This is a genomic window from Streptomyces sp. NPDC028289 (assembly GCF_055565975.1).
This window is the reverse complement of the sequence record NZ_JBVHTI010000001.1, coordinates 1,417,147-1,473,289: the sequence shown is the minus strand read 5'-3', so window position 1 is coordinate 1,473,289 and position 56,143 is coordinate 1,417,147. Positions and strand designations below refer to the sequence as shown.

The window sequence follows — 56,143 nt, the reverse complement described above, 5'->3', positions numbered from 1 at the left end:
TCGCCACCTTCGTCGGCGGCGCGGTCTTCTCCCTCTACGACGGCATCCACACCCTGGCCGTGGGGGAGAAGCCGGGCGATCCGCTGCTGTCGTACATCGTGCTCGCCATCGCCTTCGTGCTGGAGGGCTTCTCGCTGCGGACCGGGCTGCGGCAGGCGCGCGGCGAGGCGGCCCGCTTCAAGGCGCCGTTCAAGCTGTACCTCCGGCACACCTCCGACACCGCCGTGAAGGCCGTGGTGATGGAGGACTCGGCCGCGCTCGTCGGGCTGGTGCTCGCGGCCGGCGGCCTGCTCGGCGGCCAGCTGACCGGCTCCGGCGTCTGGGACGGCCTCGCCTCCCTACTCATCGGCCTGCTCCTGCTGTACGTCGCGTGGGTGCTGGGCCGGTCGAACGCCGAGCTCCTCATCGGGCGGCCGCTGCCGAAGCCCGTGCGGGAGCGGATCCGCGCCGAGCTGCTGGAGTCCGAGCACATCGTGGCCGTACTGGAGCTGACCACGCTGGTGCAGGGCCCGGACGAGGCGCTGGTCGCCGCCAAGGTGGACTTCCGGGACGTGTCCACGGCGGCCGAGATCGAGTGGGCCTGCGAGCGGGCCGAGCAGCGGCTGCGGGCCGCGTTCCCCGCGATCGGCCGGGTGTACCTGGACCCCACTCCGGGGCCGGCTCAGGAGACCGCTTCTGGGGCGGCTTCGAGGCCGGTGAGCTCGGACGATCACGGAAGGTGACCGCCCCGACGTGCCGTCGCCTTTATCCCGAATTAAGCTCTATGAGTGAAATGCCGCACAGTGCATGTGCCGCATAGCGGACGTGCCGCGTAGCGGACGTGAGTCCGGCAGAAAGGTATTTCCCATGCGAGTACAGCGCGCGAGGCGCATCGCCGCGATATCCGCCGCCGGCCTGCTGCTGGCCGGTGGAGCCGCGGTCGGCGCCGCGGGCACCGCCTCGGCGGCCCCCGCCTCCACTCACCAGTCCGTCGTCACCGGCGGCGGCGGCTTCGGCGGCTGCAACGGCTTCGGGGGCGGCGGGTACAACAACTGCCGTTACGGTTACGGCAACTTCGGGTACGGGTTCTACCCCGCCACCGTCGCCGTCGTCCCCGTAGTGGTCGTCCCCACCGTCGGCGTCGCCGGGTACGGCGGCTTCGGCGGCTTCGGCTTCGGCGGCCTCGGGTTCTGAGCGACCAGCGACAGGAGACCGGGACAAGGGTCTCATCCAGGGTCTAGGGCCAGGCCACGATGTGCGGCTCCCGCAGCCGGGGGGCCGCACATCGGCGGGTCAGGCCAGTCCCGCCCCGGCCAGCAGGTACGCGGTCATCGGGTCGTAGTACCGCGGGCTGAGCACATGGTCGTCGAGCGGTACGGCCACCTGGAGGGTGCCCTCCGCCTCGGCGAGGAACAGCGCCGGGTCGTTGCAGTCCGCGTACCCGACCGAGTCCAGCCCCACCTGCGCCGCGTAGCCGGCCCAGCCGTGGTCGGCGACGACGAGGTCGGGCTGTGGCCGCCCCTCGCGCTCCAGCCCGCCGAGGATCGCCTTCATCGGCTCCCCGGAGTGCGTGTGCCACAGCGTCGCCCCGTGTTCGAGGACGGCCACGTCCGCGAACTGCATGACGTACCCCTCGTCCGTCTGCAGCCCGTCCGGGATGACCACGATCTCGCAGCCGGCGGTGCGCAGCGCGGCCGCGGTCGCCCGGTGCACGTCCAGCAGGCCACCCGGGTGACCGGTCGCGAACAGCACCCGCTGCCGCCCCTCGGCCGCCTTGCGCAGCCGCGCCGCCAGCCGGTCCAGGCCGTCCACGGTCAGCTCGGGGTCGATGGTGTCCTGGCCGTACCGGTACTCGGGGTCGTCGTTCACCCCGACCCGCTCGGCCATCACGGCCAGCACGTCCTGCTCGTCGGTCCAGCGGTCGCCGAGCTCCAGCCCCAGCCACCAGTTGCGCTCGCCGTTGGCCAGCTTGCGGTAGTGGAGCAGGTTGTTCTCGCGGGGTGTGGCGACGTCGCCCGCGATACGGGTCTTCACAAGGTGCTCTACGAGCTCGGCGCGGCTGGGCGTCCCGGGTATCGGCATGGCTCCATTGTGGGGCAGGGCGTTGTGCGTTCGCCCTGCGTATCGCCCGCTGGGACGTGCGTCACTCACTCCTGCCGGAGGGCGAACCAGAGCTCCATCCGTACGTCGGGATCGTCGAGTTCGGCGTGGAGGAGCTCCGCGGAGCGGGCGATGCGCTGCCGCACGGTGTTGCGGTGGACGGACAGGGCGACCGCCGTACGGTCCCAACTGCCGTGCAGCGACAGCCAGGTGCGCAGGGTGTCGACGAGGGCGGGGTGCGCCGAGAGGGGGCCGAGGAGGGCGCGGGCGTGGGCCTCGGCTTCTTCTTTCGGGACGAGTTCGGCGAGGCCGGGGCGGCCGCCGTGGCTCAGCATCGGGGTGCGGGTCGCTCGGGCGCGGGCGAGGGCGCGGGCCGCTTGTGCGGCTGCGGCCGACAGGTGTCGTGCGGGTGCGGGGGAGCTGACGCCGAGGGTCCAGCCGGGCTGCGGCTGAGGTGTTCGGTCGGCGGGGAGCAGGACCTGGACGATGTCCCCTGCGGGGTCGATGAGGGGTGAGCCGAGTGCGGCGCCCAGGGCGGTGGCGGCCAGGAGGTCTGGCGGCTGCGGGCGCGTGGGGGCTGGTCGCGCCGTTCCCGGCGCCCCTGAGTAGGGACGCTCGCGTCGGTCGTTCGGCGAGGCGTGTACGACGAACCAGGTGTCGCCCCTGTTCAGCAGTGGCGCCACCTCCTCCGCCGTGCCGCCGACCAGGAGCCGTACGAGTGCCGAGGTGCGGGCCGCGCCCGAGCCGCTCTGCTGTTCGCCGGTGAGGAGGGTGAGCAGGACCGTGGCCACCGAGGCGATGGTGTGGTCGCCCGGTTCGCGGGTCGGGGTGGCCACGCCGAGTGCGTAGCCGGTGCTGAGGGTGTAGGCCGCGAGGTGGGTGCTGGCCGTGGCGTGGGTGGCGGAGGTGGGGGTGCCGGGACCGGACGGGCGTACGACCTCCGCGAGCTCGGCCAGGGAAGCGGTCACCGGTGCCTCCGGCCGACGGCCCGCCGAGGCGATCTCCGTGCCCTCCGGGCCGTACAGGGCCGTCCAGCCGCCGACCCGCTGGGCCAGCTGCCGCAGGACCGACGGCACCGGGTCGGGGCGGGCCGCGGCGGCGGCCAGGCTCTGCTGGGCCTCCGTGACGCGGCGCAGTTCGGCCAGGCGGGCCTGGGCCAGCAGCTGCCAGACCGCGCGGGCGACGGCGGTGAAGGGGGTCTGCGGCGGGACCTCGACGAGCGGGAGGCCGTAGCCGTCGCAGGCCTCGACCAGCGCGCGCGGGACCATGTCGTGCACGGGGGCCAGGCCGAAGCCGAGGGCGGCGCCGCCCGCCGCGACGATCCGGGAGACGTAGTCGTCGAAATAGGTGCCCGAGCCCGCCGCGTCCGGGATGTGCACCCCGGCCGTCAGCAGCAGCTCGCCGCCCAGCAGGTACGGGTACGGGTCGGCCATCTCCGAGGTGTGCGCCGCGTGGATGACCAGGGAGGGGCCGGACGGCCCGGCGATCTGGCGCAGGGCGAGGTCCTCGCGGGCCAGGAGGGCGGCGAGGGGCACGGGTGGCGTGGGGGGAACCGTGGGGTCCGGCATGGTGTGCGTTTCCTCCATCCCGTACGGCTCGAATGGATGAAACGTACACTTCGCAGCCGCTTTCCGGCCACCTACTGTCGATGCACGTCACCCGCCGGCAAGACCCCACCGAAGGAGGGCCCTGTGGCCGTCGACTACACCGTGATCGTCCTGTACCTGGCCGGCATGCTGGCCATGGGCTGGTGGGGCATGCGCCGTGCCAGGTCGAAGAGCGAGTTCCTGGTCGCCGGGCGCCGGCTCGGGCCCGCCATGTACTCCGGCACCATGGCCGCGATCGTCCTCGGCGGCGCGTCCACCATCGGTGGCGTGGGACTGGGGTACCAGTACGGGCTGTCCGGCGCGTGGATGGTCTTCACGATCGGGCTGGGGCTGCTCGCCCTCTCCGTCTTCTTCTCGGCCCGGATCGCCCGCCTCAAGGTCTACACCGTCTCCGAGATGCTGGATCTGCGGTACGGCGGCCGGGCGGGCGTGATCTCGGGTGTCGTGATGTGGGCGTACACGCTCATGCTCGCCGTCACCTCGACCATCGCGTACGCCACGATCTTCGACGTCCTCTTCGACATGAACCGGACCGTCGCGATCGTCATCGGCGGCTCGATCGTCGTCGCCTACTCGACGCTCGGCGGCATGTGGTCGATCACGCTGACGGACATGGTCCAGTTCGTGGTGAAGACGATCGGCGTGCTGCTGCTCCTGCTCCCGATCGCCGTCGTGAAGGCCGGCGGCTTCAGCGAGATGAAGGCGAAGCTGCCGACCACGTACTTCGACCCGCTGGGCATCGGCGGCGAGACGATCTTCACCTACGTGCTGATCTACACCTTCGGCATGCTCATCGGGCAGGACATCTGGCAGCGGGTCTTCACGGCGCGCGGCGACCGGACGGCGAAGTGGGGCGGCACGGTGGCCGGCACGTACTGCCTGGTCTACGCCCTCGCCGGGGCGGTGATCGGGACGGCGGCCAAGGTGCTGTACCCGAAGCTGGGCAGCCCGGACGACGCCTTCGCGACCATCGTCAAGGACGAACTCCCCGTCGGCGTCCGGGGGCTGGTGCTGGCCGCCGCCCTCGCGGCCGTGATGTCGACCTCCTCCGGCGCGCTGATCGCCTGCGCGACCGTCGCCAACAACGACATCTGGTCGCGGTTGCGGGGGCGGGCCGGGTCCGGTGGACGGGATCACGACGAGGTGCGGGGCAACCGGGTCTTCATCCTGCTCATGGGGCTCGGGGTGATCGGCACGGCCATAGCCCTCAACGACGTGGTCGAGGCGCTGACCGTGGCGTACAACCTGCTCGTCGGCGGCCTCCTCGTCCCGATCCTCGGCGGGCTGCTGTGGAAGCGCGGCACGGTCCAGGGCGCCCTCGCCGCCGTGACCGTCGGCGGCCTCGCGGTGATCGGCCTGATGGCGGGCTACGGCATCCTCGCCAACGAACCCGTCTACTACGGCCTCCTCTCCTCCCTCGTCGCGTACGTCGCCGTCTCCCTGGTGACGAAGCCGACCGACGCGGCCGTGCTGGCGAACTGGCGGGAACGGCTCGCGGGCCGCGGTGGCCCCGAACTCGTGTCCGAGCCGGTCCCGGCCCACCAGTAGAGTCGTAGCCGGAAGCAGTACATACGCGATGAAGCGTAAGAAAGCTTAAGGAAGAAGGCATTCCCTCATGAGCGGCAACGAGACGCCCCGCGGCCCGGTCGACTCCTCCCGTATCCCGCGGTACGCCGGTCCCGCGACCTTCGCCCGGCTGCCCCGCCTCGACGAGGTCGGCCGCGCCGACGTCGCCGTGGTGGGCGTGCCGTTCGACTCGGGCGTCTCGTACCGGCCCGGCGCCCGCTTCGGCGGCAACGCCATCCGCGAGGCGTCCCGGCTGCTGCGCCCCTACAACCCGGCGCAGGACGCTTCTCCGTTCGCCCTCGCCCAGGTCGCGGACGGCGGCGACATCGCCGTCAACCCCTTCGACATCAACGAGGCGGTCGAGACGATCGAGGCCGCCGCCGACGACCTCCTCGGCACGGGCGCCCGCCTGATGACCCTGGGCGGCGACCACACCATCGCCCTGCCCCTGCTCCGGTCGGTCGCGAAGCAGCACGGCCCGGTCTCACTCCTCCACTTCGACGCCCACCTGGACACCTGGGACACCTACTTCGGCGCCGAGTACACGCACGGCACCCCGTTCCGCCGGGCGGTGGAGGAGGGCATCCTGGACACCTCGGCCCTCTCGCACGTCGGCACCCGCGGCCCGCTCTACGGCAAGCAGGACCTGACCGACGACGAGAAGATGGGCTTCGGCATCGTGACCTCGGCGGACATCTACCGCCGGGGCGCCGACGAGGTCGCCGACCAGCTCCGCCAGCGCATCGGTGACCGCCCCCTCTACATCTCGATCGACATCGACTGCCTGGACCCCGCGCACGCCCCCGGCACCGGGACGCCCGAAGCGGGTGGTATGACGTCCAGGGAACTGCTGGAGATCCTGCGCGGACTCTCCTCCTGCAACCTCGTCTCGGCGGACGTCGTCGAGGTGGCCCCCGCGTACGACCACGCCGAGATCACCTCGGTGGCGGCCTCGCACACCGCCTACGAACTGACCACGATCATGACCCGACAGATTGCCGAGGCGCGCTCCAAGTGACCCACGACCACGACCTGGTGCTCCGCCCGACCGAGGCGCAGACGGCCGCAGCCCTCAACCCGCCCGCCCGTCGCCCGGCCGCCACCCCTCATGGAGGCGCTTCGCGCCCCGTGATGACTGGCCGCAACGGCGGGGACCTGGTCGTGGAGACCCTGGCCGGGCTCGGCGCGACCACCGTCTTCGGGCTGCCCGGCCAGCACGCCCTCGGCATGTTCGACGCCCTGCGCCGCTCCGCCCTGCGCTATGTCGGCCTGCGGGTGGAGAACAACGCGGGCTTCGCGGCGGACGCGTACGGCAGGATCACCGGCGAGGCGGCCCCGCTGCTCCTCTCCACCGGCCCCGGTGCGCTGACCTCGCTGGCCGCGCTGCACGAGGCGGCCTCCGCCTCCGCGCCCGTCCTCGCGATCAGCAGCCAGATCCCCACCGCGGGCCTGGGCGGCGGCCGTCACGGCTACCTGCACGAACTCCCGGACCAGGCGGCCTCCTTCCGGGGCGTGGTGAAGTCGGTCCACACCGTCCGCACCCAGTCGCAGATCCCGTCCGCGATCGCGGCGGCCTGGAAGTCGGCGCTGACCGCCCCGCACGGCCCGGTGTGGGTGGAGATCCCGCAGGACGTGCTCCTCGCCGAGACGTCCGTCCCGGTGGTGACGGCGGTCGACGCGACCCCCGACGAACTCCCCCCGCGCCCCGAACTGACCGCCGTAGCGGCCGACCTGCTGTCCCGGGCCGCCCGCCCGGCGATCATCGCGGGCGGCGGGGTCGTACGATCGGACGCCGCGGGGAAGCTGCGGCAGCTGGCGGAGACGCTGAACGCTCCGGTCGTCACCACCTACGGCGGCAAGGGCGCGTTCCCCTGGCACCACCCGCTGTCCCTCCAGTCCTGGCTGGAGGACCGCCACACCACGGACTTCCTGGAGGACGCCGACGTCCTTCTCGTGGTCGGCTCGGGCCTGGGCGAACTCTCCTCCAACTACCACACGTTCAAGCCGCGCGGCCGGGTGATCCAGATCGAGGCGGACCTCGGCAAACTGGAGTCCAACCACCCGGCGCTGGGCATCCACGCGGACGCGCGGCTCGCGCTCCAGGCGCTCCTCGAGACGGTGACCCCGCGTGCGGACGACCAGGCGGCGGACCGGGTACGAGCCCTGCTCTCGCGCGTCGCGGAGCGCATCGCCGCCCAGGAACTCACCCTGGAACAGGAGGTGCTGGCGTCCGTCCGCCGCGCCCTCCCCGCCGGCTCCCCGTCCTTCTGGGACATGACGATCCTGGCGTACTGGGCCTGGTCGGCCTTCGACGCCCAGGCCCCGAACCTCATGCACTCCGCGCAGGGCGCCGGCGGCCTCGGCTACGGCTTCCCGGCGGCCCTCGGCGCGGCCGCCGCCGACCCGACCCGCCCGGTCCTCGCGGTCTCCGGCGACGGCGGCGCCCTCTACTCCATCGCCGAACTGGCGACGGCACGCCAGCACGACCTCCCGGTCACCTGGCTGATCGTCGACGACGGCGGCTACGGCATCCTCCGCGAGTACATGACCGACGCCTTCGGCAAGCCCACGGCGACGGAACTGTCCCGCCCCGACTACGTGGCCCTGTCCGAGTCCTTCGGCGTACCGGCGGTCCGCACGTCCCCGGCGACTCTGGAGACCGACCTGGCGAAGGCGCTTGCCGCGCCCGGCCCCTCGGTGGTCGTGCTCCCGGCCCTGCTGCGGATGTTCGCGCCGACGCACCTGGAGGACTGAGCGCTCCGCCGGAAATGCCGCGATCTGCCGTCTGCCGTCTGCGGCGCCGTCGTGGCTGATCGCGCAGTTCCTACCCCCAGCGCCCCTACGGGGCGCTGCCGCTCAGCAGGCCCCCGCCCCCACCCCGTCGATCCGCCCGCCGAAGTCGCCGCGGTACTGGGAGCGCCAGTCGCCGTTGAAGACGTCGCGCTTCTCGGTCGGCGACCAGTTGACGAAGCAGGCGCGGGTGGAGGCGACGAAGGAGCCGACGTTGTCGTGGAGGTTCGGCGGCATGTCGCGGTAGCCGCTGCGGGCCGTCCACTCCCAGTAGTCGCCGCCGAAGCCCTCGCCGCTCCAGAAGCAGACGGAGCCGTCGGGACAGGACGGGGCGGCGGCCGCGTGTGCGGAGGCACTCTGGGCGGGGACGACGAGCGCGGTCAGGGCGAGGGCGGCGGCGAGGGACCAGATGCGCAGCTTCACGGGACTCTCCGGAAAAGGGAGTTGGGGACGCCTCGGCGGAACTGCCGGGGCGCCCCCATGCTGCGGGGCGGTCATGCGGACACGCCCGAGTCCAAGATCGACTTCACCTGTGTGAGGGAAGTAGTAGGACCGGCTCGGACGGCGCCTACCAGATCGCGTCGACCCACTCCGGGTGGTCGATGAACGGGTTCCGGTTGTGCTGGTAGGTGGTGTAGATGACGTCGTTGCGGTTCTCCTCGAAGGAGTCCGGCGGGTCCTCGTCGTTCCACTGCTTGAGGACCGAGAGCTTGCCGATGTACGGGGTGGAGCCGTTGTTGACCTTGTCGTCGGGCTCCAGGTTCGCGAACCCGTCGTCGCCCTCGTAGCGGACGGCCATGTAGAGGATCATGCGGGCCACGTCGCCCTTGACCGCGTCGCGCGGCTCGAAGGAGTCCGAGTCGACCTTGCTGCCACCGCTGTTGGTGAAGGTGGAGCCGCCCTCGTCGAAGTCGAGGTTGCCGCGCTTGCCGTTGACCGCCACGTCCTCGGGACGGATGTGGTGCAGGTCCGTGCCGGGGCCGGTGGACGTGGTGAGGTCGCCGTGCGAGATCGCCCACACGTGCTCGCGGTTCCAGTCGCCGCTGTCCCCGCCGTTGAGGGACTTGCTGCGCGAGATGCCCGAGTACAGCAGGATCACGTTGCTGCTGTTGTTCGGGTCCTGGTCGGTCTTCTTCAGGGCGTCCCACAGGGCCGAGTACGACAGCTTCGTGACGTTCGCGCTGATGATCGTGTGCAGGGACGACTTGAGGCTCGTACCCGTCTTGCCGATCGCGTTCTTGTAGTACGTCGAGTCGTACGCGGTGGTCGTGGCGGCGGCCGGGGTCGCCGTCAGCGCGGGGGCGGTGAGGCCCACCAGGACGGCGGCGGTCGCCAGGGCCACCGACTTCCAGCGCCGGATGTGTGTCGCCAGCATAAAGAGTTTCCCATCTACGCGGGTTGACGAGGCGGCAAGAAGGAGGGTGACATGAACATGAGGACGCTGCGGTAAACGGTACGTAAAAAGAGGCCCCCGACCGTGCGGTCGGGGGCCTCGGTGCTGCCGGTGCGTCAGCTGACGTCCGACGGGTCAAGTCGGTAGATCGAAGCGGTGCTGGACGAGGACGACGTCGATGAGGACGACGACGAAGAGGACGTCGAAGTGGACGACGACGAGGTCGTGCTCTTGCTGTACGCGCTCTCCGGCACCGCCGTACCGTGCGCCTTCACCCAGTTCGCCACCTCGGTGCTGAGGCTGTTGCCGCCGCCGGGGCCGCCCGTGCCGCCGCTGCTGATCTGGATGTAGTGCAGCTCGCCCTTCTTCACGATCTCCTTGAGCTTGGCGACCGTCATCCCGTTGTCGGTGCCGGTGAAGCCCCACATGGATATGACCGATTCCTGGGCGCTCAGCTCGATCTGCGCGGAGGTCTGCGAGTTGGACACCGCGAGCAGCCACTTGGCGCCGTCCTGGTGCTTCTTCAGGTACGCGATGAGCTCGCTGGACGCGCCGCCGCCCATGCCGCCACCGCCGCCGAAGCCGCCGCGCGTGCCGCCGGTGCCGGTGTCGCCACCGGGCATCTCGCCGGTACCGCCGGGCAGTTCGCCGGTACCGCCGGGCGCCTGGCCGTTCATGCCGCCGCTCGGTGCCTCGCCGTTCGCACCGCCCGGGAAGCCGCCGGCGTTCTCGCCGCCGGCCTGGCTGCTCTGGCCGCCCTGCTGGGTGCCGCCCGGACCGCCCTCACCGCCGCCGGGGAAGCCACCCCGGTTGCCGCCGCCGGGACTGCCGCCGAAGCCGCCGCCCGTCGAGGGGCCCGCCGTCGGGTTCGAGCCGCCCATGCCGCCGCCGGTCGAGGAACCGGACGCCGGCGAGGCGGCGTACGCCGTCGGGCCCGCGAGGGCCGCCACGAGCGCCGCGGCGACGGACGCGGTGAGCAGCCGCGCCCTGTTGCCGGACCGGAAGACGATCAGGCCCGCGATCGCGAGCACCATGACCACGGCGATGACCGGCCACAGCCAGGTGTTCCAGCCGGACGCCCGGCGCAGCAGCACAATCGCCCAGATGCCGGTGACGCCGAAGGCGGCCGGCAGGACCCATGCCCAGCGCTTGTCGGCACGGAACGCCTCAAGCAGCATCACGCCACCGCCGCCGCACAGCGCCGCGATGCCCGGGGCGAGCGCGGTCGTGTAGTACGGGTGCATGGTGCCCTGGGCGGTCGCGAAGATCACGTAGTGCAGGAGGGTCCAGCTGCCCCACAGGACCAGGCCCATCCGCTTGAGGTCGGTGCGCGGTGCGCGCCCGCGCAGCACCAGGCCGCCGATCAGGGCGATCGCCGCGAACGGGATCAGCCAGGAGATCTGGCCGCCGAGGATGTCGTTGAACATCCGGCCCAGGCCCGCGGTGCCGGAGAAGCTGCCCCCGCCTCCGCCCCCACCGCCGTTGCCGGTGCCGCCGAAGATCCGGCCGAGGCCGTCGTAGCCCATGATCAGGTTCCAGGCGGTGCCGTCCGTGGAGCCGCCGATGTAGGGGCGGTCGGAGGCTGGGACCAGCGCCACGGCCAGCGCCCACCAGAAGCTGAAGACGGCCAGGACCACCGCGGCCAGCAGCAGTTTGGCGATGCGCTTCACCCACGGCGCCTTCGACGCGTACAGGTAGAGCGCGAAGACGGCTGGGAGAGCGATCCAGCCCGCCAGCAGTTTGGTGTTGAAGGCCAGGCCGAAGCAGGCCGCCGAGCCGAGCAGCGGCAGCAGCTTCTCGTCACGGGTTGCCCGCAGCGCGAGCGCCGCGCCCGCCACCATCAGGAACACCAGGATGGTGTCGGGGTTGTTGTCGCGGTTGATGGCTACGGTGATCGGGGTCAGCGCCAGCACCAGCGCGGCGACGGTCGCCGCGCCGTGACCCCACACCCGCTTCACGGACGAGTGCAGGATCCAGATCGCGCCGAGTGCCGCAGCGATCTGCGGCGCCATCATCTGCCAGGTGCCGAAGCCGAAGATCCGGCACGACAGGCTCATGACCATGGTCGCGAACGGCGGTTTGTCGACGGTCATGAAGTTGCCCGGGTCCAGCGAGCCGAAGAACCAGGCCTTCCAGCTCTTCGTGCCGGCCCAGATGGCGCCGCTGTAGAAGGTGTTCATGTCGGAACCGGAGAGGTTCCAGGAGTAGAGCACCGCCGCCAGGACCAGGATCGCGAGCAACGCGGGCAGCGACCAGCGCGGTGCCCGGTCCGGCTGGGCAGCCGCGGGGGTGGCCGTGGGGGGTGCCGTGGAGGCCGCCGTGGGCGGGCCCCAGTCGGGGGACACGGGCGTGTGGGGGACGGGATCGGTGGCAGATGTCACCACCCCACCCTGCGCGCGGCCGATGGGCGCGGGCTGTGCCGATCCTGGGCGCAGGCTGTGGGTGGGTGAGATGTGGGTAAGAGGGCGGCCGGTGCGACCGCCCTCCGTGACCGCTGTACCGCTGTGTCAGCGCACGCGGACCGACAGCCGGTAGAACCGCGTCGTCTGCACCGCGTTCTGGTTGTCGTCGCTGACCAGGAGGACCTTGTACGCGCCCTTGGTACGGCCGGTGACGACCATGCCCTCGATGTTGTCGAGGAGCGGGTTGGGCTGCGGCTGCTTGGCCGTGGCGCCGAGCGCCGGGCAGGTGGCGATGTCCGTGAGCAGGGTCTTCCTGATCAGCCGTACGCCGGCCTGGCCGGTGAGGGTCTCGATGCCGCTGGTGTCCGTGGCGTGCCGCGGGTCGGCCAGGTAGAGGCGGACGGTGTTGCCGACGCCGGAGGTGAAGCCGCGCTCCAGGACGAGGAGCCGGCCGTCGGGGAGCGCCTGCACCTCGGGGACGCCGAGGATCGGGTCGTCGGTGCGGTAGGCGTACTGGGCCGACAGCCTGAAGTGGTCGTCCTTCGTGCGCTGCCAGGTCTGGAAGCGGACGATCCCGGCGGTGTCGCCGGAGAGGGCGTACTCCATGGAGGCCAGCAGGGTGCGGCCGCCGTTGAGGAGCGTCAGCCCCTCGAAGGTCTGGTTGGAGGTGGCCCGTCCGGCCGGGGACACGAGCAGCGAAGACGGCACGGGGAGCCGGTCCAGGATCCTGCCGTCCGCCGAGTAGCGGCGGATGGACGGCTCGGTCTCGGAGGTGATCAGGCGGGTGCCGTCCCGGTCCACGACCAGGCCCTCGGAGTCGAGCGCGGCGCCGTTCTCGTCGGCGAGCCCGACGACCTTCTTCGGCGCGAGGGTCTTCGGGTCCAGGCCGAAGAGGTAGGACCGGTCGGCGAGGGCGGCCAGGGAGCCGTCCTTGTCCACGGCGAGCGCGGAGAGGTTGCCGACGAAATAGCCGCCGAACGTCGTCTTGTCGAGGGCGTCCGAGAAGCCGTCGAGGGAGACCGAGGACGAACACGCGTGGGCGGAGGCGGTGTTGGTCGCGTCGGTGCCGGTCGCGACGGCGTTGGCGGACCCGGCGGCGGACAGACAGGTGGCCGCCGCCAGGCCGGCGGTGACGGTGGCGAGTACGGTTCGCAGGCGCATGGCGGTCACCGTAGGGGGGACCGGTGACGGGGTGAAGACCGCCCCGTGAAGGAAAGGGTCGATCTCCGGCCGCCCGGGCCGCACTTCGGTACGCGGGCCGCCGCCTCGCCTCAGGAGGCCGCGAGGTCCTTGTGGACGACCTTGGCGACGGCCTGGATGGTGTTGATGCCGTAGCTCATGGTGCTGTTGTCCTGGGTCAGCACGGACATCTGGTAGTCGTGGCCGCCGCCGGTGAACGTACCGAGGCTGTGCACCCGCCAGCCGTGCGTGGCGCGCTGCAGCCAGCCGTTCTTGACGTGCACGGAGACGCCGGACGGGGCGCCGTACGGCGTGCCCCACCGCTGGGACGAGATGACCTGCCCCATCAGCTTCAGGATGTAGGCCCGCGAATTGTCGCTGAGCACGGTGTTCTTGGCGGTGACGAGCGCGAGCAGCTTCTGCTCGTCGTGCACGTCGATCTGGGTCAGGCCCCAGTAGCCGTTGGTACCCGGGGTGGTCTGCGTCATCCCGGCGGCGCTCAGGAAGCCCTTGATCTTCGTCAGGCCGAGCTGCTTCCACAGCTTGGTGGTCGCGTCGTTGTCCGACTTGGTGATCATGGCCTTGGCGAGCGTCTGCTCGGTGGTGGTCAGGTACCGGTTGTGCTTCTTCGCGTCCCACAGCAGCGTGGCGAGGACGGTCACCTTGACCGTGCTGGCCGAGTCGTAGTGCGTGGTGGAGCGCAGGGTACAGGTCGTCTTCGTCGAACGGTCGTACAGGCCGACGGCGATGGTCCCCTTGCGGTTCGCGATGGCCGCGGTGATGTCCTTCTTCAGCTTCGTGGCGAGGGCCGCCTTGGCGGACGTGCAGCTGACGGCGGGCGCGGCGGCCGAGGCGGGCGCGGCGACGGCCACGCCGGCTATGAGAAACCCGGTGCCGAGCGCGGTGGCGACCAGCCCGCTCCTTCGTCTGTGAGTCATACCCTCGTTGACACACGGATTCGCGCGAATGGTTGTACGAACGGTCGGGGCTTTAAGGAACCGTCACCTGGGCCGGGCGCTGCGCCGTCCCCTCCGTGCCCGACTATGGGGCCCATGAGAAACCCGAGTGCGCCGGCCGCGGTGATATCCGCGGCCGCGGTCGTGCTGTTGGCCGCAGGCTGCAGCGGCGGTGGCCCCGGTCACGCCGCGTCCGCCCCCGCGACCCCGTCGCCCGCTCCCGCCACCGGAACGCCGGCCTCCGTCATCGAGCCATGGGACGACTCCGTCACCAAGGCGCCACCGTTCCCCGACGGCGACGTCGTCGCCCAGGCGGCGAACGCCACCGGAGGCCGGGAGATGGAGATCAAGGGCGGCGTCGGCAGCGGCATCCTGTCCGTCCAGGTGAACTGCGAGGGCAAGGGCAGGCTGACCGTCACCGTCGAACCGCTCGGCTTCAACTTCCCGTTCGACTGTGTCGCCGGCCGGGTCAACACCATCGACAACGAGACCAACATGAACGGCGGCGTGACCCGCCCCCACACGCCGGGCACGGTGCAGGTGACCGCGACGACAGGCGTCCGCTGGGCGATCACCGTCGGCCACCGGGACGTGTCCGGTCGATCAGATTCCTAGTCGGCTCGTGCCGCCCCGGACCTCCGCGCTCACGAGCCGCTCAGGGAGCACGGAACGCCCCCGGCTCCGGCGTGGCGAGGAACACCCTGCGCCGCGGCAGTTCGATCTCCGTGACGACGACGGACATCTCGTCGCCGCTCCGGAACGCCTCCGGTGTGCCGGCCGCAGGCCTGCCGTGGAGCTCCCTGAAGGGCACCAGCCCGGCGATGCCGTCCCCGACGCTGACGAAGGCCCCGAAGGGGAGCACCCTTTCGACCGTTCCGCGCAACACCTGGCCGACCTCCGTGCGGTCGGCGAAGACCTGGAAGGGATCGGGTCGCAGCGCGCGCAGGGACAGTCTGGCCTCGGCGTTGTAGGTGTCGAACTGCAGGAACTCGCATGCGACGCGCTGCCCGACCTCGACGACATCGGTGACGGCGTCGATGTGCCGCCAGGACAGCTCGGGGATCGTGATGAACCCGACGCCGGGAAACAGGGGATGGGCGGGCCCGACGTCCAGGGCCACGAAGACCCCGAACCGCTCGATCGCCGCGACGGTTCCCGACAGGACCTCACCGGGGTGCAGCGACTCCAGGAACGCCCAGAGCTCCGGGCTCTCGAGCTGCCAGTCCATGTGCGCCACCCTGACACACGCCGCCGTGCTACAGCCGTCGGCTCTCGGCGATCCGCAGCACGTCGGTCAGCGCCTCTCTCATCCGGGCCACCAGGAAACGGAGTTCGGCCTTCGTGACCTGCCGCTCTTCGAGCAGGGCGGCCGAGTGGTCGAGGAGTGCGGCGGCCATCCCCGGCTGCACGGACTCGACTGCGTCGGCGGCCCGGGAGAGATAGCCGTCTCCGTCGGTGACCAGGAAACAGGGCTTGCCCTCGGGGCCCGCCCAGGGGAGCAGACGAGGAACGCTCACCGGGTGACCCTCGCGTCCTTCGCGAGCATGCCGCACGAACCCATGCCGATCCCGTACACGCCGATCGGGTCGCCCGGGGGCTGGTGCCCGGTGTGGTGGACGGTCGGGCCGTGCACCCGCGGGCGCCGGAACAGTGAGCGGAGGAAGCGGGTGATGCGGTTGGCCATGGCGGCGACTCCTTTCTGTAGCGATCTGCTCACAGAGTGGGGTGGGCGCGGCTAGCCTGACCAGGGGGTGGAGTGTGACCAGGCATTTGTCACAAGGGAGTTGGCCGTGGCGAACACTTACGGTGACTGGCTCAGGCAGCAGCGGGAGACCGGCCGGGCTGACGCAGCAGGAGCTGGCCGACATCGCGGTCATGACGCGTTCGCACATCGCTCACATCGAGGCGGGGCGGCGGATCCCGTCGAAGGAGGACGCGCGACGGCTGGAGAAGGCTCTGAACACGGGGGATGTGCTGAGCAGTTTCCTGCCGGCGGATGATCCGGCGATCGCCGACTACTTCGAGTCGGTACGTCAGCTCGAGCAACAGGCCTGGTGATGCCGCTGCGGCTGAAGGTGACGAGGGGGCCGGCGCCCGGGGGGCCGGCCGGCTGGTGCGGGCGTACCGGGGCGGTGGGGGTGACGCCGGGGTTGACGGCGGCGAGTGCGCCGAACCGCGCCGCGGCGTTCTCGCTGACCGCCTGCCAGAGCGGGGGGAGCAGGGACGGCGCCGCCGGCCCGGAGCAGTAGGTCTCCGCCGCCACCCACGCCACCGCCGCAGGCCGCTCCGGAGCGACCGGCACCGGCACCGGGAAGAGCGCGGCCGACGTGCGGACCCGGACGCTCGCCCCGTCCCGTACCGCCGCACCGGCCGCCACCGCGGCCAAGGCGGCTGCCCCGGTCCGTACCCGGACCCTGGCGGACGGCAGCAAGGCCGAGATCTACCGGCTCGGTGCCGAGCACTACCGCACGAAGATCGTCAGCCGTGGCGAGGTCCTGGCCACGATGGAGACCGGCGGGACGGACGCCGGGCTCGACGCCAACGACATGTTCGTCGTGCTCACGCTGGGCGGCGAGGTGCACTCCTGGATGGGCGGCGGGCACACCGGGCCGGGCACCTTCAAGCTCGCCGGCGGCTGGACGGCCAAGGTCACCAAGGTCGGCGAGCTCCGGTACCGCGCGCAGATCCTCGGCAACGACGGTTCGGTGGACGCCACGCTGGAGGCGAACCAGCACGACGTCGGCCTCGACGCCAACGGCGTGTACATCGTGCTCAGCGCCGGCGGTGTGCTCAGCGCCCACGGGTAGAGGCCCTCCGGGCACCCGGCCCGCCCGCCCCTGTTTTGTTGCGGAGGGATGAAATCCGCTTCGTTCCGTGTTGTGGCCATGCGGAAGACCAGGGCGAACGAAGGGCACCCGCGTGGCAGCGCAACAGGGGGAACGGCGGCAGGGCGGCTGGGCGCGCAGGCTGGCGGGATACGCGTGGCGGCATCCCAGGGACGTCGTGCTCGCGCTCGGATCCTCGCTGGCCGGCATGGCGGTGCTGGCCGTCGTACCCCTGATCACCAAGGTGATCATCGACGATGTCGTCGGTGCCCACAGCCGGAGCATGGGGCCCTGGGCCGGCGCACTGATCGGTGCCGCGGTCCTCGTCTACGCGGCCACCTTCGTCCGCCGCTACTACGGCGGACGGCTCGCCCTCGACGTCCAGCACGACCTGCGGACCGAGATGTACGACACGCTCACCCGGCTCGACGGACGGCGGCAGGACGAGCTGTCCACGGGCCAGGTGGTGGGGCGCGCCACCAGCGACCTCCAGCTCATCCAGGGGCTCCTCTTCATGCTGCCGATGACCATCGGCAACCTCCTCCTCTTCCTGATCTCCCTCGCGATCATGGCGTGGCTGTCGCCGCCGCTCACCCTGGTCGCCCTCGCCGTCGCCCCGGCCCTGTACTGGATAGCCAAGCGGAGCCGCAGCAAGCTGCACCCGGCCACCTGGTACGCCCAGGCCCAGGCCGCCGCCGTGGCCGGTGTGGTCGACGGCGCGGTGATCGGCGTTCGCGTGGTGAAGGGGTTCGGGCAGGAGGAGCAGGAGACCGGGAAGCTCAGGGAGGTCGGGCGGAAACTCTTCGCGGGGCGGCTGCGCACGATTCGGCTGAACAGCAGGTTCACCCCGGCCCTCCAGGCCGTCCCGGCCCTCGGCCAGGTCGCCATGCTGGCACTCGGCGGCTGGCTCGCCGTCCGGGGTCACATCACCCTCGGCACCTTCGTCGCCTTCTCCTCCTACCTCGCCCAGCTGGTCGGCCCGGTCCGGATGCTCGCCGTGGTCCTCACCGTCGGCCAGCAGGCCCGCGCCGGCACCGAGCGAGTCCTGGAGCTGATCGACACCCGGCCGACCATGAAGGAGGGCACGAAGACCCTTCCGGCCGACGCGCCCGCGACCGTCGAGTTCGACGACGTGGCGTTCGGGTACGACGATGGGCGCCCGGTCCTCCAGGGGCTCAGCTTCGAGATACGGCCGGGCGAGACCCTCGCCGTCGTCGGCTCCTCCGGCTCCGGCAAGTCCACGGTCTCCCTCCTCCTGCCGCGCTTCTACGACGTCACCCACGGCGCCGTCCTGGTCGGCGGCCACGACGTCCGCGAGCTGACCCACGACTCGCTCCGGGCCGCGATCGGCCTGGTCCCCGAGGACTCGTTCCTCTTCTCCGACACGGTCCGCAACAACATCGCGTACGGCCGTCCCGACGCGACCGAGGACGAGATCCTCGCCGCCGCCCGCGCCGCCCAGGCCGACCGTTTCGTCGCCCAGCTGCCCGACGGCTACGACACCAAGGTCGGCGAGCAGGGCCTCACCCTCTCCGGCGGCCAGCGCCAGCGCATCGCCCTCGCCCGCGCCCTGCTCACCGACCCCCGCCTGCTCGTCCTCGACGACGCCACCTCCGCCGTCGACGCCCGCGTGGAGCACGAGATCCACGAGGCCCTCGCGCACGTCATGCGGGGCCGCACGACCCTCCTCATCGCGCACCGCCGCTCCACCCTCAACCTCGCCGACCGCATCGCCGTCCTCGACGGCGGCCGGCTCGCCGACATCGGCACCGACGAGGAGCTCCAGCAGCGGTCCGCCCTGTACCGCAGGCTCCTGACCGACCCCGACGAGCTGGGCGGGGTCTCCCCGGGGCACGCGCTGCCCCTCGAACCGCGCGAGGACACGTCCGTACGGGACGAGCTGGACGCCGAGTTCGACGCCGAGCGCGGGGTGACCCCGCGGCTGTGGACCGGCGACCGCACGCCCCGGGACCTCGCCCTCGCCGGCACCCCGGCCACCCCCGAACTCCTCGCCCAGGTCGAGGCGCTGCCCCCGGCGACCGACGTCCCCGACATCGACGAGGCCGGCGCCGTACGCCCCGAGGACTCCTACGGCCTGCGCCGCCTGCTGCGCGGCTTCGGCGCACCCCTGCTCGTCAGCCTCGGGCTGGTCGCCGTGGACGCCGGCATGGGCCTGCTCCTGCCGCTCCTGATCCGGCACGGCATCGACCAGGGCGTCAGCAGGATGGCGATCGGCGCGGTCTGGGCGGCCTCGCTGCTCGGCCTGTTCGCGGTGCTCGTCCAGTGGGCGGCCCAGACGGGCGAGACCCGGATGACCGGCCGTACCGGCGAACGGGTCCTCTACTCCCTCCGCCTGAAGATCTTCGCCCAGCTCCAGCGGCTCGGGCTCGACTACTACGAGCGGGAGCTGACCGGCCGGATCATGACGAGGATGACGACGGACGTGGACGCGCTGTCCACCTTCCTCCAGACGGGCCTGGTCACCGCGTTCGTCTCCGTCGTCACCTTCTTCGGGATCATGGTCGCCCTGCTGGTGATCGACGTACAGCTCGCGCTCGTCGTCTTCACCACGCTGCCCCCGCTGATCGTCGCGACCTTCTTCTTCCGCCGGGCGAGCGTGAAGGCGTACGAACTGGCCCGCGAGCGGGTGTCGGTGGTCAACGCCGACCTCCAGGAGTCGGTGTCCGGGCTGCGGATCGTGCAGGCCTTCCGGCGCGAGGGGGACAGCGGGCGCCGCTTCACCGAGCGCAGCGAGAGCTACCGCAAGGCCCGTATCCGGGGCCAGTGGCTGATATCGGTCTACTTCCCGTTCGTCCAGCTGCTGTCGTCGGTGGCCGCTGCCAGCGTGCTGATGGCGGGCGCCCACCGGGTGGAGGCGGCGACCCTCACCACCGGCGCGCTGGTCGCCTACCTGCTCTACATCGACCTGTTCTTCGCCCCCGTCCAGCAGCTCTCCCAGGTCTTCGACGGCTACCAGCAGGCGACCGTCTCCCTCGGCCGCATCCAGGAACTCCTGCGCGAGCCGACGTCCACGCAGGCGGCGGAGAGGCCGCGCGAGGTCGGTTCCCTGCACGGCGACATCGCCTTCGAGAACGTGCACTTCGCGTACGGTGCCGCCGACGAGGGCGACGCAGCCCTGGGCGGCATCGACCTGACCATCCCCGCCGGGCAGACCGTCGCCTTCGTCGGCGAGACCGGCGCCGGCAAGTCGACCCTCGTCAAGCTGGTCGCGCGGTTCTACGACCCGACCGGCGGCCGGGTGACGGTCGACGGCACGGACCTGCGCGACCTCGACCTCACCTCGTACCGGCACCGGCTCGGGGTCGTACCGCAGGAGGCGTACCTCTTCCCGGGGACCGTCCGGGACGCCATCGCCTACGGCCGCCCGGACGCCACCGACGCCCAGGTGGAGGCGGCGGCACGCGCGGTCGGCGCCCACGAGATGATCGCCACCCTCGACGGCGGCTACCTCCACGAGGTGGCCGAGCGCGGCCGCAACCTGTCCGCGGGCCAGCGCCAGCTCATCGCCCTCGCCCGCGCCGAGCTGGTCGACCCCGACGTGCTGCTCCTCGACGAGGCGACGGCGGCCCTGGACCTGGCGACCGAGGCCCAGGTCAACATGGCCACCGACCGCCTCACGGGCCGTCGTACGACCCTCGTGGTCGCCCACCGGCTGACCACCGCGGCCCGCGCCGACCGGGTGGTGGTCATGGACCACGGCCGGGTCGCCGAGGACGGCACCCACGACGAACTGCTGGCCCGCGACGGCCGGTACGCCGAGCTGTGGCGCACCTTCATCGGCCAGCCCGAGGAACCGGAGGAGCCGGTGGGCGCGACCCGGTGAGCTCGCCTCCCTGACGGCCGTGCAACCATCCGACATACGTCGGGCGTCCGTACATCAGTACGGTCATGGCTGGTGCACAGCTGCGGTACGGGAGGGGACGACTGTGGACAGTGGTGCGATACGCCGGCGGCTCGCGCTAGGTGTGGCCGTGCTGGCCGCCTCCGGGGCGCTCGCGCTCGTGGCACCGGCCGACGCCCAGGCCGTGACGGCGGCGGACTGCGCCGGACGCGAGGTGCGGACCCTGTCCTTCACCACGGGCACCGTGCACGTCTACCGGCAGGGCGGCTACGTCTGCGCGATCACCCTGCCCAAGAACTCCGGCGGCAGGCGGACGATGTCCGTCAGCGTCCAGGCCCGCGGCAACCGCCCGGTCGTCGACAAGGGCAGGTACACCCACCGCGCGGGCCCGGTCACGGTCCACGCGGGACACCGGTGCGTGTGGGTGCGGGGCTCGGTGGGGCGGAGTTCGGTCAGCTCGGGATGGATCCTCTGCTGAGGGAGGACCTGCCCGTGCGCATACGACGAGGGGTCCGCTGGGTCCTGTGGGGGCTGTGGGTCGCGTGTCTGCTGTTCTGCGTCTGGTTCCTCGCGGAGGCGATCGCGCTGTTCCGGCAGGCCGAGTCGTGGTGAGGGGAGAAGCGCCCCGGACCACGTTGGACGGCTGCGGCCGAGGCTGACACGGAGCGTTCACAGCCGCCGGGCGCAGCCCACCGGGTGCTCCCCGCCCAGCTGGACGTACAGGGCGGTGGACGCCGGGCAGGCGGTCCGCGAGGTGACCGCCCGTACCACCCGGTACTGCGGCTTCCGTTTCCCCGAGCCGTCGCAGGCGGTCTCGCGGACCTGGCCCCGGCCCGAGCCGTAGACGCAGTCGCCGACGACGGTGCGCGGCCCGCCGCCCCCGCCGGGGTCACCGGGGTGCGGCGGCTCCAGGTTGCGCATGCAGGCGTAGCCCTGCGGGATCGTTCCGGCGCCGTCCTCGGTGCCGCCCGCGCGCTGGGCGCCTATGTGCAGCACGAAGTCGGTGGTGGCCGGGCACGGCGGACCGTCGGCGACGGTGCCGTCGTACCGGGCGATCACCCGGGCCGCTGCCCGTTCACTGGTGCAGGGCACCTCGGTGAAGCTGGCGGTCCCGAACGAGCTGCACTCGTCGACCCCGAGGAACTGCGTGCCGTACCCGGACGGCGCCGGGCTCGCCGTCGAGCGCGCGCTGCCCGCCGGTGCCTCGGACGACGACGTCCGGCAACCGGCCGGCAGCAGCACGACGGCCACCGTCACCAGGACCCCCGCAAAACGTCTGCTCCGCATACCGACCCCCCTGCCAGCGTGGCCCGCGATCACGGTCCGCGTCAGCTGAACGGGAGGCTTTCCGCCCGTTGGGGGCGTTACGCCCGGTTCCGTGGCGTACGTCTAATACGTCAGCCCGTGGCCGATCGGATACAGCACCCGGGCCGGATCGTCCGCCCGCTGCACCGGCACCGGCAGACCGCCACGCGGGGCCACCTTGCCCGCGATCACCCGTGCCGCGGCCCGCAGTTCGACGTCGGTCCAGGAGTAGGCCGCCAAACAGGCCCGGAGGGAGGGGAGTTGGGCGACATCGTACGGATTGCGCACCGCCACCGCCACCACCGGGCGGCCGGTCGCGACCAGCCGTTCCACCAGCTGCTGCTGCCCGCTGCCCGCTGTCACGTTGTACGTCCCGACCACCACCGCGTCCGCCTCCTGCGCCGCCGCGACGGCCTTGTCGACGGTCGTGGCGGACGGCGCGGTACCCGTGGGCAACGCGCTTGCCGTGAAGCCCAGTTCGGTGAGGGCGGCGGCGAGCACGCCGGTCGGCGGGCCCGTCGTACCGGACGGCGAGTCCGGGTCGGCGCCGACGACCAGCACCTTTTTGTGCGTACGGCGGGAGAGGGGGAGCAGTCCGCCCTCGTTGACCAGCAGGGTGGTGGTGCGCTCGGCGATGCGGTCGGCGGCGGCGAGGTGCTTCGCCGCCCCGACGACCCGGCCGACGTCCTTCGTGTTGACGTACGGCCGGTCGAGCAGCCCCAGCCGGGACTTCAGCCGCAGGATCCGCAGGACCGACTCGTCCAGCCGGGACTCGGTCAGCTCCCCGTCCTGTACGGCCTTCAGGACGGCGTTCCAGGCGATGTCCAGGGTGGGCGGGTTGAGGAGCTGGTCCACTCCGGCCTTCAGGGCGAGTACGGGCACCCGGTCGTCGCCGTACTTCGTGCGCACCCCCTCCATGCCCAGGGAGTCGGTCACCACGACCCCGTCGTAGCCGAGTTCGCCGCGCAGGATGCCGGTGAGGACCGGGTGCGAGAGGGTGGCCGGGTCGCCGGAGCCGTCCAGGGCCGGGAACTGGATGTGCGCGGTCATGACGGAGTCGATGCCGGCCTCGATCGCCGCCCGGAACGGAACCGCGTCCAGCTTCTCCCACAGCTCCCGGCTGTGCGTGATCACCGGGAAGCCGGTGTGGCTGTCGACGGCGGTGTCGCCGTGCCCCGGGAAGTGCTTGGCGGTGGCCGCCACGCCCGCCTCCTGGTACCCCTGCACCTCGGCGGCGACCAGCGCCCCGACCGCGTCCGGGCCGGCCCCGAAGGACCGTACGCCGATGATCGGGTTGGCCGGGTTCACGTTCACGTCGGCGTCGGGGGAGTAGTCCTGCCGGACGCCCATCGCCCGCAGCTCCGCGCCGGAGATACGGCCGACGGTGCGGGCGTCGGCACGGGAGCCGCCGGCCCCGAGGGCCATGGCACCCGGGAAGAGCGTGGCCGGCTTGCCGATCCGGCAGACGGCGCCGTGCTCCTGGTCGGTGGCGATGAGGACGGGCAGGCCGCGCGGCCGCTCCAGCGAGGCGCGCTGGATCCCGTTGGACAGCTCGGCGATCTGCTGCGGGTTCCGGGTGTTGTGCGTCCAGGTGAAGTAGATGATCCCGCCGACCCGGTACTTCCCGATCAGCTCGGCGGCGGTGCGGACGCCGATCTCCTTGAGGTTGGCGTCGATGTCGGCCTGGTCGGGGTCGGTGGCCGAATGCCCGTAGACCCGCATCACGAACAGCTGCCCGACCTTCTCCTCGAGCGTCATCCGGGAGACGATCGCGCGGAGTCTCTTGTCGTCGGGGTTCTTGTCGTCGGAGCCGAGGGCGTCCGCGCTGGTGCCGACGGCGAGTCCCGCGGTGACGCCCGCGGTCGCGGCGAGGACGGTGCGTCTGGAGGGCACGTGCGCTCCTTCCGGTGGGGAAACCGGCTGAAGGAAACTTCCGTGGGGTCACCAATATTCGGGAAGTTTCTTTCCGTCAAGGGAAAGCACGGTACCCGGAGAGGGGCCGCCATCGGCGCATTGGGAGGGGGGCACGTCGATGGCGGCGGGCCGGCGGCCGTGGTGCGGCGGAGAGGGTAGGTCAGCGATCGCAGCCAGCAGCGAGGGCCGACACCGCACCACGGAGACTCTTCCGACAGCCTGCGCTTTGGACGGACGGGACGGGGGAGGGGTTCCCGAGTTCCGGAAGTCGGGGGCCATGAGATTACAGATGCGCCGGTGAAGCGCCCCTGAAAGGGGCGCCGGGGGTACCCCCGGCCGAAGGCTGGGGGAGGAACTGCGCGACCAGCCCCCCCACCGGCCCGCACCCGACGAACCACCTGTTCCACCTTGTGGAAACCCCCCGCACCTGAAACCCCAAAGCGGCGATCATGGGCAGCATGCCCCTCGTCGACATCCCCGGTTCCAAGTCCGTCACCGCCCGCGCCCTCTTCCTCGCGGCCGCCGCCGACGGAGTCACCACCCTCGTCCGCCCCCTCCGCTCCGACGACACCGAGGGCTTCGCCGAGGGCCTGGCCCGGCTCGGCTACCGCGTCGGCCGTACCCCCGACACCTGGCAGGTGGACGGCCGCCCGCAGGGCCCCGCGCTGCCGGAGGCCGAGGTCTACTGCCGGGACGGCGCCACCACCGCCCGCTTCCTGCCCACCCTCGCCGCGGCCGGCCACGGCAGCTACCGCTTCGACGCCTCCGAGCAGATGCGCCGCCGCCCCCTCGCCCCGCTCACCCGCGCCCTGCGCGACCTCGGTGTCGACCTGCGCCACGAGGCGGCCGAGGGCCACCACCCGCTGCGCATCGAGGCGGCCGGGGTCGAGGGCGGCGAGGTGACGCTCGACGCCGGCCAGTCCTCGCAGTACCTCACCGCCCTGCTCCTGCTCGGCCCGCTCACCCGCAAGGGCCTGCGGATCCGGGTGACGGACCTGGTGTCCGCTCCGTACGTGGAGATCACGATCGCGATGATGCGGTCGTTCGGGGTGGAGGTGGCGCGGGAGGGCGAGGTCTTCGTCGTCCCGTCGGGCGGCTACCGGGCCACCACCTACGCGGTCGAGCCCGACGCCTCCACCGCCAGCTACTTCTTCGCCGCGGCGGCCGTGACGGGCCGTGAGGTCACCGTGCCGGGGCTCGGGCGGGGCGCCCTCCAGGGCGACCTGGGCTTCGTGGACGTACTGCGCCGGATGGGCGCGGACGTGGAGATCGGCGAGGACCGGACGACCGTGCGCGGCACCGGCACGCTCCACGGCCTCACCGTCGCCATGCGGGACATCTCCGACACCATGCCCACCCTCGCGGCCATCGCCCCCTTCGCGAGCGGTCCGGTCCGGATCGAGGACGTGGCCAACACCCGGGTGAAGGAGTGCGACCGGCTCGACGCCTGCGCGGAGAACCTGCGGCGGCTGGGCATCGACGTCGCCACGGGCGAGGACTGGATCGAGATCCGGCCCGGCACGCCCGCCCCGGCCGAGATCAAGACCTACGGCGACCACCGCGTCGTGATGTCCTTCGCGGTGACCGGCCTGCGCACGCCCGGGATCTCCTTCGACGACCCGGGGTGCGTGAAGAAGACGTTCCCCGGCTTCCACGAGGCGTTCGGGGAGCTGGCCGCGGGGTGGGGGATCCCGGTCGCCGGCGCGTGAGCGTGGGGCTCAGGCCGACTCGTTGAGCAGCCGCGCCAGGTGCTCCCGGCCCGCCGCCAGCAGTCCGGGCAGCGGGGCCGCCGCCTCGTACCAGCGCTTCTCGTACTCCCAGCACAGCCAGCCGTCCCAGCCGTGCCGGGAGAGCACCTCCACGCACTCGGAGAGGGGCAGGATCCCGGCGCCGAGCGGCAGCGGGGTGGTGTCGTCGGCCGAGGCGATGTCCTTGACCTGGACGTAGCCGAGGTGCGGGGCGAGCGCCGCGTAGGTCTCGGCGGGCTGCTCGCCGCCCAGCCAGGTGTGCATGACGTCCCAGAGCGAGCCGACCATGCGGTGGCCGACCGGGCCGAGGATCCGGATCGCGGCGGCGCCGGTGCGGTGCGAGTCGTGGGTCTCCAGCAGGACCCGGACGCCGAGCGCGGCGGCGTCCTCGGCGACCGTGCCGAGCCGCCGGGCGGCGATCGCGTCGGACTCGGCGGCCGGCAGGTCCGGGTCGGCGCCGGGGAAGACGCGGACGTAGGAGGCGCCCAGGTCGTGGGCGAGCTGGAGGAGCCCGCGCGTCTCGTCGAGGACCGGGGCGTCCGCGCCGGGCGCCGCGAGACGCGCGTACCCGGCGACGCCCAGGACCTCCACCCCGGTCGCCTTGAACTCGGCGGCCACGTCGGAGCGCGCGGCCGGGCCGAGGCCGGGGTGCACGGGCTCCTCCGGATGGGCGCGCAGCTCGACGCCGTGGTAGCCGTGGGCCGTGGCCAGCGCCAGCACGTCCGGCACCGGCAGACCGGGAACCCCGAGGGTGGAGAAGGCAAACTTCATGCCCACCAACCTACTTCTCACTCACCGGTTCCGTGCAGGTCCAGCCGCCAGTCCTGGCCGACCAGGTCCTTGCCGAAGGAGCGGTGCGGTTTCTCGGCGGTGAGGACGAAGCCGTGCCGCTGGTAGATGCGGCGGGCGGCGGACAGCACGTCGTTGGTCCACAGGACCAGCTCCCGGTAGCCGACCCCGCGCGCGAAGTCGGTCACGGCGGTGACCAGCCGGTCGCCGATGCCGAGCCCGCGGGCCTCCGGTTCGACGAGCAGCAGCCGCAGCCGTGCGGTGCCCGGGGCGTCGTCCCGTACGCACATCACGCAGCCCGCCGGCCGCCCGGCCCACTCGGCGATCCAGGTCCGCTCCAGGTGCGGGTCGTGGTCCTCGGCGTAGTCGGCGACGATCCGGGCGACGAGGCCCTCGTAGTCGGTGTTCCAGCCGTACTCGGCCGCGTACAGGGCGGCGTTGCGCTGCACGATCCAGCCCAGGTCGCCGGGGTGCGGCTCGCGCAGCACGACCTCGCCGGAGCCCTCGGGGGTGTGCCCGTCACCGAGGATCGTGCGGATGGTGCGCATCGCCTCGGCGAGGCGTGACCGCTCGCCGGGGTCGACGGCGCCCAGCAGGGAGCCGACCGACTCCCGGGCCCGCTCGTCCAGCAGTTCGGCGGCGGACCGGCCGCCCGGGGTGAGGGAGACGCGCCGCCGCCGCGGGTCCTTCTCCGAGGGCGCGCGCTCGATCAGCCCGGCCTCCTCGAACTTGTTGAGGATCCGGCTCAAGTACCCGGCGTCCAGCGCGAGATCGGACCGCAGGTCGGCCGCGTCGGTGTCGGCGTCGTGCGCGAGCTCGTAGAGCACTCGGGCCTCGGTGAGGGTGTACGGGGCGTAGAGGTGGCGGCCGTAGTCGAGGGCGCCGATGAGGTTGGTGTAGAAGCGGTTGAAGGCACGGATGTCCTGGACGGTCATGGCTGGACCCCGATGGTTGACTGAGTCAGAGATATCGCGGCTCCGAGGCTATCCCGCCACCCCGCCCGGCCGGAAGGCGTCGACCCGAACGGCGGCCCCACGGGCTTTACTTGTTCCTTTTGCCTGGTCGAGGTCCTGCTTTTGACTTCGTCGCGTCCGCGCCGTAGGTTTATACACGAACGTCACTTATGTCCGTTTCAACAAGGATGTGACGTGGTCCGCCGGAGAGCTCGGACGGATGCGGAGAACCGGCATCACGAGCGGCGGACGCGCTCAGGGCTGCGCGCAGGCTCTGGAGCGCACGCAGGGCGGCCGGCCCTTCCGACACGGCGGCCGTCGTTACACAACCACACCCTCGGAGAGGGGCGAACCATGCGCGCGCACACCACACGTATGAAGAGGGTCGCCATCGCTGCGATTTCGGCACCCATCCTGGCGCTCGCCGCCGGAGCCGGAGTCGCCAGTGCGGCCACCCACGCGGCGCCCGACCACGTCGTCTCCTACCAGGACAACGGCGGTGGCGGCGGAGGCCACGGCGGCGGCGGTGGCGGTGGCCACGGCGGCGGCGGTGGCGGCCATGGCGGCGGAGGTTACGGCGGCGGAGGCCACGGCGGAGGTGGCTACGGCGGCGGTGGCTATGGCGGTCACGGCGGCTATGGCGGCGGTGGCTACGGTGGCTACGGCGGTGGCTATGGCGGCCACGGTCACGGCGGCTACGGCTACTGGGGCGACGACGACGACTACGGCTGGGGCGGCTGGGACTGAGCCAGTTCTCCGCGTCTGACGCTCCCCTGGCAACAAAGGACGGATCCGGGTGCCCGATTTTCGGGCACCCGGATCCGTGCGTCGGGCGAGGGGTGTCCGGGGCATCTGAGCCGTGCCCCCGGTGTCACACCCTGCGTGAAGCGCCCCAAAGGGGCGCGAGGAACTGCGCGACCGGCCACGACGGCGCGGCAGCCGGCAGTCGCCGGAGGCCACATCGCGGCCCTCCCGGCGGAGCGCTTCGCGGCGCTTCCGGCGGAGCGCTCAGCTGCGCGGCACCCCCGAGGACCCCCGGACCATCAGCTCGCCGCGGACCGTGGCGATCCCGCCCGGCGGCGGCTCCTCGCGGCCCATGGCGATGCGGCCGGCCCGCGCCCCCGCCTCCGCGAGCGGCAGCCGGACCGTCGTCAGCGACGGCACCGCGTCGATGCTGAACGGCAGGTCGTCGAAGCCGGCCACCGACACGTCCGCCGGGATCCGCAGCCCCGACTCCCGCAGCGCCGCGCACGCGCCCAGCGCGACCGAGTCGTTCGCCGCCACCACCGCGGTGAGCGACGGGTCCCGGCGCAGCAGCTCCAGCGTCGCCTCGTAGCCCGCCCGCCGGTCGTACCGCCCGTGCACGGTCCAGCGCGGGTCCTCCTCGATCCCCGCCTCGGCCAGCGCCGCCCGGTGGCCCTCCAGGCGGTGCCGGGTGGTCGTCCGCTCCTCCGGGCCCGCGATGTAGCCGAGGCGCCGGTGGCCCAGCCCGATGAGGTGCTCGGTCAGCTGCTTGCCGCCGCCGCGGTTGTCGAAGGTCAGCGCCACCGCGTCGGTGTCCGGCGCCGGCGGCCGCCCGCACAGCACCACCTTGGTCCCGGCGTCCGCCAGCTTGCGCAGCTTCGCCGCCACCGCCGCCGCGTGCGGCGCGTCCTCCACGGCTCCGCCGGTCAGGATCACCGCCGCCGCCCGCTGCCGCTGCAGCAGGGTCAGGTACGTCAGCTCCCGCTCCGGCGACCCACCGGTGTTGCAGGTCACCGCCAGCCGTTCGCCGCCGGCGCGCCCGCCCGGACCGCCGATCTCGGACTGGATCGCGCTCGCCATGATCCCGAAGAACGGGTCGGCGATGTCGTTGACCAGGATGCCGACCAGGTCGGAGGTGGCCGCCGCGAGCGCGCTCGCCGGCCCGTTGAGGACGTAGTCCAGCTCGTCCACCGCCCGCAGCACCCGCTCCCGCGTGGACGCCGCCACGGGGTAGTTGCCGTTCAGTACGCGCGACACCGTCGCGGGCGAGACCTGGGCGCGGGCCGCCACGTCCGCCAGGGTCACCGTCATCTCGTCGTCCTCCGGTCACGCGTCTCGTCGTACGTCGTCGTACGCAGCCTGATCGGCAGCCCGATCAACAGCTTGCTCATAGGAAGCCCCCTTGCCGTGCAGACCATAAGGCCATTCACTCCTGTCGTTCGCCCCCTCGAACAACTCGACCCCATCACGGTCTTGTACAGACCAGGGGTCAAAGGCTAACTTCAGACCATATAGAAAGCGCTTGCTGCGTTGCTGAGGCGCACGCGGACGAAGGGAAACACGTGAACCGCAAGACGGTGCGTATCGCCATGAACGGCGTCACCGGGCGCATGGGCTACCGCCAGCACCTCGTCCGCTCGATCCTCGCCCTGCGCGAGCAGGGCGGACTCGACCTCGGCGACGGCACGGTGCTGTGGCCGGAACCGGTCCTCGTCGGCCGCCGCGAGCACGCGCTCCGCGAGATCGCCGACCGCCACGGCCTGTCGGACGAGCACATCTCCACCGACCTGGAGTCCGTCCTCGCCGACCCGGCCATCGACATCTACTTCGACGCCCAGGTCACCTCCGCCCGCGAGGAGGCCATCAAGCAGGCCATCGCCGCCGGCAAGCACATCTACACCGAGAAGCCCACGGCCACGGGCCTGGAGGGCGCCCTGGAGCTGGCCCGGCTCGCGAACGCCAAGGGCGTCAAGTCCGGCGTCGTCCAGGACAAGATCTTCCTGCCCGGCCTGCTGAAGCTGAAGCGGCTCATCGACGGCGGCTTCTTCGGCCGGATCCTCTCGGTCCGCGGCGAGTTCGGCTACTGGGTCTTCGAGGGCGACTGGCAGGAGGCCCAGCGCCCCTCCTGGAACTACCGCGCGGAGGACGGCGGCGGCATCGTCGTCGACATGTTCCCGCACTGGGAGTACGTCCTGCACGAGCTGTTCGGCCGCGTGAAGTCCGTCCAGGCACTCACCGCCACCCACATCCCGCAGCGCTGGGACGAGAACGGCAAGCCCTACGACGCGACGGCCGACGACGCCGCGTACGGCATCTTCGAGCTCGACGGCGGCGCCGTCGCCCAGATCAACTCCTCCTGGGCGGTCCGCGTCAACCGCGACGAACTGGTCGAGTTCCAGGTGGACGGCACCGAAGGCTCAGCGGTCGCCGGCCTGCGCAACTGCCGTGTCCAGCACCGCAGCGCCACCCCCAAGCCGGTCTGGAACCCGGACATACCCGCCACCTACGCCTTCCGCGAGCAGTGGCAGGAGATCCCCGACAACACCGACTTCGACAACGGCTTCAAGGCCCAGTGGGAGCTCTTCCTCCGCCACGTCTACGCCGACGCCCCCTACCACTGGGACCTGCTGGCCGGCGCCCGCGGCGTGCAGCTCGCCGAGCTGGGCCTGAGGTCGTCGGCGGAGGGCCGCCGCATCGACGTACCGGAGATCGAGCTGTGACCATCCACCTCCCCTCCCCGGACGGGTCGTTGCGGGCCTACGAGCCGCGCACCGAGCCGCTCGCCGTCACCCCCGGCACCCCCTTCACCTCCCGTACGGTCTTCTCGGCGGCGCACGTCGTCGCCGACCCGTTCGCGGACACGAACCCCGACGCGCCCGCCGCCGTCGACTGGGACGCCACCCTCGCCTTCCGCCGCCACCTGTGGTCGCACGGTCTGGGTGTCGCCGAGGCGATGGACACCGCCCAGCGCGGTATGGGCCTGGACTGGGCGGGCGCGGCCGAGCTGATCCGGCGCAGCGCCGCCGAGGCCCGTGCCGTCGGCGGCCGGATCGCCTGCGGGGTCGGCACCGACCAGATCACCGGCGGCACGCTCGCCGAGATCCGGGCCGCGTACGAGGAGCAGCTCGCGCTCGTCGAGGAGTCCGGCGCCCAGGCCATCCTGATGGCCTCCCGGGCGCTCGCGGCGGCCGCCACCGGCCCCGAGGACTACCTCGACGTCTACGGCCATCTCCTGCGCCAGGCCGCCGAACCGGTGGTCCTGCACTGGCTCGGCCCGATGTTCGACCCGGCGCTGGAGGGCTACTGGGGCTCGTCCGACCTCGACGCGGCCACCGACACCTTCCTGGAGGTCATCGCCGCCCACCCCGACAAGGTCGACGGCATCAAGGTCTCCCTGCTCGACGCGCAGCGCGAGGTCGACCTGCGCCGCCGCCTGCCGCAGGGCGTCCGCTGCTACACCGGCGACGACTTCAACTACCCCGAGCTGATCGCGGGCGACGAGCAGGGCTTCAGCCACGCCCTGCTCGGCATCTTCGACCCGCTGGGGCCGCTGGCGGCCGAGGCGGTGCGGATCCTGGACACCGGGGACACGGCGGGCTTCCGCGGCCTCCTGGACCCCACCGTGGAGCTCTCCCGGCACCTCTTCCAGACCCCCACCCGGTTCTACAAGACGGGCGTGGTCTTCCTGGCCTGGCTGGCCGGCCACCAGTCCCACTTCACGATGGTCGGCGGCCTGCAGTCGGCGCGCTCGCTGCCGCACTTCGCGCGCGCCTACGAACTCGCCGACGGGCTGGGCCTGTTCCCGGACCCCAAGCTGGCCGAGGACCGTATGAAGACCCTCCTCGCCCTGTACGGAGTCAACCAGTGACCGGCGACCTGTCCCGTTTCTCCATCAACCAGATGACCGTCAGGCAGCTGTCGCTGCCCGAACTCGCCGACGCCTGCGTGCACCTGGGCGTACCGGCCGTCGGCCTGTGGCGCGAGCCGGTCCAGTCCTACGGTGTCGACGCGACCGCCAAGCTGGTCCGCGAGGCCGGCCTGACCGTCACCACCCTGTGCCGCGGCGGCTTCTTCACGGCCATCGACCCGGACGAGCGGGCCGCCGCGCTCGCCGACAACCGGCGGGCGGTCGAGGAGGCCGCGACCCTCGGCACGGACACCCTGGTCCTGGTCTCCGGCGGCCTGCCGGCCGGGTCCAAGGACCTGCACGGCGCCCGCGAACGCATCGCCGACGCCCTGGCGGAACTCGGCCCCTACGCCGAACAGCACGGCGTCCGTCTGGCCATCGAGCCCCTGCACCCCATGTTCGCCTCCGACCGCTGCGTGGTCTCCACCCTCACCCAGGCCCTGGACCTCGCGGAACGCTTCCCGGCCCACCAGGTCGGCGTCACCGTCGACACGTACCACATCTGGTGGGACGACCAGGCGCCCGCACAGATCGCCCGGGCCGGCGCGGGCGGCCGTATCCACACCTTCCAGCTCGCCGACTGGACCACCCCGCTGCCGGAGGGCGTCCTCAACGGCCGCGGCCAGATCGGCGACGGCGCGATCGACATGCGCGAGTGGCAGGGCTACGTGGAGGCGGCCGGCTACACCGGCTCCATCGAGGTGGAGCTCTTCAACGACGGGCTGTGGGCCCGGGACGGGCGGGAGGTGCTCGCGGAGACCGCGGAACGGTTCGTGACCCACACGGCGTAGCTCAGTGAGGCGGCCGAAGAAGCGGACCAGTTCTCCGGCCGCCGCTGCCCGGTCGTGTATACGTGCCGTATACTCGACGCGTGTCCGACGTCATGATCCGTGTGCCCGCCGAAGTCCGTGACCAACTGGCCGCCGTGGCCGAGGCGCGAGGCACCAGCCTCCGTGCCCTCATGCAGGACATAGCCGCTCAGACGCTGACCCCCGAGCAGATCAGGGAACGGGCCGACCGCACGCGCGCGCTGCTTGCCGAGCGCTTCGGTCACTACGTTTCGGACGAGGAGTCCGCCGAGATGCGGCGCAAGATGCGGGAGGCCGCCGCCGCACACCGGGCCGCCTCGGCCGAGCCGGAGCCGAACCCTTGAGCTGGACCGAGCACTACGTCCTCGACACCCCCACCCTCCTGGCGATGGGAGGCGACAAGCAGGTCTCCGGCCTGATCCATGCCGCTGCCGCCAGTGACGACATGCGCCTGTGGGTGCCGGTCCTGTGTCTCCTGGAGGCCGAGCGGCAACGTGCCGGGATCGTCGACCACGTGGGCGTGCTGGCGGGCGTACTCCATATCGTCGACGACGACTACTCCATGGCGGTCACCATCGCCGAACTGCGCCGCGCCGGCGTCGACTTCGGTGTTTCCGCCGCCGTGCACACCGCGCGCCCGAACCAGACGCTCCCCACGGGCGGCCTGATCGCCTCCGTGGAACCGGAGCTGTACGAAGGACTCGGCGTCGGGGTCATGGACCTGAACCGCTGAGGGCCGCCCGACCTTGCGCGGCGAGGACAGCCCGCTCGTCCGCTCGCATGAGCGGGCGCCTGTCGTTGCGGGACGTGAAGCGCGTCGCCGGCAGCAGGAGTGCGCGGTCGGGTTGACCCTCGACCTTGTGCAGGGCCCAGAGTGCCGGGTGTGGAGAACGACATGCGCAGCATCGGGGAGATGGCCCGCGACAGTGGGCTGGGCGTGAGCGCCCTGCGGTTCTACGACCGTGCCGGTGTGCTGGTCCCCGCCTGGGTGGATCCGGTGAGCGGCTACCGCTGGTACGAGCCCGGGCAGGTGGAAGAGGCCCGGTTGCTGGCCCGCCTGCGCCGGGCCGGGATGCCGCTGGCGGACATCCGGCTGGTGCTGGCCGGCTGGTCCGGGCCGGACACCGGGCTGGTCCGGAAGCTGCTCACGGCACACCTGCGCCGTCTGGAACAGGGGTTGTCCGATGCCCGCGGTGAGTTCTCCACGATCCGAGCGCTACTCGATCACCGGGAGAACGTCATGACCTCGCTCCGTACCGCCTCCGTCCGTCTGTCCGTCGCCGCGCCGGAGCTGGCGGCCGCGCTGGACGCGGTTCGCTTCGCGGCGAGCACCGACCCCGAGCTGCCGATGCTCGGCGGGGTTCTGTTCGACATCGAGGGCGGGAGCCTGCACGCCGTGGCCACCGACCGGTACCGGATGGCGGTCGCGAGGGCCGGTGCCGGCGGGTACGGCGGGAGCCGGGTGCAGGTCGTCGTGCCCGCCCCGCTCGCCGACGCGATGCGGCCGCTGTTGGACGGCGAGGGAGCCGTGGGGCTCTCCGTCGACGGTGACCGGGTGACGCTGGAGGCCGGGGACCGGCAGGTGGCCGGCCGGTGTCCCGGCCACGACTTCCCCGACTACCGCCGTCTCCTGCCCCGGGCCGGCGGACGCCGTGCCGTCGTCGAGGTGGCGGCCTTCCGGCAGGCTCTGGAGACCGGTCCTGTCCGCTCCGGGGAGGCCGGGGCGCCCGATCTGAGCGTGCTCAGGGTGGAGGACGGCGGCACGGTGACCCTCTGTGCGGATGCCGACGAAGACCCGAACCGTGTCGCCGTCAACCGCGAGTTCCTGCTGGCCGCGCTGGCCGCCGGGGCCCGTGACCGACTGGTTCTGGAGCTCGGCGCGCCCACGGCGCCGATCGCGATCCGTCGGTCCGACGACGAGGGTGCCTTCTCGCTCCTGATGCCGGTCCGGCTGGAGAGCTGACGGAACCTGGGTGCGGAGACTTCTTCGCACAGGTCTTTTTTATATTCCCTGCTCACGGGCGGCGGATCTTTTCGATTTGCTGTGTCTAACCTGTCAGTTCAGGCTTTTTCCGCTCGGCTGGAACCGTGTCCTGCCTGCTCGTGTCTATAGGATTCGAGTCAGCTGCAAGGGCGAGCAAATGGCCCGGGATTGCGGTTGGAAAAGGAATTGTATAACCAAGGAGTTCTCTGTGGACATGCGTATCGCCACCGTCGCCGTGGCCTCCGCCGCGCTCGTCGCCGCCGGTGCCACCGCCGCCGTCGCCGCCCCGGCCCCGGCTCCCTCGATCTCCGTCAAGGCGAGCGCCACCACCGTCAGGCTGGGCGATGTCGTCACCTTCACCGGCAAGGTCGACGGCATCAAGGAGGGCAGCAAGGTGACCCTCCAGGTCAAGGACGGCAAGAAGTGGGTCTCGCTGCCCGCGACGGCGAAGGTCGCCAAGGCGTCCTACAAGCTCACCGACAAGTTCGGCAAGAAGGGCGTCGAGGTCCTGCGCGTCAAGGACGGCGGCACCGTCTCCAAGAACGTGTCCGTCACGGTCCGCTGAATCCGTCCGCGGCAAGCCGAGGCTGAATACGTCGGTTTCCCCTGACCGACTCCCCTGAGATCCTGCCCCACCCCGTCCGATCCGGGGTGGGGCAGGTGTCGTGGGGGCGGTTGCGCGTTCGCTGGATCCTATGGCCACCTGTGGTCCAGGTACAGCGAGTGGCGGCCGCGCCGGGGCCGGCAGAAGATGAGAGCGCTGCTCCCGTGCCGTGCCGCTGAGGAGGCCCGGACATGCGCTGGTGGTCGTCGCTGATCAGGACCGGCCGGGACGGGCTGCGCATTCAACGGGCGTTCGCGGCCCCGTCGGCGATCGCGCGGGCCGTCCTGGCGGTCCTGCTCGCCACGGTTCTCGGCCTGCTGCTGGACGACCCCGTGGCCGGGGCCATGGCCAGTGTCGGCGCGTTCATCTGCGGCATCGGCACGCTGGTGAGCCCGCTGCGACACCCCGTGGCGAACGCGCTCGGGATGGGAGTGGCCTTCAGCACGATGGCGGTGCTGGGGGCCCTGGTGCACGGCACCACCTGGGCGTTCCTGCTGTTGCTCGGGGTCGCGGCGTTCGCCACCGGGCTCTGGCGGACGCTGGGCGTCGCGTCCGGCATCCGGGGCTGCCTCGCGGTCATCGGGCTGATGATCACGGCCGATCTCGCTCCCGGCGTACACGGCGGCCTGGTGATGGCCGGGTGGATCGCGGTCGGGACCGGACTCGTCGTGGTGGTGCAACTGCTCCCGCCGTACGGTCCACGGTTCGCCGCCCAGCGCCGTGCCCTCGCCACCCTGTACCGGTCGCTCGCCGAGGCCTCGGTCGCGGCCGACCCCGCAGCCCTGGGCGGGACCGCTCCGTTCACGGCGGCCCGGCAGGCCCTGGACCTGCTGCCCCAGTTCAGCCGGCCGGCCGCGGCGGCCCTGTTCGGGCTGCTGGGCGAGGCCGAGCGCATCCGCCGGGCGCTGCACACCGTCCGGCTCACGGAACCGGCGGCCGCGGCGGCCGGGAACCAGGAGGCGCTGGCCGCCGCCGCGCAGGTGCTGGGCACCGTCTCCCGTACGGTGGCCTCCGGCCGCGAGCACCGCCCCGCCGACTCGGTCGGCACCCTCCTGGAGTCGTGGGCGACCGCCTCGCCCGTGCGCGGCCCGCGCGACCTGGCCGCGCGGCTGCGGCAGGCCGAGCAGTTGGCCCGGTCCTCGACCGACGACCGCCTCGGCGATGTGCTGGAGCCCCACGCCGAGGTGCCGGGTCTGTACGCGGGCACCCCTTCCGCGGCGCGCACCGCCCGGCGGATCCGGGCGCAGCTGCGTCCCCAGTCACCGATCTTCCGCCATGCGGTGCGGCTCGCCGTCGCCGTGGTGGTCGCCGAGCTCATCGGCCGGTCGATCGGCGGGTGGGGCGGTCTCGGCATCTCCGCGCACGGCTTCTGGGTGGCCCTGACCACCATGCTGGTGCTCTTCCCCGAGTACGGGCACACCGTCGCCCGCGCCTGGGGACGGGCGGCCGGGGCCGTGCTGGGCGGCGTCCTCGCCTGGGTGCTGTCCCTGCCGCACTGGTCGCCCGGCGGCCTCGCGGCCTTGTCGGTGGTGCTGGCCGCCGCGTCGTTCGCCACCCTGCGGACCGGGCAGCTGATGCTCAACCTGTGGCTGACCACCTGGATCGTCTTCCTGATCCACCACGTCGGCGGGCTGCCCGGGCCCACGGCGTGGGCGCGCGCCGCCGACACGTTGGTCGGCGCCGCGCTCGCCGTACTCGTCTTCCTGGTCTGGCCGACCTGGTCCGCCCGGCGGGTGCCGGGCCTCCTCGCGGCGTGGTTGCGGGTGCAGGACCGGCTGCTGCCCGAGCTGCTGACCGGCTACGCCGATGTCGGGGCGGCCGACCGGGCCGCCGTCGACGCACTGCGAACGCGATCACGGCAGCTCAGGGGGCACCTGACAGCAGCGGTGGAGCAGTCGCACGCCGAGCCGGCCGAGCACCGCTGCCCCTGGTCGGGTGCGCAGCTGGAGCAGATCAGGACCCAGGTCTCCACGGTCGCCCGATGCGCCACCCTGCTGGGTGAAAACCTGCCGCGCACCCCGCAGGACACCGTGCCGGAGCTGACCGAACTGGCCGATCCGCTGCACGAACACCTCACCGCCCTGGCCCGCGCCGCCGCCGGAGCCGAGACCGTGGCGCCGGGGGCATTGCGGTGGGTCTTCGACTCCTTCACCGCCCGCTCAGGTCTGCTGGCCGAGACGTCCGACGGCTCCGGCAGTGTCACGACCAGCCGCGCCGTCGCTCTGAGCGCCGCGACCGTCGACGCCGTCGAAGCCCTGACCGCGACCATCGCCTTCCGTCACCGCCCCCGTCGCCACGTGGCAGCCTGAAACTCCGCCGGGTGGTGTGCTCACCTGCGGGTGACGTGGTCCGACGGATACGGGGTGGTCGGCGTGAGGGGTGGGCCTTCGGCCGCCGCTGACATCGGTTGGGCGCAGAGGAAGGGGACCGGAAGCGGGGAGGTGGGAGGGAAGCCGGGCTTGGCGGCGTCGAGATGGGCATCGAGGTTCAGTGCAGCGGTGACGAGGGCGAGATGGGTCAACGCCTGCGGGAAGTTGCCGAGTTGTTCGCCGGTCAGCCCGATCTCCTCGGAGTACAGGCCGAGATGGTTGGCGTAGGTGAGCATCTTCTCGAAGACGAGACGCCCTTCACGCAGATGTCCGGCGCGGGCGAGGGCTTCGACGTACCAGAAAGTGCATGCGGAGAAGGTGCCTTCGGAACCGAGCAGTCCGTCGGGGGAGGCGGCGGGGTCGTACCGGTACACGAGGCCGTCGGACACGAGGTCCTTCTTGATCGCGTCCAGGGTCGAGAGCCACCGCGGATCCTGTGGGGGGATGAACCCCACCGCGGGCATCCGCAGGAGTGCGGAGTCCAGGACGTCGCTGCCCAGGTACTGCGTGAACGCCGCCCGTTCCGGATCCCACCCTCGCCGCAGGATCTGCCAGTAGATGGCGTCGCGTTCCTTCGTCCAGCGCTGCACCTCGGCGGGGCGGCCGCTGCGAGTGGCCATGCGGACGGCCCGGTCCAGCGCGGTCCAGCTCATGAGCCGTCCATAGGTGAAGTCCTTGTCACCGCCCCGGGTTTCCCAGATGCCGGCTTCGGGACGGTCCCAGTTCTCGCACACCCAGTCCACCGTGTTGATCAGCGCCTGCCAGATGCGGCAGGTCGTCGGCAGGCCCTGCTGGTCGGCGAAATGGAGGCATTCCAGTGCCGATCCGTAGATGTCGAGCTGCAACTGGTCGGCGGCACCGTTGCCGACCCGTACCGGAGCGGAGCATCGGTAGCCTTCCCAGTGACCCAGGGTCTGCTCCGCCAGGTCGGAGGAGCCGTCGATGCGGTACATGACCTTCAGAGGGTGCTCGCTCGGACCGGTGTACTCCTGAACGCGACTGCCCAGCCACTCGGTGAACGCCACGGCTTCCTCGGTGAATCCCAGCCCGAGCAGCGCGTGAAGCGACAACGAGGCATCGCGTACCCACGCGTAGCGGTAGTCCCAGTTGCGCTCGCCTCCGACCTGTTCCGGCAGGCTGGTGGTCGGAGCCGCGACCATCGCCCCAGTCGGGGCGTACGTCATGAGTTTGAGCGTCATGGCGGAGCGGTTGACCATCTCCCGCCACCGCCCGGTATAGCGCGAACGCGCCAGCCAGTGGTGCCAGAAGGTGATCGTGTCCTCCAGGAGCCGCTCACACTCCTCCGGTGGGACGGTGCGTGGCGGGCCGTCGGCGAATGTCTCCAGCACCAGGCCCCGGGTCATGCCGGCGCGCAGCCTCACGGTCATGCACACGTCGCCGTTGCGAATCCTCCGGTCGCCCGCGCACTCCTCGCCGGGTGTGTCCACCGTATGGACGGTTACCTCCGTGTCGCGGCCGGCGAAATGCCAGCCGCCCATGTGCGAGGTGACCTCGTGCGGTTGGCGTGCGTAGTCGAACCGAGGGGCGATCTCGATGTCGAACGAGATCTCACCGCGTGTGCACCGCAGCATGCGGACCAGCCGGTGACGGTTCGTCGGATCGCGTGGCGAAGCGGGCGGCATGAAATCCACGATCGATCCGACGCCTTGTTCGGTCATGAACCTGGTGAGCAGCACGCAGGTGTCCGGGTAGTAGAGCTGCTTCGTCGCGTACGTCGGTGCCCGGGGAGCGATCGTCCAGTGACCGCCGTTCTCACTGTCGAGCAGCGCCCCGAAGATACTCGGCGAGTCGAATCGCGGGCTGCAGAACCAGTCGATGGTTCCCTCGGTGGAGACCAGCGCGGCCGTCTGCAGGTCACCGATGATTCCATGGTGTTCGATCAGTGGGTGTTCGCTCATGGGGCCTCTTCCCCTTGCGCCTGGCGTCGGCGGTGACCTCGCCGCCCCCGGCCACACCGCTCGCGGTCACACGACGCGCTCCCACCTCCAGACTGCACGGCGTGCACAGGGTTCGCATCATTCCTGGAGGCGGACCGAGAGCGCGTTACTTCCCGTGATGCGGGAGCACGCTGCGAAGCGGTCCGGTTTCCCGCCGGGCGTTACACGTGATCCCGGGCAGAAAATCTTGGACCGGCGTACAACCGTCCCGCCGCCCCGCCGGTCATAGCTGGCGTCAGGGCTTTCGGAGGGGGATCCGGGGGGATCGCGGGGGTTCTGATACGGAGGGGAAAGCCGAGGGGGTTCGGTCGACGGGCCGGGCCCCCTCGAAACATGTCCGGGCGTGTCCCGGTTCCGTCGCGGCCGGTTCCTGTGTTGTTCCCGGGGGCCGTGTGCCCCAGGCTGCTCCTGACCGGACGGCTGTTCGACTCGGGGGGCGGTTCTCGTGCTGCGCATCCACTTCACGCCTCAGGACCTGACCCGCATCCAGGTGGCGAGCGCCCCCGACCCGCTCTGGGAGATCGCCTGCAGCCTGCACCGGTTACAGACCTCGCGGGGACGCTGGGCGTACGCCGACTGGTACCGAGAGACCCGGGCCACTCTCGCCGGCACCCAACTCGGCGCGGCCGTACGCCGGCTCCTGGTGCCCGTGCTGCCCCGGGCCCGCTACCTGCCCGACTTCCTCACCCCGCACGAGGCCGCCGACGGCCTGGACCGGGGGCTCGCGACGATCGTCGACACGCCGCCCGAGCGGGTCGCCCACGAGATCCGGCTGCTGGACCGGTCGAGCGGCGCCCCCGACTGGGCGCCCCGGCTGGTGGAACGCCAGACCAGGGAAGAACTGGCCAAACTTCTGCGCACCTACCACGAGGCGGTGATCGCGCCCCACGAGAGCCGCATCGCCGCCGCCGTCGCCGGGGAACGCGCCCTGCTGGCCCGCGACGCCCTCGACACCGGGGCCGACGGGCTGCTCCGCGGCCTGTCCCCCGCCGTCCGCTGGCAGCCGCCGGTACTGCAGGTCGACTACGTCGAGGACCGGGACCTGCATCTCGCCGGCCGCGGGCTGCGCCTGGTCCCCTCCTACTTCTGCTGGCAGTCACCGGTCTCGATGGCGGACGACACCCTGCGGCCCGTCCTGATCTACCCCGTGCACGGGACCCGCCAGGCCGTCCCCGAACTCCCGCCCGACGCCACGCTCGCCGCGCTGCTGGGCCGTACCCGCGCGGCCGCCCTGCGGTTCCTCGCGCTCGGCGCGACCACCTCCGAACTGGCCTGCCTGCTGGGCGTCTCGATGCCCACGGCCACCCACCACACGACCGTCCTGCGCGACGCCGGCCTGGTCATCAGCCGGCGCCGCCACAACACCGTGCTGCACACCATCACACCGCTCGGTGCCGCGCTGCTCGGGTCGGCGTCGGGCACGGCTCCCGCCTCCCGGCCGCCCGCCGACCCCGTACAGCCCCCTCTCGTCCCAAGGGCCACATGAGTGTCTCCCCGTACCGCCGGAGCGGCGAACTCCGCCGACCGGCGCGGGACTTTAGACCCCTGTCGAAGGGTGTGGTCCGCGGGACACGTGCTCTGCGAGCGTTTCCGGTGCCCGATCCACCTCACATCCGAACCAGATGGGGGAAACCATGAGGAAGGTCATCGCCGCCGGCGCGCTCGCGCTCGTCTCCGCCGCCGGCTGTCTGGTGCTCGCGCCCGCCGCATCCGCCGCCCCGGACGCCTGCGTGACGTCCACCCTCACCACCTCGGCGTACGAAGGCACCGGCGGCACTCACGTCAGGAAGTCGGCCAGCAGCAGCTGCAGCGACCTCAACCTGACCTACGTCAACGACACGACGGTCTACGGCTACGACGGTTACGCCGGCCGCCTGTACCACAGCTCGACCGGCACCTGGAAGACGTGCGACGCGGGCTACATCTGGCTCTACGACGGCTCCTACGCCGTCGACAGCGAGCTGCTGTGCACCGACGTCTCCGACAACACCCTGTTCACGGTGGCGAGTGCGGCGAACGGCGGCGACACCGTCCACGTCGTTCACTGACCCGTTCCAGGGCCTCCACCCCCGGTGGGCCGGAGGCCCTGTCCGCCACCTACGGGACACGTACAGACACGTACGGGACATGCATGGGACATGCATGGGAAGGAGTGGTCCGGATGGTCCGGCGCCCGGTCCTGGTGCGCGCGGCGCTCGCCGCGGCCGTCGCCCTGCTCGGCACCGCGTGTTCCACCGACGCCGTCCGGCAGTCCGGCCCGCCGGCCGCGACCGTGGCCCCGGCCCGCCTGGGCCGCACGCTGCCGGACGACCCGGTGCGCATGGTCCTGCCGGCGACGGGGGCCGAGACCCGGTGGACCCAGGGCCTGTACGTGTTCGCGCAGCAGGTGACCCGGGTCGCCGCCGTCGACTGCGCCCGCAGGGGCGGGTTCGCCCTGCCCGCCGAGACCCCCCTCGCGTTCATCCGCTTCTTCGCCCTGCCCGACCTGGACTTCGTCGCCCGGCACGGCCTGAGCACCAGCGCCGACGTGCCCGCGCCCGCCACCGCTCCTACCACGGCCCGCGCCGGCAGCGCGGCACAGGTGCGCCGCTGCCGGGCACAGGGCACGAAGGCAGCGGCCGCGCTGAGCGACCTCTATCTGCCCCTCGAACAGCGGTGGTTCGGCGAACTCGGCGCCGTGGACCGCGCTCCCGCCACGGTCCGGGCCCGGCGCGGCCTGCCCGGCTGCCTGGCCGGGCACGGGGTTCCGGCCAAGGACGAGCGGGCCTTCATGGGGGCGGCCGACGCCCGCCAGCAGGCCGCCACCCCCGCCGATCTGCCCGCCACCGAGCGCGCGTTGGGCCGCGTCTACGCGGACTGCATGCGCCCCGTCGAGGCCGTCCGCGACCCCGCCCGGCTGAGCCTGCGCACCCGCTTCCTCGCGGACCACGCCGCCGAGGTCCGCACCCTGCGCGAGAAGCTCCTCCCGGCCCTGCGGGCGGCGGAGAAGCGGTACGGCGTGCCCCTGGTGTTCCCGCAGCCGTAGCGCCCCTGCCGGCCCTGCCGGGCCTAGAAGAACACCCCGCACCGCAGCAGCACGTTCGCGTACGGCCGGGCCTCCCCGGTCCGTACGACCAGCCGCGCCTGGGCCGACAGCTCCTTCAGCCGCTCGTGCGGGACCAGGGCGAGGTCGGCGAAGTGCCCGTCCAGCAGCGCGGCGGCGGCCGGATTGGCCTCGCGCACCTCGGAGGCCGCCGTCGCGCCCTCCACGACCAGCTCCGCCAGCAGCCCCTCCAGCACCTCCGCGAAGGACGGCACCCCGGCCCGGAAGGCGAGGTCCACGACCCGCGGCCCCTTCGGGATCGGCATCCCGGCGTCGCACACCAGCACCTCGTGCCCGTGCCCCAACTCGGCGAGCGCTCCGGAGAGATGACGGTTGAGGATCCCCGCCCGCTTCACAGCATCCCGCCTTGCCCGCCAGCCCCGGGCGCGCTGTCCGGCCCCCGGCCGGGGGTCCGGCCCGCGGCGGAGCCGCTGTCGGATGCTGCGCCCCCCGGGACGGCACAGCTCAGCGCGTCGACCTCCGCCGCCGTCGGGTACGACTCCTGCGCACCCCGCCTCGTCACCGCCGCCGCCCCGACCCGGGCCGCGTACGCCGCCGCCCGGGCGAGCGACTCGCCCGCCCCGAGCCGTACCGCGAGGGCCGCCGTGAAGGCGTCCCCGGCGCCGGTCGTGTCCACCGCGTCCACCTTCACGGAGGAGACGTGCTCGACCCCGTCGCCGTCGGCCACCAGCGCACCCTCCGCGCCCAGCGTCACCACCACCGACTTCGGGCCCTTGGCGAGCAGGAGCCGCGCCCAGTCGGCCGGTTCCTCGCTCACGCACGCCTCGCCGAGGATCACCCGCGCCTCGTGCTCGTTGACGATCAGCGGGTCGCAGGCCGCCAGGACCTCACCGGGGAGGGGCTGCGGCGGGGAGGGGTTGAGGACGAAAAGGCTGCCGGGGGCGAGGTTCCGTACGACCTCCAGCACCGTCTCCAGCGGGATCTCCAACTGCGTGGAGACCACCCGGGAGGCGTGGAAGAGGCTGACCGCGGCCTGCACGTCCGTCGGCGTCAGACGGCCGTTCGCGCCCGGGGAGACGACGATGCTGTTGTCGCCGGAAGGATCCACGGTGATGAGGGCGACCCCCGTCGGCGCCCCGCCCACCAGCACGCCCACCGTGTCCACGCCCGCCGCCCGCTGCGAGTCGAGCAGCAGCCTGCCGTGCGCGTCGTCGCCGACCCGGGCCAGCAGGGCGGTACGGGCACCGAGCCGGGCGGCCGCGACCGCCTGGTTGGCGCCCTTGCCGCCGGGATGCGTGGCGAGATCGCCGCCGAGCACGGTCTCACCCGCGCCCGGCCGCCGCTCGACACGGATCACCAGGTCGGCGTTGGCCGATCCCACGACCAGGAGGTCGTAGTCGTACATCAGATGACTCCCTCTGCGGATGGGGCGAGGCGGCCGGGGCTCCATTCAAGCGCCCGGCCGCCTCCCTGGTGTCTCAGCCCGTGAAACCGGCCACGTTGTCCTTCGTGACCACCTTCACCGGGACCTTGATCGCCGACGGGATCTTCTGGTCCTTGACGGCCTTGAGGGCGTTGTCCACGGCGATCTTGCCGAGCTGGCTGGGCTGCTGGGCCACCGACGCGTACAGCGTGCCGTTCTTGACGGCGGTCAGGCCGTCCGGGGTGCCGTCGAAGCCGACCACCGAGACCGACGAACCGGCCTTTGAACCCAGCGCCTTGATCGCGCCGAGGGCCATCTCGTCGTTGGCGGCGATGACGCCCTGGACGTCCGGGTGGGCCTGGAGCAGGTTCGACATCACGTCGAGGCCCTTGGTGCGGTCGAAGTCGGCGGGCTGCTGGGCCACCACCTGGATACCGGGGTAGGCCTTGAGCCCGTCGGCGAAGCCCTGCGCCCGCTCTCGGGCGGCGGAGGTGCCGGCCTGGCCCTGCAGGATCACGATCTTGCCCTGGCCGCCGAGCTTCTCCGCGATCGTCTTCGCGGCCAGCTCGCCGCCGGCGACGTTGTCGGAGGCGACCAGCGTCGCGGTCTTCGCGTTGTTCACGCCGCGGTCGACGGCGATCACCGGGATGTCCGCCTTGCCGGCGGCCTTCACGGAGTTGCTCGCCGCGTCCGAGTCGACCGGGTTGACGATGATCGCGCCCAGGCCCGAACTGGTGAAGTTCTGCAGCTGGTTGGCCTGCTGAGAGGCGTCGTTCTGGGCGTCGGTGACGGTCAGGTCCACGCCCTGCTTCCGCGCCTCGGCCTGGGCACCGGCCCGGATCTGCACGAAGAAGGGGTTGTTGAGGGTGGACAGGGACAGGCCGATCTTCGGGGTGGCGGAGGAGGAGCCGGTGTGCAGGAGGGAGGTCGCGGCCACCAGGGCCACGGTGACGACCGCGGCCAGGGCGTACGTCCCGGCCTGCCTGCCCTTGTTGCCCCCGGTGCCGGCGGCGAGCGGGGTCGCCCCTGCCTTGCGGCGCACGGTGTCCAGGAGGACGGCCAGCGCGATGACGACGCCGATGACGACCTGCTGCCAGAACGCGGACACGTTGAGCAGGTTGAGGCCGTTGCGCAGCACCGCGAGGATCAGCGCGCCGATCAGCGTGCCGGACGCCTTGCCGGTGCCGCCGGCCAGCGAGGCACCGCCGATCACGACGGCCGCGATGGCGTCCAGTTCGTAGCCGTTGGCGGCCTGCGGCTGCGCGGAGGACAGCCGGGCGGCCAGCACGATGCCGGCGACGGCCGCGAACAGCCCGGACAGGGCGTAGATGGCGAGCTTCTGCTTGTTCACCCGCAGTCCGGACAGCCGGGCGGCCTCCTCGTTGCCGCCGATGGCGTACATCGAGCGCCCGATGTAGGTCCGGCCGAGGACGAAGGCCGCGATCAGCCCCATGAGGACCATGACCAGCACCGGCACCGGCAGCCAGCCGCCGAGGGTGTCACCGAGGTGCGAGACCGAGTCGGGGAAGGCGATGGGGGAGCCCCCGGAGATCACCAGCGCCAGACCGCGCCCCACCGACAGCATCGCGAGCGTCGCGATGAACGGCGGCAGCTTGCCGTACGCGATGAGGAAACCGTTGACGAGACCGGCCGCGATGCCGGTGGCTACGGCGAGGACGACGGCCAGGAACACCGGCACCCCGTGCGACGTGGCGCTCCACGCCAGCACCGTGGCCGACAGGGCCGCCACCGAGCCGACCGACAGGTCGATGCCGGCCGCGACGATCACGAAGGTCGCACCGAACGCCAGGATGGCCGTCACGGCCGCCTGGACGCCGACGTTGAGCAGGTTGTCGGTGGTGAGGAAGTCCCCGGACAGCGCCGACATGGCGATGACGAGAACGATCAGCGCGGTGAGCGCGCCGTTGTCGAGGAGCAGCCGGCGCACGCCGGAGACGCCACCGGCGCCCGCGTTCTGGTTCTTGAGCGTGTCAGTGGCCACGTCCGGCCTCCTTGTCGGTTGTGGTGGGGGTGGCGGGGGTGCTCGTGGGGGCGCTCACGGCGAGGGACATGACGGCGTCCTGGGTGGCCTCGCCGGCGGAGAGCTCGCCCGCGATCCGCCCCTGGGCCATCACCAGCACCCGGTCGCTCATCCCGAGGACCTCCGGCAGATCGCTGGAGATCATCAGCACGGCGGCCCCGGCGGCCGTGAGTTCGTTGATCAGCTGGTAGATCTCGACCTTGGCGCCGACGTCGATGCCGCGCGTCGGCTCGTCGAGGATCAGCACCTTGGTGTCGGCGAGCAGCCACTTGCCGATGACGACCTTCTGCTGGTTGCCGCCGGAGAGCGTCCGCACGTGCTGCCCGAGCCCGGCCATCCGCACGCCCAGCTGCCCGGCGATCCGCTCGGCGGCGGCATGCTGCCCCCTGAGGTCGACGATCCCGGCCCGGGTCGCCTTCCGCAGCGTCACCAGCCCGAGGTTCTCCTCGACGGAGGCGTCCAGCACCAGCCCCTGCCCCTTGCGGTCCTCCGGGACGAGGCCGATCCCGGCGGACATGGCCGCGTTGACGTCGTACCGCCGGAGCGCCGTACCGGAGACCTTCACGGCCCCCTTGTCGTACGGATCGGCCCCGAACACGGCCCGGACCACCTCGGTGCGGCCCGCACCCACGAGCCCCGCGATCCCGACGACCTCCCCGGCGTGCACCTCGAAGCTCACGTCGTGGAAGACGCCGTCCCGGGTCAGCCCCTCCACGGACAGCAGCGCCGCCCCGGCCTCGCCCCGCTCCCTCGGGTACTGCTGCTCGATGGAGCGCCCGACCATGAGCCGGACGAGCTCGTCCTCGGGCGTGGTGGCGGGCACCTGGCCGACGCTCTTCCCGTCGCGGATGACGGTGACCCGGTCGCCCAGGGCGGCGATCTCCTCCAGGTGATGCGTGATGAAGACGATCCCGACCCCGTCCGCGCGCAGCTGCCGCACGATCGCGAAGAGCTTCTCCACCTCCTCCGAGGTGAGCACGGCGGTCGGCTCGTCCATGATGAGCACGCGCGCGTCCAGGCTGAGTGCCTTGGCGATCTCGACCATCTGGAGGCGGGCGATCCCGAGTTCACGGACACGCGCGCGTGGCGACACGTTCACGCCGACCCGCTTCAGCAGGACCTCGGCGTCGGCCTCCATCCGCTTCCGGTCGATCATCCCGAAGCGGCGCGGCTGCCGGCCCAGGAAGATGTTCTCCGCGACCGTGAGGTCGGGTACCAGGTTGAACTCCTGGTAGATGGTGGCGATCCCGAGCCGCTCGGAGTCCTGCGCACCATGGATGCGCACCTCCTCGCCGCCGGCCAGGATCCGCCCGGCGTCGGGGGTGTAGGCGCCGGAGAGCATCTTGATGAGGGTGCTCTTGCCCGCGCCGTTCTCACCGAGGAGTACGTGCACCTCGCCCCGGCGCAGGTCGAAGTCGACGCCGTCGAGCGCGACCACGCCGGGGAAGGACTTCCGTATGCCCTCGATGCGCAGCAACTCGTCCGGGTTGCTCACGACGTGCTCCTTTGCACAGGGGTCTGGTTCTCGTTGCCGCCGGCGTTGCCGTCGGCGTTGTCGGCGGCGTTCTCGCCGCACGAGCGGCGGACGACGAGCCGGGCGGGGAGGGTGACGGACTGCGGGGGCCGTCCCTCGATGCGGTCGATCAGCGCGCGCACGGCGGCGCGGCCCAGTTCGCGGGTCGGCTGGGCGATGGCGGTGACGGGGGGGTCGGTGTGCACGAACCACGGGATGTCGTCGAAGGCCGCCAGTGCTATGTCACATGGCACCCGCAGCCCCCGCGCCCGCACCGCGTCCAGCGCGCCCAGCGCCATCAGGTTGTCCGCGGCGAACACGGCCTCGGGCGGCTCGGGCAGGTCGAGGAACCCCTCGGTGACCCGCCGCCCGCTCTCGGCCTGGAAGTCGCCCTGGCCGATGTAGGCGTCGGGGAGGGGGAGACCGTGCTCGGCGAGCGCCTCCCGGAAGGCCTGGACGCGCTCGCTGCCGGTGGTGGTGGCCGCTGGCCCGGCGATGATCGCGACCCGCCGGTGCCCGAGCCCGCACAGGTGCGCGACGAGGTCACGGATCGCGCCCCGCCCGTCCGCCCGCACCACGGGCACGTCGACGCCGGGGATCCACCGGTCGACGAAGACCATGGGCGTCCCGGCCCGCGCCGCCTCCAGCATCAGCGGCGAGCCGCCGTCGGTGGGGGAGACGAGCAGCCCGTCTATCCGCCGGTCGAGCAGCGTCCGTACGTGGTGGTCCTGCAGCTCCGGCCGCTCGTCGGCGTTGCCGATGATGACGCTGTAGCCGAGGGCGCGGGCCGCCTCCTCGACCGAGCGGGCCAGCTCGGTGAAGTAGGGGTTCATCACGTCGCTGATGACCAGGCCGAGGGTGCGGGTCTGGTCGGTGCGCAGGGAGCGGGCGACGGCGTTCGGGCGGTAGCCCAGCGCCTGGACGGCGGCCAGAACGCGGGTACGCGCGTCGTCGCTGACCGACGGATGGTCGTTCAGGACCCGGGACACCGTGGCGACGGAAACCCCCGCCTCGGCGGCGACGTCCTTGATGCTCGCCATCGCTGCTCCACCTCCTCGTGGAATCGATTACACGACTGCGTGTACCGAGGATTGGAATCGATTACATGCCGATCGGGCAAGTGCCCGGAGATGGCCGAAATCCAATCGTGACCGAAGGGGGAACTGTCGGGCCTGGCTCACTCGCGGTCTGACCTGTGGAATTCCGGGCATGACCCGGACGGAGATCCGCGACGGCGCGCTGTTGCTGTTCGTCGCCGTGCTGGAAGCGGCCGTGATCACAGGCGGCGGGCTCTCCGCCGCCTGGGCGGTCCTGATCGCCGTTGCCTGTCTGGCGTTCCTGCTGACCTACACCCGAGACCTCGTGCGCCGCCGACGGCCCGGGGGCGGCGACGGCGAGGGCTGATCGCCCCGTGCGGGTCGCGCCACCGTGACCTGTCGGTGGCGGCTCCGCCGGGGGCTGGCTGTGCCGTACGGCGGTCGAGCGCGGCGTACGGTCGTGGCTCGGCGCTCGACCACTTCGGTTCCGTCACCGTCGACGGCAACCGAGAGGCTGCCAGGTTCGACGAGTGGCGCAACCGGGCACTGCACCGAAGGCGACGTCGCTCAGGCGGCGCGAGATCCCCGCAACCATGGTGACGCGAGGCGCGTTTCTCACTTCATACGAAATGCTGGCAGGCGGTGTGAATCAGCGGCCCGTCAGGCAACCTGGCGGTACGTCAGAGGCGAGGAGCGGAGGCCGTCATGACGCAGGGGCGGAAGATCTCGGTCGTCGTGCTGGGTGCCGTGGGGACTGCCTCCACGCCGCTGGTCTGGCTGCTGGACAGCCCGGATGCCGGCCAGCTGGTCGGGGCCTCCGTCCAGGGTGCCGTTGGCATCGTGGCCTTGGTCTGGGCACTCTTCCAGCACCCGCAAAACCGCACAGAGGACACGGCCGTAAGGACCGGGGTGGCGCGCGCTACCGGCAGGGGCAGGGCCGTTACGGGAGTCAGGCGTCCGCAGGGGCGAGGCAGTGGGTCGGCGAGGGCAGTGGACACCGGGAACGCCGTCGGTACCGGCGAGGGGAGCAGCGCCACCAGCGGCATCGACTACACGTGACCGGAGCCGGCCTCGGTCGGGCCATCAAGGGGCACGAGAAAGAAGGTCACATGACGCGGCCGGACAGGCGGCGGCACATCTCCGACGCCGCCGACGCAGACATCGAGGTGACCGGCAGCGGGAACGCCATGGCCGTGTCCGGGGGCACAGCGGTGAGCGGCTACTCCGGCCCGGTCCCGGGGAGCGGCCACGATCCCCGCGCCCCGGTGCGTCTGTCCCACACAGGGAACGCAATCGCCACCAACGGCGGAACCGCCATCAGCGGCTACGTCGGCACGCTGACCCTGCAGCCGCGCCCACCCCAGGAACCGGCCCCCTGGCCGCACCAGGTCGGTGTCATCCCGCCTGCGGCGCAGTTCTTCCAGCACCGGTCCGCGGCGGACCGGCTGCGCGCGACGGTCGACGGCGGCGGCACCGCCGTACTGACCCAGATGCTGACCGGCATGGGCGGGGTCGGCAAGACCCAACTCGCCGCTGACTACGCCCGCGCCGCCTGGAACGACGCCAGCGCAGTCGGTGGCCTGGACGTCCTGGTGTGGATCACCGGGAGCGATCGTTCTCCCGTCGTGGCCGGCTACGCCCAGGCCGGGGTCGAACTGTGCCGGGCCGATCCCAACGACCCGGAGAAGGCCGCGCGCTCCTTCCTGGCCTGGCTCACCCCCAAGGCCACAGCGGAACCGTGTCGGTGGCTGATCGTCCTTGACGACGTCACCGACCCCGCCGACCTGCGCGATCTGTGGCCGCCGGCCAATCCCAACGGCCGGACCCTGGTCACCACCCGCCGCCGGGACGCCGCCTTTGCCACGGCCGGCCGTCACCCCATCGAAGTCGGTCTGTTCACCGCGGGCGAAGCCCTCGCCTACCTCACTACGTCCCTGGCCGGACACGGTCATGGCGAATCCACCGACGAGTTGGCTGCCCTGGCAGAGGATCTCGGCCGTCTGCCTCTGGCTCTCGCCCAGGCCGCCGCCTACCTCGTCGACTCCGGCGACACCGTGACCACCTACCGTGGCCTACTGGCCGACCGCGCCACCTCCCTCGCCTCCGTCGCCCCCGACGTTCTTCCGGATGGCCAGGCCATACCTCTTGCCGCCGCCTGGTCGCTGTCCGTCGACCGCGCCGACACCCTGCGCCCGATCGGCCTGTCCCGCCCCATGCTTCAGCTGACCGCACTCCTCGATGCCAACGGCATTCCCCAGGCCGTCCTGACCAGCGGACCCGCCCTGGGCCACCTCGCCGCCCACCGTCCCTGCACCGGCCGGGACCCGGTCCAGCAATCGGGCCCGGTCTCTGCCGAGGAAGCAGTGCACGCCCTGCGCGCGCTGCACCGGCTCAGTCTTGTCGACCACACCCCCGACACCCCGTATCAGACGGTTCGCGTCCACCAGCTCGTCCAGCGTGCCACCCGCGACACCCTCACCCCTGTCCAGCACGACCAGATCGCCCACACCGCCGCCGACGCCCTCGTCTCCACCTGGCCCAAGGTCGAACGCGACACCGACCTCGCCCAGGCCCTCCGCGCCAACACCGCTGCCCTCGTCAAGAACGCCGAGGACGCCCTGTACCGACCCAACGCCCATGCAGTGCTGTACCGCACGGGCACCAGCCTCGGCCAAGCCGGCCAGGTTGCCGCCGCCCGCGACCACTATCGGTACCTCGCCGGTACGACCACCTGCCGTCTCGGGCTCGACCACCCCGACACGCTGGCCACCCGGAGCAACCTCGCCCATTGGCAGGGTGAGGCGGGGGATGCGGCCGGAGCCGCTGCCGCCATCGCCGAAGTGTTGCAGCACATGGCGCGGAAGCTGGGCGAGGATCATCCCGACACGCTCACCACTCGTCACAACCTCGCGCGATGGCGGGGCGAGGCGGGAGACGCCTCCGGTGCCGTGGCCGGCCTTGCCGGACTGCTGCCGGACCAGTTGCGTGTCCTCGGCTCTGATCATCCCGACACGCTCACCACTCGTCACAACCTCGCGCGATGGCGGGGCCGGGCGGGAGACGCCTCCGGTGCCGTGGCCGGCCTTGCCGGACTGCTGCCGGACCAGTTGCGCGTCCTCGGCCCCGCTCACCCCGACACCCTCACCACTCGCGGATACCTCGCGTTCTGGCGGGGCGGGGCGGGAGACGCCGACCAGGCCGTTGCCGGCCTCCTCGAACTGTTGCCCGACCAGGTGCGAGTGCTGGGTGAAGACCATCCTGACACGCTCATCACCCGAGGGAACCTCGCCCAGTGGCGAGGGAGGGCAGGGGACGTCACCGCAGCGGCAGCCGACCTCGCTGCACTGCTGGAGCACAAGGAACGGGTGCTCGGCCCCGAGCATCCGCACACTCTCGCCACCCGACAGATGCTCGCCTTCTGGCGAAGCCGGGCCAGAGAGGACCGTAGGACGTCGGGGCACTGAACCACGAAGCGGATGCCCCATCGCGGTAGCCCCGGTGAAGCCATGTCCTACCGCCGCGGGACGGGGAACGGGACCGGACGCGACGGGCAGGTTGCCGGGGCGAGGGGGGAGACTCACCAGCGCACCGCGGTGAAGTCCACCGGACGGGGATGGAGTTCGCGAGTGCGGGCCGCCAAGTGCCGCAGCCGCGCAGCCATTTCCTCCTGGGGGAGATGACAGCGGTCGCCGTGGCCCGGCAGCAGCCACTCGAAGCGCAGCCCTTCGGCGGCGGCCCGGGTCAGCGAGGCGGCCAGTTCCCGGACCGAGTACCAGGTGACGCTGTCGACCACCTCGACGTCCGCCGTCGTACGCGACCAGTAGAAGCTGTCGCCGCTGAAGCAGTACCGCTCGTCGGCGAGGTAGAGCACGCTGCCCCGGGTGTGCCCGGGGAAGGGGAGGGCGATGACGCCGTCGGCGATCTCGGCCGGTTCGGTGCCGCGCAGCACCCGGTCGGCGTCCGGGGCGGCGTCGAGGTCGCCCTCGTGGATCCAGAGCCGGGCGCCGAACCGGTCGGCGTACCGGCGGCCGTGCGCGGCGTGGTCGCGGTGGGTGAGGAGTACGTCGGTGACGGGTCCCCGAGCCTCGTAGCGGGCGGCGAGCGCCGGGCTCCAGCGTGGCGTGTCGATCATCATCGACGTGCCGTGGGGGCGGCGCAGGAGGTAGGAGTTGGCGCCGGCGGTGTGCGGGGAGTTGTGCCCGCACAGCAGCACGCTGCCGGTGTCGGAGCCGACGCCGTCCAGCGGCATCGGGAACGGGTCCCGGGCCGGGTCCAGCCGCCCGCCCGGAGGCCGGACGGACCGGGTGGGGCAGGCGTGCGCCGCCGCGTGCAACCGCTCCGCCTCCGCCGCGTCGCGCGGCTGGCGCAGCACGGCCGAGCGTCCCGCCACCTCCCCGACGAGCCCCGGGGCGAGCTGCCTCGCCACGTCGCAGTTCGTGCAGCGCCCGTCCACCCGCCAGCCGTGCTCGGCCTGCCCGGTCCCCATGTCCCCGTCCCCTTCCGTTCCCGTACCGCCGGTCACCTCAGGGGTATCCCGGGCGGTCCGGAAATCGGAAGAGGGTCGGGTTCTGGCGCTTTCGGCAAGGTGTTGCTCTGCCGTCGGCAGCTCACATGGGCTTCGGCTTGAACACCGCGAAGGTGGCGCCCTGCGGGTCGGCGACCACGGCCATGCGGCCGGCCATCATCTCGAACGGCGGTTGGAACACCGTCCCGTTGCGCTTGACCAGGGCGTCCACGGTGGAGTCGACGTCGTCGACCGCGAAGTAGGTGAGCCAGTGCGGCGGGACGCCCGGGCGGTCGTCGCCCAGCTGGGCGGCGCCGCCGACGCCGCGGCCGCCGACGTTCAGCGACCAGTAGTTCCCGCCGGCGCCCTCCATCGGCTGGATCTCGATCCCGAAGGACTCGCCGTAGAAGCCGGTGGCGCCGGGTACGTCGCTGGTGTTCAGCTCGTTCCAGATCAGCGCGCCCGGCTCGTTGACGATCCCCGCGCCGTGGAAGTCGCCCGGCTGCCACACCCCGAACACCGCGCCCTGCGGATCGGCGGCGATCAGCATCCGGCCGATGTCACCGACGTCCATCACCGGGGCGATCAGCGTGCCGCCCACCGAGACGATCGTGTCCTGGGTGGCCTGTGCGTCGGTGCTGGCCAGGTAGGTGGTCCAGACGGTCGGCGGCTCCGGCTGCCCCTCGGGCGCCATGGCCGTCCCGATGCCGGCCACCGGCTTCCCCTGCAGCGTGCAGACCGCGTACCCGCCGAAGTCGGCCCCGCCGACCTCGCCCTGCCAGCCGAACAGGTCACGGTAGAAGTCCAGCGCGGCCTGCTGGTCCTGCGCCATCAGATCGACCCAGCACGGGGTGCCGGTCGCGTACGGAGTGGTGATTTCGGGCATCTGCAGCTCTCCCTGCGCGCGAAAAAGTTCCCCGCCGCCCACCATCACCGTATCGGCGATTTCCCGCCACCGGAACGGCCGGGGTTTTACGCTCGGCTCACCTACGCGCGGCCGGCAGCCCGAGTGCCTCCGCTACCGGCTGCTCCGCACCCGGAACTCGTTGCCGTCGGGGTCGAGCATCAGGACACCGACACCGACACCGGTGTCGGTGCGCTTCGCGCCCAGCGAGACCAGGCGGCCGACCTCAGCCTCCCCGTCGGCGCCGGCGGGAATCGCCAGCTCGAAGTACAGCCTGTTCGGACCCGTCTTCGGCGCCACGGGCGGACCACCCCACGTGATCTTCGTACCGCCGTCGGGCGACTGGATCGCGGTCTCCTGGTCCTGGTCCCACACCAGCGGCCACCGCAGCGCCTCGCTCCAGAAGTAACCGACCTCCTGCGTACCGTCGCAGGCCAGCGCTCCGATGAAGCCGGTGTCGGCGAGGAACGTGTTGCCGGCCTCGATGACGCAGAACTCGTTGCCGTCCGGATCGGCGAGCACGACATGCTCCTCTTCCGGGAGCTGCCCCACGTCGATGTGTTTCCCGCCGAGCGCCAGCGCCCTTGCCACCGTCTGCCGCTGCTCCTCCGGGGAGGCGCTCGTCAGGTCGAAGTGCGCCCGGTTCTGACCGGTCTTCGGCTCCTGGCCCGGCAGGAAACGGATGCGGAACCCGGCGGCGTCGGGGGGCCGGATCGCCACGCCGTCGTCCGGACCGTCGGCGGACTCCCAGCCCAGGACTCCGGACCAGAACCGCGCCAGGTCCGACGGCCGGGTGGCGTTGAAGCAGATCGCGTACAGCTGACTGGTCATGTCCCGGGCATCTCCGATCCGCTGACGGCCGATACGTCCCCCTGCCCTTCCCGCAGGCGCAGCCTAGGGGGCCCGCGCGGTACCCCGCATCCGAAAATCCGGTGCGGGCGGGAGCGGGGGCCCGTCGGCCCTCCGGGGCTACCTGGCGTCCTGGTTCCGGGTCGCGTGCAGCGAGCCGAGCAGGGCGAGCGCCTGGGCGCTGGGGCTGCCGGGTTCCGCCTGGTAGACGACGAGTTGCTGGCCCGGAGCGTCGCGTACGTCGAAGGCCTGGTAGGTGAGGGTCAGGGGACCGACGTCGGGGTGGAGCAGGTGTTTGGCGTCCAGGGCCTTGCCGCGCACGGCGTGGGTGTCCCAGAGACGGGTGAATTCCGTGCTCTGCCCGGTGAGGAGGTGGACGAGTTCCCGCAGGCGCGGGTTGTCCGGGTCGAGGCCGGCCGCCTGGCGCAGGTGCCCCACGGTGGTCTGCGCCGTGTCGCTCCACCGGGTGTAGAACTGCCGCCCCGCCGGGTCGAGGAAGACCATGCGGGCCAGGTTGTCCGCCGGTCCGAACGGTGAGTGCAGGGCCTCGGCCGGCGCGTTTGCGGCCAGGATGTCCAAGGACCGGTTGAGGACGAACGCGGGGGCGCCGGGACAGCCGTCCATCAGCTGGCGAAGGGCGGGACCGACCCGGTCGGTGGTGTGGCCGAACCGGCTGTCCGGGACCGTCCCGGCCAGCCGGTGCAGGTGTGCGTGGGCGTCGGCGTCCAGCCTCAGGGCCCGGCCGAGCGCGTCGAGGACGGGGGCCGAGGGGTGGCGTTCGCGGCCCTGTTCCAGGCGGGTGTAATAGTCCACGTTCACCCCGGCCAGGACGGCGACCTCCTCGCGGCGCAGTCCGGCGACCCTGCGCACGCCGTGGCTCGCCATGCCGACGTCCTGCGGCCGCAGGTCCGCCCTGCGTGCGCGCAGGAAATCTCCCAGGTGGTGGTCGGTCATGCCCTCAGGCTAGGCGGCCGCTGCGGGTGTTTGGGGGGGGGGCCCCCCCCCCCCCCAACCCCCCCCCGGCCCCCCCCCCCCCCCCGGCCCCCCCCCGGCCCCCCCCCAAAACCAACACAACCCAAAAAGTGG

48 protein-coding genes and 2 pseudogenes (1 of these 50 cut by a window edge) are annotated in these 56,143 nt (G+C 72.0%); 25 read left to right on the top strand and 25 right to left on the bottom strand.

All coding sequences use genetic code 11. From position 1 onward, the window contains the following. Together ACZ4UV_RS06465 and ACZ4UV_RS06460 are read left to right on the top strand one after the other, a co-directional pair. Nucleotides 1-722, top strand: the 3' portion of a protein-coding gene (locus tag ACZ4UV_RS06465; protein WP_451019086.1) for a cation diffusion facilitator family transporter. It extends 286 nt beyond the left edge of the window; only the last 722 of its 1,008 coding nucleotides appear in the window; its start codon lies off the left edge, out of view; the stop codon is at nt 720-722. 124 nt (nt 723-846) lie between these two features. After that, nucleotides 847-1,173: a hypothetical protein gene (locus tag ACZ4UV_RS06460; RefSeq protein ID WP_451019085.1), complete on the top strand. Its 327-nt coding sequence runs from the start codon at nt 847-849 to the stop codon at nt 1,171-1,173. Nucleotides 1,174-1,272: 99 nt separating this feature from the next. Here ACZ4UV_RS06460 and ACZ4UV_RS06455 read toward each other — a convergent pair whose 3' ends face one another. Next, a complete protein-coding gene (locus tag ACZ4UV_RS06455; RefSeq protein WP_390042941.1) occupies nt 1,273-2,061 on the bottom strand; it encodes a phosphatase in 789 nt (262 codons plus the stop codon). A 65-nt stretch (nt 2,062-2,126) separates the two neighbouring features. Beyond that, nucleotides 2,127-3,647, bottom strand: coding sequence for a helix-turn-helix domain-containing protein (locus tag ACZ4UV_RS06450; protein WP_467836043.1), 1,521 nt, complete (start codon nt 3,645-3,647; stop codon nt 2,127-2,129). Nucleotides 3,648-3,770: 123 nt separating this feature from the next. On the opposite strand from ACZ4UV_RS06450, the gene ACZ4UV_RS06445 reads away from it, so the two are divergent. From ACZ4UV_RS06445 to ACZ4UV_RS06435, 3 genes are all read left to right on the top strand, one after another. Beyond that, complete coding sequence (locus ACZ4UV_RS06445) at nt 3,771-5,234, top strand: sodium:solute symporter family protein (RefSeq protein ID WP_351493957.1); 1,464 nt, start codon at nt 3,771-3,773, stop codon at nt 5,232-5,234. A gap of 67 nt (nt 5,235-5,301) precedes the next feature. Then, nucleotides 5,302-6,270, top strand: coding sequence for an agmatinase (speB, locus tag ACZ4UV_RS06440; RefSeq protein ID WP_451019083.1), 969 nt, complete (start codon nt 5,302-5,304; stop codon nt 6,268-6,270). Continuing rightward, nucleotides 6,267-8,006, top strand: coding sequence for a thiamine pyrophosphate-binding protein (locus ACZ4UV_RS06435; protein ID WP_467836041.1), 1,740 nt, complete (start codon nt 6,267-6,269; stop codon nt 8,004-8,006). The genes speB and ACZ4UV_RS06435 overlap by 4 nt, the downstream gene beginning before the upstream one ends. Before the next feature lie 102 nt (nt 8,007-8,108). Here ACZ4UV_RS06435 and ACZ4UV_RS06430 read toward each other — a convergent pair whose 3' ends face one another. From ACZ4UV_RS06430 to ACZ4UV_RS06410, 5 genes are all read right to left on the bottom strand, one after another. Then, complete coding sequence (locus ACZ4UV_RS06430; RefSeq protein ID WP_467836039.1) at nt 8,109-8,465, bottom strand: peptidase inhibitor family I36 protein; 357 nt, start codon at nt 8,463-8,465, stop codon at nt 8,109-8,111. A 145-nt stretch (nt 8,466-8,610) separates the two neighbouring features. Then, nucleotides 8,611-9,417, bottom strand: coding sequence for an endonuclease I family protein (locus tag ACZ4UV_RS06425; protein WP_351493965.1), 807 nt, complete (start codon nt 9,415-9,417; stop codon nt 8,611-8,613). A gap of 134 nt (nt 9,418-9,551) precedes the next feature. Then, nucleotides 9,552-11,816, bottom strand: coding sequence for an ArnT family glycosyltransferase (locus ACZ4UV_RS06420; RefSeq protein WP_467836036.1), 2,265 nt, complete (start codon nt 11,814-11,816; stop codon nt 9,552-9,554). A 126-nt stretch (nt 11,817-11,942) separates the two neighbouring features. Then, nucleotides 11,943-12,998: an esterase-like activity of phytase family protein gene (locus ACZ4UV_RS06415; protein WP_451020319.1), complete on the bottom strand. Its 1,056-nt coding sequence runs from the start codon at nt 12,996-12,998 to the stop codon at nt 11,943-11,945. A 110-nt stretch (nt 12,999-13,108) separates the two neighbouring features. After that, nucleotides 13,109-13,954, bottom strand: coding sequence for a serine hydrolase (locus ACZ4UV_RS06410; protein WP_451020320.1), 846 nt, complete (start codon nt 13,952-13,954; stop codon nt 13,109-13,111). A 114-nt stretch (nt 13,955-14,068) separates the two neighbouring features. Here ACZ4UV_RS06410 and ACZ4UV_RS06405 point away from each other — a divergent pair, with 114 nt between their 5' ends. After that, entirely contained in the window at nt 14,069-14,587 is a 519-nt protein-coding gene (locus ACZ4UV_RS06405; RefSeq protein WP_451020321.1) for a hypothetical protein, read from the top strand. A 40-nt stretch (nt 14,588-14,627) separates the two neighbouring features. Here the strand turns inward: ACZ4UV_RS06405 and ACZ4UV_RS06400 are convergent, their stop codons facing one another. Genes ACZ4UV_RS06400 through ACZ4UV_RS06390 form a run of 3 tightly spaced genes read right to left on the bottom strand, consistent with a single transcriptional unit; the run spans nt 14,628 to nt 15,656 of the window. Continuing rightward, on the bottom strand, nt 14,628-15,200 hold the full coding sequence (locus ACZ4UV_RS06400; protein WP_467836034.1) for a S1 RNA-binding domain-containing protein: 573 nt from the start codon (nt 15,198-15,200) through the stop codon (nt 14,628-14,630). Nucleotides 15,201-15,228: 28 nt separating this feature from the next. Next, nucleotides 15,229-15,489 (bottom strand): hypothetical protein, encoded by a 261-nt coding sequence (locus ACZ4UV_RS06395; RefSeq protein ID WP_467836033.1) that lies wholly within the window; start codon nt 15,487-15,489, stop codon nt 15,229-15,231. Further along, nucleotides 15,486-15,656, bottom strand: coding sequence for a hypothetical protein (locus ACZ4UV_RS06390; RefSeq protein WP_451020324.1), 171 nt, complete (start codon nt 15,654-15,656; stop codon nt 15,486-15,488). The genes ACZ4UV_RS06395 and ACZ4UV_RS06390 overlap by 4 nt, the downstream gene beginning before the upstream one ends. 106 nt (nt 15,657-15,762) lie before the next feature. On the opposite strand from ACZ4UV_RS06390, the pseudogene ACZ4UV_RS06385 reads away from it, so the two are divergent. The 4 genes and pseudogenes from ACZ4UV_RS06385 to ACZ4UV_RS06370 form a co-directional block, all read left to right on the top strand. Next, a pseudogene (locus tag ACZ4UV_RS06385) lies at nt 15,763-16,024 on the top strand (helix-turn-helix domain-containing protein); the annotation flags it as partial. Nucleotides 16,025-16,104: 80 nt separating this feature from the next. After that, nucleotides 16,105-16,779 (top strand): annotated as a pseudogene (locus tag ACZ4UV_RS06380) (hypothetical protein). A gap of 112 nt (nt 16,780-16,891) precedes the next feature. Further along, a complete protein-coding gene (locus ACZ4UV_RS06375) occupies nt 16,892-20,641 on the top strand; it encodes an ABC transporter ATP-binding protein (protein ID WP_467836031.1) in 3,750 nt (1,249 codons plus the stop codon). A 103-nt stretch (nt 20,642-20,744) separates the two neighbouring features. Then, nucleotides 20,745-21,137, top strand: coding sequence for a hypothetical protein (locus ACZ4UV_RS06370; RefSeq protein ID WP_451020327.1), 393 nt, complete (start codon nt 20,745-20,747; stop codon nt 21,135-21,137). Nucleotides 21,138-21,328: 191 nt separating this feature from the next. Here ACZ4UV_RS06370 and ACZ4UV_RS06365 read toward each other — a convergent pair whose 3' ends face one another. Both ACZ4UV_RS06365 and ACZ4UV_RS06360 read right to left on the bottom strand, forming a co-directional pair. After that, nucleotides 21,329-21,946, bottom strand: a complete 618-nt coding sequence (locus ACZ4UV_RS06365) for a hypothetical protein (RefSeq protein ID WP_467836029.1) — start codon at nt 21,944-21,946, stop codon at nt 21,329-21,331. A 102-nt stretch (nt 21,947-22,048) separates the two neighbouring features. Continuing rightward, nucleotides 22,049-23,857, bottom strand: coding sequence for a glycoside hydrolase family 3 protein (locus ACZ4UV_RS06360; protein ID WP_467836028.1), 1,809 nt, complete (start codon nt 23,855-23,857; stop codon nt 22,049-22,051). A 479-nt stretch (nt 23,858-24,336) separates the two neighbouring features. Here ACZ4UV_RS06360 and aroA point away from each other — a divergent pair, with 479 nt between their 5' ends. Next, nucleotides 24,337-25,587, top strand: coding sequence for a 3-phosphoshikimate 1-carboxyvinyltransferase (gene aroA / locus ACZ4UV_RS06355; RefSeq protein ID WP_467836602.1), 1,251 nt, complete (start codon nt 24,337-24,339; stop codon nt 25,585-25,587). A gap of 9 nt (nt 25,588-25,596) precedes the next feature. On the opposite strand, the gene ACZ4UV_RS06350 is transcribed toward aroA, so the two are convergent. Both ACZ4UV_RS06350 and ACZ4UV_RS06345 read right to left on the bottom strand, forming a co-directional pair. Beyond that, nucleotides 25,597-26,397: a sugar phosphate isomerase/epimerase family protein gene (locus tag ACZ4UV_RS06350; RefSeq protein ID WP_390039755.1), complete on the bottom strand. Its 801-nt coding sequence runs from the start codon at nt 26,395-26,397 to the stop codon at nt 25,597-25,599. A 17-nt stretch (nt 26,398-26,414) separates the two neighbouring features. Then, nucleotides 26,415-27,350 (bottom strand): bifunctional helix-turn-helix transcriptional regulator/GNAT family N-acetyltransferase, encoded by a 936-nt coding sequence (locus tag ACZ4UV_RS06345; protein ID WP_390039757.1) that lies wholly within the window; start codon nt 27,348-27,350, stop codon nt 26,415-26,417. Nucleotides 27,351-27,722: 372 nt separating this feature from the next. On the opposite strand from ACZ4UV_RS06345, the gene ACZ4UV_RS06340 reads away from it, so the two are divergent. Then, nucleotides 27,723-28,115 (top strand): hypothetical protein, encoded by a 393-nt coding sequence (locus tag ACZ4UV_RS06340; RefSeq protein WP_390039759.1) that lies wholly within the window; start codon nt 27,723-27,725, stop codon nt 28,113-28,115. A 261-nt stretch (nt 28,116-28,376) separates the two neighbouring features. Here the strand turns inward: ACZ4UV_RS06340 and ACZ4UV_RS06335 are convergent, their stop codons facing one another. Then, complete coding sequence (locus ACZ4UV_RS06335) at nt 28,377-29,423, bottom strand: LacI family DNA-binding transcriptional regulator (RefSeq protein WP_390039761.1); 1,047 nt, start codon at nt 29,421-29,423, stop codon at nt 28,377-28,379. A 251-nt stretch (nt 29,424-29,674) separates the two neighbouring features. Between ACZ4UV_RS06335 and ACZ4UV_RS06330 the strand changes: the two genes are divergently transcribed. The 8 genes from ACZ4UV_RS06330 (at nt 29,675) to ACZ4UV_RS06295 (ending at nt 37,725) form a co-directional block, all read left to right on the top strand. Next, a complete protein-coding gene (locus ACZ4UV_RS06330; RefSeq protein WP_390039763.1) occupies nt 29,675-30,832 on the top strand; it encodes a Gfo/Idh/MocA family protein in 1,158 nt (385 codons plus the stop codon). Next, on the top strand, nt 30,829-31,980 hold the full coding sequence (locus ACZ4UV_RS06325; protein ID WP_451018487.1) for a dihydrodipicolinate synthase family protein: 1,152 nt from the start codon (nt 30,829-30,831) through the stop codon (nt 31,978-31,980). Before ACZ4UV_RS06330 ends, ACZ4UV_RS06325 begins: the two co-directional genes overlap by 4 nt. Nucleotides 31,981-32,012: 32 nt before the next feature. Further along, nucleotides 32,013-32,810: a sugar phosphate isomerase/epimerase family protein gene (locus tag ACZ4UV_RS06320; RefSeq protein WP_451018488.1), complete on the top strand. Its 798-nt coding sequence runs from the start codon at nt 32,013-32,015 to the stop codon at nt 32,808-32,810. A gap of 80 nt (nt 32,811-32,890) precedes the next feature. Continuing rightward, nucleotides 32,891-33,172, top strand: a complete 282-nt coding sequence (locus ACZ4UV_RS06315; RefSeq protein WP_366888591.1) for an Arc family DNA-binding protein — start codon at nt 32,891-32,893, stop codon at nt 33,170-33,172. Continuing rightward, on the top strand, nt 33,169-33,561 hold the full coding sequence (locus ACZ4UV_RS06310) for a PIN domain-containing protein (RefSeq protein WP_451018486.1): 393 nt from the start codon (nt 33,169-33,171) through the stop codon (nt 33,559-33,561). Before ACZ4UV_RS06315 ends, ACZ4UV_RS06310 begins: the two co-directional genes overlap by 4 nt. Nucleotides 33,562-33,723: 162 nt before the next feature. After that, nucleotides 33,724-34,791 carry a DNA polymerase III subunit beta family protein gene (locus ACZ4UV_RS06305; RefSeq protein WP_390039769.1) on the top strand — a complete coding sequence of 356 codons (1,068 nt, stop codon included), beginning with the start codon at nt 33,724-33,726 and terminating at the stop codon, nt 34,789-34,791. Between the two features lie 235 nt (nt 34,792-35,026). Further along, complete coding sequence (locus ACZ4UV_RS06300; protein WP_467836020.1) at nt 35,027-35,377, top strand: hypothetical protein; 351 nt, start codon at nt 35,027-35,029, stop codon at nt 35,375-35,377. A 230-nt stretch (nt 35,378-35,607) separates the two neighbouring features. Continuing rightward, the gene (locus ACZ4UV_RS06295) at nt 35,608-37,725 is read left to right on the top strand and encodes an FUSC family protein (protein ID WP_467836018.1); all 2,118 of its coding nucleotides are present in this window, start codon (nt 35,608-35,610) and stop codon (nt 37,723-37,725) included. A gap of 20 nt (nt 37,726-37,745) precedes the next feature. Here the strand turns inward: ACZ4UV_RS06295 and ACZ4UV_RS06290 are convergent, their stop codons facing one another. Further along, a complete protein-coding gene (locus tag ACZ4UV_RS06290; protein ID WP_451018483.1) occupies nt 37,746-39,704 on the bottom strand; it encodes a glycoside hydrolase family 15 protein in 1,959 nt (652 codons plus the stop codon). A gap of 484 nt (nt 39,705-40,188) precedes the next feature. On the opposite strand from ACZ4UV_RS06290, the gene ACZ4UV_RS06285 reads away from it, so the two are divergent. From ACZ4UV_RS06285 to ACZ4UV_RS06275, 3 genes are all read left to right on the top strand, one after another. Then, nucleotides 40,189-41,229, top strand: a complete 1,041-nt coding sequence (locus ACZ4UV_RS06285) for an ArsR/SmtB family transcription factor (RefSeq protein ID WP_451018482.1) — start codon at nt 40,189-40,191, stop codon at nt 41,227-41,229. Between the two features lie 148 nt (nt 41,230-41,377). Beyond that, complete coding sequence (locus ACZ4UV_RS06280; RefSeq protein WP_451018481.1) at nt 41,378-41,791, top strand: hypothetical protein; 414 nt, start codon at nt 41,378-41,380, stop codon at nt 41,789-41,791. 113 nt (nt 41,792-41,904) lie between these two features. Beyond that, nucleotides 41,905-42,768, top strand: a complete 864-nt coding sequence (locus ACZ4UV_RS06275) for a hypothetical protein (protein WP_467836015.1) — start codon at nt 41,905-41,907, stop codon at nt 42,766-42,768. Between the two features lie 23 nt (nt 42,769-42,791). On the opposite strand, the gene rbsD is transcribed toward ACZ4UV_RS06275, so the two are convergent. From rbsD to ACZ4UV_RS06250, 5 genes are all read right to left on the bottom strand, one after another. After that, on the bottom strand, nt 42,792-43,181 hold the full coding sequence (gene rbsD, locus ACZ4UV_RS06270) for a D-ribose pyranase (RefSeq protein WP_451018479.1): 390 nt from the start codon (nt 43,179-43,181) through the stop codon (nt 42,792-42,794). Beyond that, a complete protein-coding gene (locus ACZ4UV_RS06265; protein WP_467836011.1) occupies nt 43,178-44,191 on the bottom strand; it encodes a ribokinase in 1,014 nt (337 codons plus the stop codon). The genes rbsD and ACZ4UV_RS06265 overlap by 4 nt, the downstream gene beginning before the upstream one ends. A 73-nt stretch (nt 44,192-44,264) precedes the next feature. Continuing rightward, on the bottom strand, nt 44,265-46,211 hold the full coding sequence (locus ACZ4UV_RS06260) for an ABC transporter permease/substrate-binding protein (protein WP_467836009.1): 1,947 nt from the start codon (nt 46,209-46,211) through the stop codon (nt 44,265-44,267). After that, entirely contained in the window at nt 46,201-47,745 is a 1,545-nt protein-coding gene (locus tag ACZ4UV_RS06255; RefSeq protein ID WP_390039785.1) for a sugar ABC transporter ATP-binding protein, read from the bottom strand. Before ACZ4UV_RS06255 ends, ACZ4UV_RS06260 begins: the two co-directional genes overlap by 11 nt. Next, complete coding sequence (locus tag ACZ4UV_RS06250; RefSeq protein WP_451018475.1) at nt 47,742-48,803, bottom strand: LacI family DNA-binding transcriptional regulator; 1,062 nt, start codon at nt 48,801-48,803, stop codon at nt 47,742-47,744. Before ACZ4UV_RS06250 ends, ACZ4UV_RS06255 begins: the two co-directional genes overlap by 4 nt. A gap of 169 nt (nt 48,804-48,972) precedes the next feature. Here ACZ4UV_RS06250 and ACZ4UV_RS06245 point away from each other — a divergent pair, with 169 nt between their 5' ends. Both ACZ4UV_RS06245 and ACZ4UV_RS06240 read left to right on the top strand, forming a co-directional pair. Next, entirely contained in the window at nt 48,973-49,167 is a 195-nt protein-coding gene (locus ACZ4UV_RS06245; protein WP_451018474.1) for a hypothetical protein, read from the top strand. A 742-nt stretch (nt 49,168-49,909) separates the two neighbouring features. Then, a complete protein-coding gene (locus tag ACZ4UV_RS06240; RefSeq protein WP_451018472.1) occupies nt 49,910-52,264 on the top strand; it encodes a tetratricopeptide repeat protein in 2,355 nt (784 codons plus the stop codon). Nucleotides 52,265-52,377: 113 nt separating this feature from the next. Here the strand turns inward: ACZ4UV_RS06240 and ACZ4UV_RS06235 are convergent, their stop codons facing one another. From ACZ4UV_RS06235 to ACZ4UV_RS06220, 4 genes are all read right to left on the bottom strand, one after another. After that, nucleotides 52,378-53,286 (bottom strand): MBL fold metallo-hydrolase, encoded by a 909-nt coding sequence (locus ACZ4UV_RS06235; protein WP_451018471.1) that lies wholly within the window; start codon nt 53,284-53,286, stop codon nt 52,378-52,380. 121 nt (nt 53,287-53,407) lie between these two features. Beyond that, a complete protein-coding gene (locus ACZ4UV_RS06230; protein ID WP_467836006.1) occupies nt 53,408-54,190 on the bottom strand; it encodes a VOC family protein in 783 nt (260 codons plus the stop codon). Nucleotides 54,191-54,322: 132 nt separating this feature from the next. Next, the gene (locus ACZ4UV_RS06225; protein WP_467836004.1) at nt 54,323-55,039 is read right to left on the bottom strand and encodes a VOC family protein; all 717 of its coding nucleotides are present in this window, start codon (nt 55,037-55,039) and stop codon (nt 54,323-54,325) included. 138 nt (nt 55,040-55,177) lie between these two features. Next, nucleotides 55,178-56,011 carry a helix-turn-helix transcriptional regulator gene (locus tag ACZ4UV_RS06220; protein ID WP_451017624.1) on the bottom strand — a complete coding sequence of 278 codons (834 nt, stop codon included), beginning with the start codon at nt 56,009-56,011 and terminating at the stop codon, nt 55,178-55,180. Nucleotides 56,012-56,143: the final 132 nt, after the last annotated feature.

What these genes read in the sequence shown, in the direction of transcription:
- ACZ4UV_RS06460 (WP_451019085.1), top strand. Translation starts at nt 847, where the DNA reads ATGCGAGTACAGCGCGCGAGGCGCATCGCCGCGATATCCGCCGCCGGC.
- ACZ4UV_RS06455 (WP_390042941.1), bottom strand. Translation starts at nt 2,061, where the DNA reads ATGCCGATACCCGGGACGCCCAGCCGCGCCGAGCTCGTAGAGCACCTT.
- ACZ4UV_RS06450 (WP_467836043.1), bottom strand. Translation starts at nt 3,647, where the DNA reads ATGCCGGACCCCACGGTTCCCCCCACGCCACCCGTGCCCCTCGCCGCC.
- speB (WP_451019083.1), top strand. Translation starts at nt 5,302, where the DNA reads ATGAGCGGCAACGAGACGCCCCGCGGCCCGGTCGACTCCTCCCGTATC.
- ACZ4UV_RS06425 (WP_351493965.1), bottom strand. Translation starts at nt 9,417, where the DNA reads ATGCTGGCGACACACATCCGGCGCTGGAAGTCGGTGGCCCTGGCGACC.
- ACZ4UV_RS06415 (WP_451020319.1), bottom strand. Translation starts at nt 12,998, where the DNA reads ATGCGCCTGCGAACCGTACTCGCCACCGTCACCGCCGGCCTGGCGGCG.
- ACZ4UV_RS06410 (WP_451020320.1), bottom strand. Translation starts at nt 13,954, where the DNA reads ATGACTCACAGACGAAGGAGCGGGCTGGTCGCCACCGCGCTCGGCACC.
- ACZ4UV_RS06405 (WP_451020321.1), top strand. Translation starts at nt 14,069, where the DNA reads ATGAGAAACCCGAGTGCGCCGGCCGCGGTGATATCCGCGGCCGCGGTC.
- ACZ4UV_RS06400 (WP_467836034.1), bottom strand. Translation starts at nt 15,200, where the DNA reads ATGGACTGGCAGCTCGAGAGCCCGGAGCTCTGGGCGTTCCTGGAGTCG.
- ACZ4UV_RS06390 (WP_451020324.1), bottom strand. Translation starts at nt 15,656, where the DNA reads ATGGCCAACCGCATCACCCGCTTCCTCCGCTCACTGTTCCGGCGCCCG.
- ACZ4UV_RS06365 (WP_467836029.1), bottom strand. Translation starts at nt 21,946, where the DNA reads ATGCGGAGCAGACGTTTTGCGGGGGTCCTGGTGACGGTGGCCGTCGTG.
- aroA (WP_467836602.1), top strand. Translation starts at nt 24,337, where the DNA reads ATGCCCCTCGTCGACATCCCCGGTTCCAAGTCCGTCACCGCCCGCGCC.
- ACZ4UV_RS06350 (WP_390039755.1), bottom strand. Translation starts at nt 26,397, where the DNA reads ATGAAGTTTGCCTTCTCCACCCTCGGGGTTCCCGGTCTGCCGGTGCCG.
- ACZ4UV_RS06345 (WP_390039757.1), bottom strand. Translation starts at nt 27,350, where the DNA reads ATGACCGTCCAGGACATCCGTGCCTTCAACCGCTTCTACACCAACCTC.
- ACZ4UV_RS06340 (WP_390039759.1), top strand. Translation starts at nt 27,723, where the DNA reads ATGCGCGCGCACACCACACGTATGAAGAGGGTCGCCATCGCTGCGATT.
- ACZ4UV_RS06335 (WP_390039761.1), bottom strand. Translation starts at nt 29,423, where the DNA reads ATGACGGTGACCCTGGCGGACGTGGCGGCCCGCGCCCAGGTCTCGCCC.
- ACZ4UV_RS06320 (WP_451018488.1), top strand. Translation starts at nt 32,013, where the DNA reads ATGACCGTCAGGCAGCTGTCGCTGCCCGAACTCGCCGACGCCTGCGTG.
- ACZ4UV_RS06305 (WP_390039769.1), top strand. Translation starts at nt 33,724, where the DNA reads ATGCGCAGCATCGGGGAGATGGCCCGCGACAGTGGGCTGGGCGTGAGC.
- ACZ4UV_RS06300 (WP_467836020.1), top strand. Translation starts at nt 35,027, where the DNA reads ATGCGTATCGCCACCGTCGCCGTGGCCTCCGCCGCGCTCGTCGCCGCC.
- ACZ4UV_RS06295 (WP_467836018.1), top strand. Translation starts at nt 35,608, where the DNA reads ATGCGCTGGTGGTCGTCGCTGATCAGGACCGGCCGGGACGGGCTGCGC.
- ACZ4UV_RS06290 (WP_451018483.1), bottom strand. Translation starts at nt 39,704, where the DNA reads ATGAGCGAACACCCACTGATCGAACACCATGGAATCATCGGTGACCTG.
- ACZ4UV_RS06280 (WP_451018481.1), top strand. Translation starts at nt 41,378, where the DNA reads ATGAGGAAGGTCATCGCCGCCGGCGCGCTCGCGCTCGTCTCCGCCGCC.
- ACZ4UV_RS06275 (WP_467836015.1), top strand. Translation starts at nt 41,905, where the DNA reads ATGGTCCGGCGCCCGGTCCTGGTGCGCGCGGCGCTCGCCGCGGCCGTC.
- ACZ4UV_RS06265 (WP_467836011.1), bottom strand. Translation starts at nt 44,191, where the DNA reads ATGTACGACTACGACCTCCTGGTCGTGGGATCGGCCAACGCCGACCTG.
- ACZ4UV_RS06250 (WP_451018475.1), bottom strand. Translation starts at nt 48,803, where the DNA reads ATGGCGAGCATCAAGGACGTCGCCGCCGAGGCGGGGGTTTCCGTCGCC.
- ACZ4UV_RS06245 (WP_451018474.1), top strand. Translation starts at nt 48,973, where the DNA reads ATGACCCGGACGGAGATCCGCGACGGCGCGCTGTTGCTGTTCGTCGCC.
- ACZ4UV_RS06240 (WP_451018472.1), top strand. Translation starts at nt 49,910, where the DNA reads ATGACGCGGCCGGACAGGCGGCGGCACATCTCCGACGCCGCCGACGCA.
- ACZ4UV_RS06235 (WP_451018471.1), bottom strand. Translation starts at nt 53,286, where the DNA reads ATGGGGACCGGGCAGGCCGAGCACGGCTGGCGGGTGGACGGGCGCTGC.
- ACZ4UV_RS06230 (WP_467836006.1), bottom strand. Translation starts at nt 54,190, where the DNA reads ATGCCCGAAATCACCACTCCGTACGCGACCGGCACCCCGTGCTGGGTC.
- ACZ4UV_RS06225 (WP_467836004.1), bottom strand. Translation starts at nt 55,039, where the DNA reads ATGACCAGTCAGCTGTACGCGATCTGCTTCAACGCCACCCGGCCGTCG.
- ACZ4UV_RS06220 (WP_451017624.1), bottom strand. Translation starts at nt 56,011, where the DNA reads ATGACCGACCACCACCTGGGAGATTTCCTGCGCGCACGCAGGGCGGAC.